The following is a 57461-nucleotide window of genomic DNA, read 5'->3' on the forward strand; positions in this document are numbered from 1 at the left end:
CGCGACGCTGGACGTCATGCCGGTGAGCCGATAGCCCTCGATCTCCTCGGCCAACATGCCGTAGCCCTGCACGATGAGCCCCGCGAAAACCCCCGTGGCGCTGCCGCGCAAGCCGCTGGGATCAATCCCGGACCGCTCCAGCGCCTCCCACGACAGCTCCAGCAGCATCCGATGCTGGGGGTCCATCGCCAGCGCCTCACTGGGCGCAATACCGAAGAAGGCCGCGTCGAAGTCCGCGACCCCGTCGACGAAGCCCCCGGTGCGCGCGTAGGTCTTGTGGCGCGCGTCAGGATCCGGGTCGAACAGCCCGGCCAGGTCCCACCCGCGATCGGCCGGGAAGTCGGTCATCACGTCGCGGCCGTCGGCCACCATCTGCCACAGGCCCTCCGGGCTGTCGACACCGCCCGGAAAGCGGCAGGACATACCGACGATCGCGATTGGCTCACTCGACCGCTCCAGCAGCGCACGGTTGGTGCGCTTCAGGCGTTCAACCTGGACCAGCGCTTTTCGCAGCGCTTCGGTCGCGTGCTGGAGTTGGTCACCCATCACTAACCTCGCCTAACAACCTCACCTAGACCTCAACTACAGATTCGCCGTCTCTGACCGCCGCATGCGAGTCACGGAAGTTGCGGCACGAGCAACCCCAAAGGACCTTGTCGTGCTGCTCGCCGACCCAAGAATCTCGCTGGTGAGTATGGCCAACTCCGGCGCGATTTCAAAACGTCCGATACTCCCAGTGCTACGCGAAGAACTCGACCGGCCCACACGGCGAGGTGCGCGGTGCGTGCCCGGAGCCCGCTGCACCGGATCCGTCCTCCATGGCGTGACTGTACCCGGCAACCCATCGACCGTGGTCAGGCGCGTAGCAGCGCGGTTCAGACACCCACCCGCCGCCAGCCGTCGGCCGCCCGGGCAGCTTTGACCAGCGCATCGCACAGTTCGCGCAATTCGGTTGCCCCGGCTCCCTCGTCGAGCGCGGTGGCGACATCTTCGGCCGCGCATCGCACCTGGTAAACACGGTCTGAGAGGTCGGCCGCATCGTCGGCCGACAGCACCACCGCGTCAGCGGGCAGCGCCAGCGCGGCCCCAGCCGAGCCGCGGCTGATCAAGGCCCGTTGCTCGTATGCCCGCTGGCGGCAGGACTGGCGGCAGTACTGGCGGCGACGGCCCATTCCGGTATCGGTCACATCTCGGCCGCACCAACGACACGGTTGGGGCCGGGCACGCCGTTTGGCGAGGGTCACGCCTGCCGACTTTAGTCCGGCGCAGGTTGGGATCCCGGTATCATTAATGGTCGCGTCGCTCGCCGGGGGCTCATCCGGGAACTGCGCAGCCCGTCGCATCGTTGCCAAACGTAGAGAATCGCCACTACACGTGCCGAGAGACATGAGCCGCAGCGCTCACAGGACCAGAAGGAGTAAGGCCGATGGCAGATCGCGTCCTGAGGGGCAGTCGCCTCGGAGCCGTGAGCTATGAGACTGACCGCAACCATGATCTGGCACCGCGTCAGATAGCGCGCTACCGCACCGACAACGGCGAGGAGTTCGAGGTTCCCTTCGCCGACGACGCCGACATCCCCGGCACCTGGCTGTGCCGCAACGGCATGGAAGGCACCTTGATCGAGGGTGATCTGCCCGAGCCGAAGAAGGTCAAGCCACCGCGGACGCACTGGGACATGCTGCTGGAGCGCCGCACGGTCGAGGAACTCGAAGAGCTGCTGAAGGAGCGCCTCGAGCTGATCCGGTCGCGCCGCCGCGGCTGATCTCTGATCGCGCCGTTCCCGACGTTCTAACGGGTCTGGGCGCGCGCTGCCCGGGCGCGGCTGAGTCTGCCGTCGACGCCCCAGCGAGTGACTTTGAACAGTGCCTCGCGGATGTTGGACCCGCTCATCTTGGACACCCCGAGCTCGCGTTCGGTGAAGGTGATCGGAACTTCGACGACCAGAAACCCGTGGTTCACCGTGCGCCAGGTCATCTCTATCTGGAAGCAATAACCCTTGGAGTCGACGGTGTCCAGGTCGATGGCCTCGAGGACTTCGCGGCGGTAGGCCCGGAAACCGGCGGTGATGTCGTGAACCCCGACGCCGAGCGCCACCCGTGAATAGGTATTGGCCGTCTTGGACAAGGCCAGGCGCCGCCAGGGCCAGTTACGTACCGACCCCCCGTCGACATAGCGCGAACCGATAGCCAGGTCGGCTCCGTTGTCGACGGCGTCCAGCAGTCGGTGCAGCTGTTCGGGCGCATGGCTGCCGTCGGCGTCCATTTCGACGAGCACCGAGTACCCGCGACTCATACCCCAGGCGAAACCCTCGAGATACGCCGCGCCCAACCCGTTCTTGGCGGTGCGGTGCATGACATGGGTGCGGCCGGGTTCGGCCTCTGCCAACTCGTCGGCGAGCCGGCCGGTGCCGTCGGGGCTGTTGTCGTCAACGACCAGCAGGTGCACGTCGGGGCATGCGTCCCTAAGCCGTCGGTGGATCAGCGGCAGGTTCTCCCGCTCGTTGAAGGTGGGGATGATCACCAGGACGCGCTGGCTCGGACGATTGCCCGGCTGGCCGGTGGTCATGGGGCTCCTTTGTGTCTGTGTCTGTGTCTGTGTCGCGGGGTGTAATGCGACGGTCGGTCGCCCTCTTCGGGTGCGGTGTCCGTGGGCGCAGAAACGTCCTCGTCGGGCGCATCTGAGTCCTCAGATTCGCTCTCAGCAGCCCCCTGGGGCGCGACACCTGAGTCCTCAGATTCGCGCGGACGCGCACCGGGGTGGTCAGATTCGCCCGGGGACCGGAACCTGAGACGTTTCGGACGCGGGGACCACCCATTGTGCCGTATTGCGACGAGAATGACCGCACCAGCCGCCGCGACCAGAATCCACTGAAGGATCGGAGCCCACCGGGTCGCCGGCGTCAGCCTCGCCTTCAGCCGTACCTGGTTGTCCAGATATGCGGGCTCGAAGAACCTTGTGCGGACCAGTTCGGCGCCGTCCGGGGCGATCACCGCGCTGATCCCGGTAGTGCCCGCGACGACGACGTAGCGGTCGTGCTCTACGGCCCTGACCTTGGCGAAGGCCAACTGTTGTTCGCTCATTGCCTGGTTGAAGGTGGCGTTGTTGCTGGGCACGGCCAGCAGCTGAGCGCCGTTGAGTACCGCCTTTCGCGGCTCGCGGTCGAAGATCACTTCCCAGCAGGTGGCCACCCCGACGGGCACGCCGGCGATCTGCACGACGTCGCTGCTGGGGCGGGGCACGATATGACCGGCGCGGTCGGCATAGCCGGAGAGATGCCGGAACAGCCACGGCATGGGCAGATACTCGCCGAACGGCTGCACGATTTCTTTGTCATGCCGGTCAGCCGGCCCGGTGGTCGGATTCCAGACGATCACCGTGTTGGTGAATTCGGGGACGTCCTGTGGCCCGCCTGGAACATCGAGCACGGTGCCGACCAGAATCGGCGCGCCGATTAGCGCGGCCACCTTGGAAATCTGTTGTCCGGCGTCTGGGTTGACCAACGGATCGATGTCGGAAGAGTCCTCCGGCCAGATCACGAACTGCGGCTTCGGCGCGGCGCCGGTACGCACGTCCTCCGCCAAGCGCAGCGTCTCTTGGACGTGGTTATCCAGTACGGCCCGGCGCTGCGCGTTGAAGTCGAGCCCCAGCCGCGGGACATTGCCCTGCACGACGGCGACGGTGATGGTGGGTTCGCCGCCCGATCCGGTACCCGCCTGCCGCACGCTTGGCCAGACGACGACGGTGCCGAGCAACACCAGGCAGATGCAGACCCCCGGCAGCACCACCGCGGGCGGTGGCCTGACGGCTTCCGGTGCCCGGTCGCCGGTTTTGAACCACTTCACAATTTCCAGCGCGATGGCGGTGAAGCTGCATCCGATCAGCACGATCCCCGTCGAGAGCAGCGGGACTCCGCCGAGCTGAACCAACGGCAGCAACGGACCGCTGGCCTGGCCGTAGGCCACCTCCCCCCACGGAAAACCGCCGAACGGAATGGTCGACTTCAACCACTCCTGCGCCGCCCACAGCAACGCGAACCACAACGGCCAACCGGGCAGCCGACGCACCACGACGGCGAACAGGCCGAATAGAGCGGGAAACAGCGCCGACACCGCCGCCAACGCCATCCACGGCATGGCACCGACCAGCAGGCTGATCCACGGCAGCAACGTCAGATAGAAGACCAATCCGAACAGTAATCCGTAGCCCGCGCCGCCCACCAGTGTTGTGGCGGGCCGGGTCAACACCCAGGACAGCAGCGCGAAGGCGACGACGGCGGCCCACCACCAGTTCGTCGTCGGGAAGCTGGCGAAGAGCAGCAAGCCGGCTATGACCGTGACCGCCAGTCGCGGCAGGCGGGGCACCAGCGCGCCTTTCACGGCTGGCCATCGGACTACCACGGCGGCGCGGAGTCGGTCGGCCAGGCTGGGCCCGGAGGGTGCGGCGTCGTCGGTGTCAGCCATAGATGACAACGCCCCGATGCACTGTCCGGCGACAACGCGGCAGCGCGTCCGTCGGGCCTAACCGTGGCAATGCGGGCACTCGGGAGCGCGGATCGGTGGACCACCGTTGGACGGCATTGCGCGGAGCGGTGACGTCAAGGCTCCCGGCATCCCACACGGCATAGGAGGCCGGCGCGCCAGGGACCAGGGTTCCGCTCTTGCCGTCGCGGACGCCGCCGGCCCGCCAGCCACCTCGGGTGGCGGCAGCGAACGCCGCCCGCGCCGAAATCCCACTGCCCGGCGTGCGGTGGTTGACCGCCGCACGCACGCTGGTCCAGGCGTCGATACCCGTCACCGGGGCGTCGGAACCGAGTGCGAGGGGCACGCCTTGGGATGCTAACAGCGCCAACGGATTGAGTTCGCTGCCTCGATCAACACCGAGGCGACGGGCATACATGCCGTTGCCGCCGCCCCATAGCGCGTCGAAATTGGGCTGCACGCTGGCGATGACGCCCCACGCGCCGAGTTTTGCGGCCTGGTCCGCGGTAACCATCTCCAGGTGCTCCAGACGGTGCCCACAGCGGGCCACAGCAACCACGCCGAGGTCGGCTACGACGCGTTCGAACGCGGCTACCGCCGCCGAGACCGCGGCGTCGCCGATGACGTGGAAACCGGCGGTCACTTCCGCCTCGGTGCATGCGCGGAGGTGCGCTTCGACGGCGTCCGGCTCGAGGTGGCAGGTGCCGGTGCAGTCCGGCGCGTCGGCGTAGGGCTCGTGCAGCCAGGCGGTTCGCGAGCCGAGCGCCCCGTCGATGAACAGGTCGCCCGCCAGCCCGCGGGCCCCGGTCTGCGCGACCAGCGTGCGGGCCTGCGCGGGTGTGGTCACCGCCTGGCCCCAATAGCCGATCACGTCCACGCCATGGTCACCGTTATTTAAGCCACGTACTGCCAGCCAGTCGTCGAGTCCGCCGATCTCGGGTCCGGCGCACTCGTGCACCGCCACGATGCCCGCCGCGGCGACGGCCTGCAGCGCGGCGGTCCGGGCCTCGGCCAGCTGCCCGGCGGTCAGGAGATCACGGGCGAGGGCGCGGGCCAGGTGGTGCGCGTCTGACGTCAGCGGCTGCTGGGCGCTGAAACCGGCCGCGGCGGCCAGGTCGCTGATCTGGTTGCGCAGCCCGCTGGATGCCAGCGCCGAGTGCACGTCGATGCGGGCCAGGTAGGCAGGCCGGTCACCCAGCACGGCGTCCAGGTCGGCGGTGGTCGGCGGGCTGTTCTCGGGCCACGTCGACTCGTCCCAGCCATGTCCCCACACCGGCTGACCCGGGTGCGCGGCCGCGTAGTCGGCGACCAGCTGGACGCAATGCGCGCGCGAGCCGGCCGACCGCAAATCCAGCCCGCTGATCGTCAGGCCGGTGGCGCTCAGGTGGATATGGCTGTCGACGAAGGCCGGCGCCACAAAACCGCCGTCCAGATCTTCGATGTCCGCATCCGGAAATTGACTGCGGCCGACGTCATCGCTACCCAGCCAGGTCACGACCTCGCCGCGCACTGCCATCGCAGTGGCGTCGGGATGGCTTGGGCTGTGCACCCGGCCGTTGACCAGCAGCCTGGTGGAGCCGGATGTCTCTCCGGAAATCAATTGTCGATCGGTGCGGTCTGGACTTGCGCCGATGGCAAGACCGGCGGCTCGACATCCCTGACGTCTATGACCTCGCCATCGATGTAGTCCCTGCCGTCGCCGGGCATCCTCGTGTCGGTGATCAACGGAACTCGCCGCTCGACTCCGCGCAGCGCGATTGCGGCCAATGCGGGCCTGGCGAGGATCCGGATCGGCGGCGTCAGCAGGAGGATCCCCAGGGTCGTGGTGACCAGTCCGGGCACCAGGATCAGCACCGTGGCCAGCGTGACCACCACGCCGTCGCTCAGCGCGCTACGCGGTTCCGTCAGACCGGATCTCAGCTGTACAAGCTGAGTTTTGAGCTGCAACCCGGCCATCGGCGCCCATACCACGACGCCCAGAACGGAGGTGGCCAGCAGCGCGAGCAGGGTCCAGCCCCACCCGATCGTCGCCACGAGCGCGACTACCGCCGCGAACTCGACGACGGCGTAGATAAGCAACAAGCGCCGGACCATATGACGCCAACGTCTGCGGCCGGAGCCGAAGTTCCCCTGGTGACTCACGTCGCGGCTGCAGTTAGATGACCGTATGACGACGATTGAGATCGATACCCCCGATGGATTGATCGATGGGCTGCTGAGCCTTCCCCCGGGCAAAGGTCCGTGGCCGGGCGTCGTGGTAATCCACGACGCAATCGGCTACGGCCCGGACAAGGAGTCGATCAACGACCAGGTCGCCCGGGCCGGTTATCTGACGCTCACCCCGAATATGTTCGCCCGGGGTGGCCGCGCCCGCTGCGTCACGCGTGTCATGCGCGAACTGATGACGAAGCGGGGGCGTGCGCTCGACGACATTCTTGCTGCCCGTGATCACCTGCTGCGCATGCCCGAATGCACCGGGCGAGTAGGCATTGCGGGCTTCTGCATGGGCGGCGGGTTTGCGCTCGTGATGTCGCCGCAAGGGTTCGGCGCGTCGGCACCGTTCTACGGCACGCCGCTGCCGCGCAACCTGAGCGAGACGCTGGACGGCGCGTGTCCGATTGTGGCGAGCTTCGGCGGCCGCGACCCGCTGGGTCTGGGCGCGGCCAACAAACTGCGCAAGACGACACAGGCCAAAAACATCACCGCCGATATCAAGAGCTATCCCAAGGCCGGGCACAGCTTCGCCAACAAGCTGCCCAGCCAGCCTCTGCTGCGCATCACCGGCTTCGGCTACAACGAGGAGGCGGCAGAAGATGCATGGAGCCGCGTCTTCGCGTTCTTCGGCGAGCACCTGGGAGCCGGGGGCGGCGACGTGGTCCGGTGAGCCCCTACGCCTTCACGGCGAAGCGGTATGGCGGCCGCCGCCGCAAGGCCACATCGGGCCGTTGACCGATGTCGTCATCCATAACGGCGACATGCGAATCCCGCTCGGACTGACTTTTGCTCCTGACCCAGCGGTGGCGGCGACTGCGCTCGACTTTCTGACCGGGCCTTCGGCGTTCGACATGGTGGCGCGCGGCCGCTTACGCGGTACTTCGCTGTGCGCCAGCGATATCGACCGGACTTGGCTTAAGGGGATGGCCGCCGCGGGGCGCATTGCACTGCTGGACGAACTCGACGGACCGGGTCTGGAAACGCTGCGTCAGCGCTTGTCGGGCTAACCTTCCGCCGGCTTGAGCTCTTGTAACTTCTGCGACAGGACATTCGCGAAGGTATGGGTGTCTCCCGGCCAGCGCGCCGACACGTAGTTGTCGTCGTCGATGACGAACGCCGGCCGCGAGTCCGTCGCCGTGTCACGCACCATTCCGGAGGACTTGAGCCACCAGCGCGGCGATCCCCGCTCGACGTCGCAGAAATCGGTTGGACTGCGCAGCGCGCGAGTCACTTCGGACTGCACGGACATGTAGCCGTCGGGTTGACCGGGTTCCTCGGTGTAGGTGCGGTAGTAGGCGGGATCCCAAAACCGGGTGAACCGGGTGAGCCGCCAGGCGGTGCGTTCCAGTGCCCAGGTCAGTGCCGTGGTCTTGTGTCCGTACAGCACCGATCGGCCGGTGGCGGGATCCACGCTGCGCGCGAGAAGAAGCACTCCGTGGCAAATCGCGGCGACAATCAACCCTCGGGAGAAGGCCTCTACCACGAGTCGCTGCAGTATCTCGCTGTCGATGTAGCTGCGCATTCCGCGGGCTCGGTGGCCGCCGGGCAGCAGTAGTGCGTCGACATCGTCGAGGGTGGCGGCCTGCGCCCAGCTGAGTGGACACCGAAACTCCTTTGACTGCACCATCTCTCGATATGCTTGGCGACCATTTTTGTTTGCCCGCAGCATCAGCCCGATGATCGAGACCCTGCCCAGCACCGGCAATTTTGACCACACGTCCAAACCGCGGCCGGTCACCATGATGTCGTCGGCAACGCCGGGGGTTCCGCTTTGGGTGGCAAACATCACCCGATGGCCGTTGCGGCTAAGGACGCGCCAGCTTACCGCGACCTCGGTCGGGTCGAAGTCATGGTCTGGGATCGGGATGAGGACAGTGCTCACAGCGTCAAGTTTTGCCGACTCTGAGTTCGAGACCGACGTTGTTCTCCATGCCGCCGCGCAACTTGCTGAAGAAGTTGAATAACGTGCCCAAAATGCCGTACCGCTTGCCGATGGCGTCGTAGACGGCGGCGTTGTGGGACTTGTCGAGGATGACCGCGGTGCCTTCGGCGGCTTCGCTTTTCGGGCGACCGCGCAAGTCGCAGGCGGCCATTGTCACCCGTGGTGTGTTGCGAATCCGCTTCACCTTCCACGACCTTCCCTCGGTGATGACGAGCAGGCGATCGCGGTCGGCCGCTGCCCAGATCGGAGTCGGCTTGGGTCGGCCGTCCTTGGTAAAGGTGGTCAGCAGGATGTATTGCGCCTTGGCCAGGTCGGCAAATGTCGGTGTCACGACTGCCAACCTAGCGCCGAGCAGACGCAGAGAACTAGCCTTCCAGGTCGCCCTCGGTTTCCAGTAGGGCCTGGCGCAGCCCGTCGAGGGTGTCTGCTTGCGGGTCGGCCCACATGCCGCGGCCCGCCGCCTCCAGCAGCCGTTCGGCCATGCCGTGCAGTGCCCACGGGTTGGACTCGGCCATGAACTTGCGGTTCTCCGGATCCAGCACGTACCGCTCAGTGAGCTGTTCGTACATCCAATCGGCCATCACCCCGGCGGTCGCGTCGTAGCCGAACAGGTAGTCGACCGTGGCCGCCATCTCGAACGCGCCCTTGTAGCCGTGCCGGCGCATCGCGGCCATCCAGCGCGGATTGACCACGCGAGAGCGGAACACCCGGGTGGTCTCCTCCGACAACGTGCGGGTGCGGATCGCGTCGGGTCTGGTGTTATCGCCGATGTAGGCGGCCGGCGCTTGGCCGGTCAGGGCCCGCACCGTGGCGACCATGCCACCGTGGTACTGGAAGTAGTCGTCGGAGTCGGCGATGTCGTGCTCACGAGTATCGGTGTTCTTGGCCGCCACCGCGATCCGGCGATACTGGCGGTTCATGTCGTCGACCGCCTCGCGACCGTCCAGGCCGCGACCGTAGGCGAATCCGCCCCAGGCGGTGTACACCTGCGCAAGGTCCGCGTCGTCACGCCAGTTACGGCTGTCGATCAACTGCAGCAGCCCAGCACCATAGGTGCCCGGCTTGGACCCGAAAATCCTTGTCGTGGCTCGGCGTTCGTCACCATGCTGAGCAAGGTCCGTCTGAGCATGCGCGCGGACGTAGTTGTCTTCGGCGGCCTCGTCGAGGTCGGCGACCAGCCGCACCGCGTCGTCCAGCATCGTCACGACATGCGGGAAGGCATCGCGGAAGAAACCGGAGATCCGCACCGTCACATCGATACGCGGGCGGCCCAACTCAGCCGGCGCGATCGGCGTCAAGCCCACGACCCGTCGCGACGCATCATCCCAGACCGGCCGAACACCCAGCAACGCAAGCACTTCGGCGATGTCGTCGCCAGAGGTGCGCATCGCTGAGGTGCCCCACACCGAAAGCCCGACCGACTGCGGCCACCGACCGTGGTCGTCGCGGTAGCGGGCCAGCAGCGAATCCGCCAGTGCCACACCGGCTTCCCACGCCAGCCGGGACGGCACCGCTTTCGGGTCGACGGAGTAGAAATTACGTCCGGTGGGCAGCACATTGACCAGCCCCCGCAGCGGCGACCCTGACGGCCCCGCGGGGATGAAGCGACCGTCCAAAGCTCGTAGCACCTGCTCAATTTCGACGGCGGTCCCGGCGAGCCTGGGTACTACCTCGGTGGCCGCGAACCGCAGCACCGCGGCCACGTGGGGGTTGTCGGTGAGCTGGTCGGCCGCGGCGGGATCCCAGCCGCTGGCCTGCAGTTGGGTCACCAGTTGCCGGGCGGCGGCCTCGGCCTCGTCGACCGAGGACCGGTCGTCGGTGCCGTCCTCGGCCAGACCCAATGCCTGCCGCAGACCCGGGAGCGCCTGCTCGCCGCCGAAAAGCTGACGGGCGCGCAGCATCGCCAGCACCAGGTCGAGTTCTTGTTCGCCCTGTGGCTTTTGGCCGAGAACATGCAGGCCGTCGCGGATCTGGACATCCTTGATCTCGCACAGCCAGCCGTCGACGTGCAGGATCATCTCGTCGAACGAGTCCTCCTCCGGCCGCTCGGTCAGCCCCAGGTCATGATCCATCTTGGCGGCCCGGATCAGCGTCCAGATCTGCTGGCGGATGGCGGGCAGCTTGCCTGGGTCCAGCGCGGCGACGTTGGCATGCTCGTCGAGAAGCTGCTCCAGTCGAGCTATGTCGCCGTATGTTTCGGCCCTCGCCATCGGCGGGATCAGGTGGTCGACGAGGACAGCGTGTGCCCGTCTCTTGGCCTGTGTGCCCTCGCCTGGGTCGTTGACCAAGAACGGGTAGATCAACGGCAGGTTGCCCAGCGCTGCGTCGGGGCCGCAGGCCGCCGACATGCCGAGCGTCTTTCCCGGTAGCCATTCCAGGTTGCCGTGCTTGCCGAGATGGACAACGGCATGCGCTTTGAAATCGGCGTCCAGCCAGTGATAAGCGGCCAGGTAGTGATGGCTGGGCGGTAAATCCGGATCGTGGTAGATGGTGACGGGGTTGTCACTGAATCCGCGCGGTGGCTGCACCATCAGCACGAGGTTGCCGGCTTTCATTGCGGCGATGACGATTTCGCCATCCGGATCGTTGGTGCGGTCGACGAACAACTCCCCCGGCGGCGGGCCCCAATGCGCTGTCACCGCGTCCGCAAGCTCGGCAGGTAGCGTGGCGAACCATTCGCGATAGTCCTTGGCGGACACCCGGATGGGGTTGCCGGTCAGTTGTTGTTCGGTGAGCCAGTCGGGGTCTTGTCCCCCGCGTTCGATCAGCGCGTGGATCAGCGCGTCGCCGTCTCCCGCATCGACACCCGGCAGTTCGCCCACTTGATATCCGCGATCGCGCATCGCCCTCAGCAATGCGACCGCGCTGGCCGGAGTGTCCAGTCCGACCGCGTTGCCGATGCGGGCATGCTTGGTGGGATAGGCCGAAAACACCAGCGCCACCCGCTTCTGAGCGGGCGTGACGTGCCGCAGTTGCGCGTGCCGGACGGCCAGCCCGGCCACCCGCGCGCATCGCTCCGGATCGGCGACATAGGAGATCAACCCGTCGTCGTCGATCTCCTTGAACGAGAACGGAACTGTGATGATGCGGCCGTCGAACTCGGGCACCGCCACCTGGCTCGCCACGTCTAACGGGCTGAGGCCGTCGTCGTTGTTTAGCCACTGATCGCGAGGGCTGGTCAGGCACAGTCCCTGCAATATCGGGATATCCAGGGCCGCAAGGTGTTCGACGTTCCAGCTGTCGTCATCGCCGCCGGCCGAGGCAGTCGACGGCTTGGCACCTCCGGCGGCAAGAACGGTGACCACCATGGCGTCGGCGTCGCCGAGGCGTTGCAGCAGTTCTGGTTCGGCGGTGCGCAGCGAGGCGCAGTAGATCGGCAACGCCCGCCCGCCTGCGCCTTCGATTGCCTGGCACAGCGCTGCTACATAGGCGGTGTTGCCTGCCAGGTGCTGCGCGCGGTAGTACAGCACCGCGATCGTAGGGCCAGCGTTGCCGGTGTCAGGTCGCTCCAACTCCCCCCAGGTAGGGGTTACCACGGGCGGCGTGAAGCCGAAGCCCGTCATCAGCACCGTGTCCGACAGGAAGGCGTGCAGCTGGCGGAGGTTTTCCACGCCACCGTGGGCCAAGTAGATGTGCGACTGCACGGCAATGCCGGCCGCGAGTGTGGACAGTCCGGTCAACTCGGCGTCGGCCGCCTGCTCCCCGCTGACCAGCACCGTTGGCACGCCGCTGGCGAGCACCGTGTCGATACCGCTCTGCCAGGCGCGGTAGCCGCCGAGGATCCGCACCACTGTGATCGCGGCGCCGGCCAGCAGCTCGGGTAGCTCGTCTTCGGACAGCCGTGACGGGTTGGCCCACCGATAGTTCTTTCCGCTGGATCGAGCGCTGATCAGGTCGGTGTCGGACGTCGACAGCAGCAGAATGGTCGGCTCAGCCACCTACCATTCGTACCGCATGGACGGCTTAGGCTATGAGCCATGTCTGTTGCAGGAAAGGTCATAGCCGTCACCGGTGGGGCTCGCGGGATTGGTTTGGCTATTGCCACGGTTCTGCACGGTTTGGGCGCCAAGGTCGCCATCGGAGATATCGACGAACCCGCTGCCAAGGAAGCCGGTGGTGCGTTCGCGCTTCAACGCAAATTGGATGTGACCGACCGCCTATCCTTCACCGACTTCCTCGATGCGGTCGAAGATCAATTGGGACCACTCGACGTGTTGGTGAACAACGCCGGCGTCATCGCGGCGGGTAGCGCGGTCGACGAAGCAGACGACATCACTCGTCGGCTGCTCGACATCAATATTTTCGGCGTAATGCTGGGCACCAAACTAGCGGCACAACGAATGTTGCCCCGCCGTCGCGGCCACATCATCAACATCGCATCGCTGGGCGGCGTGCTGCCGTGCAGCGGCATCGCAACCTATTGCGCCACAAAGCATGCCGTGCTCGGCTACACCGACAGCGTTCGCATGGAAAACCGTGGGCGCGGCGTCCACTTCTCGTCGATCATGCCGACGTTGACCAACACCGAGATGGTCGCCGGTGTCGGACATGCGAAGGGCTTCAACAATGTCGAGCCAGAAGACGTTGCACAGGCCGTCGTCGGGGTGATCGCGAAACCAAAACCACGTGTGGTGGTGCCTCGTTCGTTGGGAATTACGGTGTCGGCTCAGCGTTTGATGCCGCGACGTCTGGCCGAGGCCATGGAACGCGCGTTGGGTACGGACCGCGTTTTCACCAGCGATCTCCAGCGCGACAAACGCGAAGCATATGCCCGGCGGACCGGGACGTCGTAAAACGCGATCTTTGATGCGGATGTGACAGTCTGGCAGGAAAGCCGTCAGATATCCCACGAGAGTCGGTTGATGAGGCGATCTTGCTCGACGCACTGACCGTCCTTCCACGTGAACGCGGCGCCATCTGCGGTCTTATGCTCACGCGTCTTCCACGACTTCTCCGAATCGTGCCCTGGATCGAGGACGCATGGAGAGCCGTCCGCCATCTTGACACCGCATGTTTTGGGTTCGCCCTTGTTCTTCCACATGGGTCATCTCCCGTTCTCGCACGACCACTCTTCGGACCCCACGGGCTCAAGCGGTTCAGGCGGTACGAACCTCGAAATCACCGACCTCGGGTTGCCGCAACAGCTCGCTGTGAGTCTCCGGTGTCCACGGGAACAGCTCGGGCAGGCCGTCCTTGCCGAGGTACCAGCTGTTGCAGCCGGTTACCCAGATCGTCTGTGGCATAGCGGCTTTCATGGCCTCGTTGTATTGCTTGGTGGCCGCTTCGGTTGGCGCTGCGGCCACCACGCGGCCATCACGGAGCTGCTGGATCCACCACATCACGTAATTGGCCTGGTCCTCGGCGATGGGAACCAGCGACTGATTGCCGATCGGCGAATGCGGCCCCATCATCATGAACAGGTTCGGGAATCCTGGCACCGCGACGGACCGGTAGGCTTTCGGGCCGTCCTCCCACGCTTCGTCCAGGCTGATCCCACCCTCGCCGATCACGTTTAGCGGACGCACGTAGGCTCGGGCATCAAACCCGGTGGCGAAGACGAGCAGGTCCAATTCGTGTAGCGTGCCGTCAGCGGTGACGACGCCCCGGGGCTCGATGTGGTCGATCGAGTCCGTGATGATCTCGACGCCGGGCTTTTGCACGGAACGGTAGAAATGCCCCGCCATCACCTGCCGCTTGCACATCGGTTGGTACGACGGGGTCAGCTTGGCCCGCAGTTGTGGGTCTCGCACCGACAGCCGCAGGTTCCATCGACACCAGGCCTGGATCTGGCGGCGCTGCCAGCCCGGGCGGATCGGCGCCAGGCCGAACCAGTGCCGCATTAGAAACCCCCAGAAGCGATAGGGCAGACCATTCAGCCCCGGCCAGCGGGACAGCGCCCCCTGAGCCAACTTCGAATAACGCGGATTAGGGAATGGGTAAACCCACTGCGCGGTGCGCTGAAAGATTTTCAGCTGGCGCACCTTGCCGCCGAGCTCCGCGGTGATCTGCACGCCCGTGGACCCGGTTCCGATCAAACCGATCCTCTTGTCCGGCAACGAGACCGAGTGGTCCCATCGCGAAGAGTGAAACGCGGGTCCGGCGAACGTGTCCCGTCCGGGGATCTCCGGGTAACGGGGCACCCGCAGGACTCCGGTGGCGGTGACGAGGACATCAAACGTTTCTTCACCTTCGGGTGTGGTGAGGTGCCACCGCCCGTCGTCGTAGCGGGCCGCGGTGACGTCGGAGCCGAACCGGATGTGTTTGCGGATGCCCCGTTCCGTGGCCACCTGCTGGAAATAGGCTTGAATTTCCGGGCCCGGCGGCAGCACGTGCGACCAATTCGGGTTCGGCCGAAACGAATAGGAGTAGTAACGCGATGGGACGTCGCAGGTGAGGCCGGGATAGGTGTTGTCGCGCCAAGTGCCTCCGACGTCGTCGGCCTTTTCGAAAATGGTGAACGAGTCGATACCGGCGTCCTGCAGCTTGGCCGCCATGCATATGCCGGACATCCCCGCGCCGATAATCGCGACCTGCAGTTGGCGTTGGTGCGTCATGACATTCACCCGACCTCTCTCGATGTCGTGCACGTTACGCCGATGAAGCCCGCGCGACTCAGAGATCGAGTTTTGCTGCGATCAATTCGGCAACCTCGGTAGCCGTGACTTGTGCCTGTCCGCCCTTGCCCGGCTCGTAGCGATCTGCGACGGGGTCGTAGTCGGCGCCGGCGATTGTCCCGTGATCGGCCGCAAGTTCCACCACATCCACCGGCCATCCGACTCGTTCGAGCGCAGCTGCGAAGTCTCGGCTGGCTGTCACGGGTACGACGTCATCGGCGAGACCGTGCAGCAACGTGAAAGGCGAACCGACGCGCTCCGCAGACAGCCCGTCGGTCACCAGTTGACCGGAGATCGGATCAGGCGCCATGAACGCGCCCGCCAGGCAAACCGTATGGGCGAGAGCGATATTGAAGTCCGGTGCGTCGAGCGTCACCCGCGCCGCTGCGACACCTCCCAAGGACCACCCGACGAGCACGAGCCTGTCGGCGGCCCGCTGCTCCGTGAACTCGAGCGACCGCAGCAGATCCCCGCGGCCGCCGTCGTCGGCATGAGAATTCCAGTCCGGCGTGACCACGGCTGCGCCGTGATCGGCGAGCTTGCGTGCCAGGGGACCGACCGCGGCGCGGGCATTGGTCTGCATGCCGTGCCAGATCAGGACCGTGGGTTGCGTCGGATCGCCGAAGACATCGGCCAGGCGTCCAGGGGCGTACTCCAGCGTCTCCACAGGCACGAGGGTGCCCGGGGCGATCCGGGTTCAATCTCGGTATTTCGGGTTGTGGGTTATCCACAGTTGGATGTTTCTCCACAGGCGGGCACTTCGGACGTGCCTGTGTCGTCCTTACCGGATAAAATCGAACACATGTGCGATGCAGTTTGGGCGGGTGATGAAGCATTAAAGAGCGCCGATGATGCCGCGGTGGTCACTGCGATCACCGACTGGACTCGGGCGGAGGCCGCCGCATCAGCGCGGCGGCTGGCGGCCATCGCCGAGTTGGTGCGTCGTCGTGCCGAAGGCCCCACCGACCTTGCCCACTGGTCGTGCGACAACTGGGATGCCATGGCCGCTGAAGTCGGAGCCGCACAAGGCATCAGTCGCCGGATGGCGTCGGGCCAGATGTATCTGGCTGTGGCACTGCGCGATCGGCTGCCCCGAGTGGCAGCACTTTTCGCCCAGGGGACGATCAGCGCGCGGTTGGCGGCGACGATCGTGTGGCACACCGATCTGATCAAAGACCCGGCGACGATGCGATTGGTCGACAAGGCGTTGGCCGAGGACGCAACACAATTCGGACCGCAATCGGCAACCAAGACCGCGGAGGCAATCGACGCCGTGGTGGACCGCTACGACCCGGGGGCATTGCGGCGCGCCCGCGACGCCGCTCGTGGCCGCGAGGTGGTCATTGACCAGGCAGATGGCGAGTCCGGCGTCGCCGGCTTCTGGGGCCGGTTGTATGCCACCGACGCGGCCGTTCTTGACCGGCGACTCACTCAGATGGCCCACGACGTATGTGAGGACGACCCACGCACCCTCGCCCAGCGCCGCGCCGACGCGTTGGGAGCGCTGGCCGCCGGGGACGATCGGCTTGCCTGCAGCTGCGGAAAAGCCGACTGCTTTGCCAGCATTGACCGCAACCAGCGGGCAACCAGTGTGGCCATCCACGTTGTCGCCGAGGCATCCGCGACAGCGGACCAACCTGACCCGCAAATGTCGGGCGAGACCGCGACACAACCCATTAGTGAACCCGTGCCTCCGGCGGCGACGCCCAAGAAGCAGCCCATCGCCTTAATCACCGGTGGCGGTCTGGTACCCGCGCCACTGTTGGCCGAGCTGATCCGCGGGGGTGCACACGTTCGGCCGATAACCCATCCGGGTAACGATGTCGCGCCCGAACCGGGTTACCGGCCGTCAGCGGCGCTAGACAACTTCGTCCGGTGCCGCGACATGAACTGTCGGTTCCCCAACTGCGACCAGCCCGCGGAATTCTGCGACGTCGACCACACGATCCCTTATCCGCACGGTCCGACCCATCCCTCGAACCTGAAGTGCCTCTGCAGAAAACATCACTTGCTCAAAACATTCTGGACAGCCTGGCACGACGAGCAACAGCCCGACGGCACTGTGACGTGGACGTCGCCGACCGGCCAGACCTACACCACCCGCCCGGGCAGTCGGCTGCTGTTTCCCACTCTTTGCTTGCCCACCGGCGAGCTGCCGCCCGCCCCCCAATTGGCTAAGCCGAGTGGCGATCGCGGATTGATGATGCCCAAACGCCGCACGACCCGCGAACAAGCTCGCATCTATCGCATCGACACCGAACGCGCTCTCAACGCCGCTCATGTCGCCGAACGCAACCAGCCGCCACCTTTCTAGCGCGCCGGCGCTTGACTCCACATCGACCAGTGTTCGAATAGGTCGGCGGCTTGTTTCGCGTTTTTATCTGCGGTGCCTCACACGCTATGAGGTCGTGGCCACAGATCCTGCACACCTTAGCGTCGCGGGTAAATTTCCCGCAGGCCGGGCACTTCTTAAAATAGTTTGAGCCGCGTAATCCCGTTGATGACTTCGCCGACGATGGGGTCCAGGGTGTGTCGTTGGCGGCGGCAATCTCAGAACTGCCGAGCGGGTCGGGGCCGTACTGGTTCGTTCCGATACTCCCGCGTAGGCAGCCAAGTTCGACAAAGCCCCAAATGCTGATGACGGCAAAGACCAGGGCAAAGATGCCGCTCAGCAGAAGATAGAGCACGTTCGGATTGGACTGGTTTCCGGTCATTCCGATCAGGTCGATAACACTACTGATCAGGGGCGGCGCCAGGAAGAGCGCGGCAAGCCAGGCGGGCCGGTCGCGGTCGTGCAGGCGTTTCACAATCAGCGCCGCCGAAGGGTAGAGGAACAGGACTGCCAAGACGAGGCTTACCAGTTTGAAACGGAAGTCGGGCGCGCTGATCGACACGCCCAGTAACTTTCCGACGACCAACGAGATCACGACGTTCACCACCGCCAGGACCATTGTCCCGATCCAATATGGCTGTCGATTGATGCGGCCGTCGAAGCTCGTGTAGAGATGACGCAGGTCCATTAGATCGTCCCGACGCCGACGACGATCCGCCAGTGGTGCCCCATTTAACGAGTCCTTCCTCGCGAATGTGCTTCATCATGCTCCGAGGTCGGTCGTGGTGGCCGACAATGCGGATAATGCGTAGGATGCGCCACGATTCTTGAAAGATTCTTGGCGAGTTTCTTTCGGTCGGCGCGCCTTCGGCGTAAACCGGTTCCGGAAGATGCTGCAGGCCAGTCCGACCTAGGCGACGTGAAAGACCACGGCTGCGGCGACTCGGGTCAGGCCGTATGTTGTGCTTCTTCCTGGCCCAGGAAATCCGAGTTGAATCGAGAATTCACAGCGTATTTCGGCCAGTCGCACCCATCACTTGTTCAAAACATTCTTTGCTTGCCCACCGGCGACCTATCGCCCGCACCCAAGTTGGCTAAGCCAAGCAGCGATCGCGGATTGATGATGCCCAAACACCAACCAGGCGCCGCATTTCTAGAGCAGCCAGACGCAAGAATTTCGCAAGTCGTCGGCGGTACCTTCGGCCCGGGAGCAGTGAAGGGAACCACCATGGACGGCAACCGCATCATGCGATCGGTTGCAGGAGTGCTGTGGTCCGGCTGCATCGCGTTCGCCGGGTTGGGGTTCGCCCCAGCTCCCGCGCTGGCGCAACCCGGTCCCGCGCTGCTAACCGGCGCGTGGCCCGGCTGTCCGGAAGACCACCCGGCAGGCCCATGTCACTGGTGCCCGGGAGATCCTCCGGTCCAGACCGGAAATATCCGTGTGTACCCGGTGATTTGGGACAACGACGTGTGCCACACGTATTGGTACGTCTATTCCGGGCAGGGCAATGTCGCACACAACATTTGGGAGGGAGAAGGCCCACCACCGGCGCCTCCGCCCTGGCCACCGGCCATCATCAGTACCTATGAGCAGTGTGTCGTAATCTTCGGCATTTTCTGCCCGAAGGCGTGAGCTCGTACCGTGGACCAATGCCCCGATCCCGCGACACCGACGCCTGCCCGGGTGCGCTGCAGGTGCACCAGGCCGCCGACGGCGCGCTGGTACGGGTCCGGCTACCGGGCGGCATACTCACCGCTACACAGTTGGCGACACTGGCGCGCGTGTCGGGCGAGTTGGGCTCGGGAACGCTGGAACTGACCGCCCGCGGCAACGTCCAGCTGCGTGGAATCACCGACGTGACGGCGGCCGCCGACACGATTGCAGCCGCCGGCCTGTTGCCGTCGGAGACGCATGAGCGGGTCCGCAACATCGTCGCGTCGCCGCTGTCGGGCCGGGTCGGTGGAAGGCCCAACATTCGGGAGTGGGTGGCTGATCTGGATGCGGCGATCTGCTCCGAGCCGCGGCTCGCCGAACTGGGCGGCCGGTTCTGGTTCAGTCTCGACGACGGCCGCGCCGACGTGTCCGGCCTGGCCGCCGATGTCGGTGCACACGTGCTCCCGGAGGGAGTCGCGCTGCTGCTGGCAGGCCGAAACACCGGTGTGCGGGTTGACGACGTCGTCGATGCCGTGGTTGGAGTCGCGCTGCGGTTCGCCGAGATCCGCGGAAAGGCTTGGCGGGTAAAGGAATTAGATGACCCCGCCGCACTGATACCAGGCGCGACAATGAAGGCCCGGTTTCCGCCCGTCACCCGTCCGCCGGTGGGTTGGATTGAGCAGGACGACGGTCGCGTGGCGCTGGGTGCCGCGGTCCCATTGGGCGTCATGTCCGCACGCGTCGCGGAATACCTCGCGGCGGTCAATGCCCCGCTGGTGGTCACACCGTGGCGGTCGGTGCTGCTGTGCGATCTCGACGACGCCGTCGCGGACGCCGCGCTGCGGGTACTGGCGCCGCTGGGCCTGGTGTTCGACGAGAACTCGCCCTGGCTGAACATCAGCGCCTGCACCGGCAGCCCCGGTTGCGCGCACTCGGCTGCTGACGTACGGGCCGACGCGTCCGAATCGCTGGACGCCGCGTACCCGGCGCACCGCCACTTCGTCGGCTGCGAACGGGCCTGCGGCAGTCCTCAGACGGGTGAGGTGTTAGTCGCCACCGAAACGGGATACCGGCTTCTCAGGTCTTAAGGTGAGCGGGTGCTCGACTACCTTCGCGACGCCGACGAGATCTACCGTCAGTCGTTTGCGACCATCCGGGCCGAAGCCGACCTGACGCGATTCCCCGCCGACGTCGCACGGGTGGTGGTCCGGTTGATCCACACCTGCGGACAGGTCGACCTCACCGAACACATCGACTACACCGACGACGTCGTGCGGCAGGCCGGCGCCGTTCTGCGGGATGGCGCGCCGGTGCTGTGCGACTCGTCGATGGTGGCCGCAGGCATCACCACCGCGCGGCTGCCAGCCGCCAACGAAGTGGTGTCGCTGGTCGCCGATCCACGCGCGGCCGAGCTGGCTGCCCGACGGCAGACCACCCGCTCGGCGGCCGGCGTGGAACTGTCGGCCGACCGGCTGTCGGGCGCGGTGCTGGCCATCGGCAACGCGCCCACCGCGCTGTTCCGACTGCTCGAACTGATCGACGAGGGCGTTCCGGCACCGGCCGCGGTGCTCGGCGGCCCGGTCGGATTCGTCGGGTCCGCTCAGTCCAAGCAGGAGCTCGTCGACCATCCACGCGGCATGTCGTATCTGGTGGTGCGGGGCCGCCGCGGTGGCAGCGCCATGGCCGCCGCCGCCGTCAACGCGATCGCCGCCGACAGCGAATGACGACTCGAGGCACCCTGTGGGGTGTCGGCTTGGGGCCCGGCGATCCGGAGTTGGTGACCGTCAAGGCGGCGCGGGTGATCGGCGAGGCCGACGTGGTGGCATACCACAGCGCCCGCCACGGTCGCAGCATCGCCCGCGGCATCGCCGAGCCGTATCTGCGGTCCGGTCAGATCGAGGAACACCTCGTCTACCCGGTGACCACCGAAACCACCGACCATCCGGGCGGCTACGCCGGCGCGCTCGAGGACTTCTACGCCGATGCAACCCGTCGAATCGCCGAGCACCTCGACGCGGGCCGCAACGTGGCGCTGCTCGCCGAGGGCGACCCGCTGTTCTACAGCTCCTACATGCATTTGCACACCCGGCTGACCCAAAGGTTCAACGCGGTCATCGTGCCGGGCGTGACGTCGGTGAGCGCGGCCTCGGCGGCCGTCGCCACACCGCTGGTGGCCGGAGACCAGGTGCTGTCGGTGCTGCCGGGCACACTGCCGGTCGGCGAGATGACCCGTCGGCTCGCCGATACCGACGCGGCCGTCGTACTGAAACTGGGCCGCTCGTATCACAATGTTCGCGAAGCGCTTTCGGCGTCCGGCCAGCTTGGCGACGCGTTCTATGTGGAGCGGGCCAGCACCCCCGGCCAACGCGTACTGCCCGCCGCTGACGTCGACGAGACCAGCGTGCCGTACTTCTCGCTCGCCATGCTGCCGGGCGGCCGCCGATGCGGCAGCAGCGCGGGCAGCGTCGCGGTCGTGGGCCTGGGGCCCGGCGACAGCGACTGGATGACGCCGCAAAGCCGACGCGAGCTGGCCGCCGCCACCGACCTGATCGGCTATGGCCGCTACCTGGATCGCGTTCCGGTCCGAGATGGTCAGCGGCGTCATCCCAGCGACAACACCGACGAACCCGCGCGTGCCCGACTGGCCTTGACGCTCGCCGAGCAGGGGCACGCGGTCGCGGTGGTGTCCTCGGGCGATCCGGGGGTGTTCGCGATGGCCACCGCCGTCCTGGAAGAAGCCAAAGAGTGGCCGCAAATACGGATCAGGGTCATTCCGGCGATGACCGCGGCTCAGGCCGTCGCCAGCCGGGTCGGCGCCCCCCTGGGTCATGACTACGCCGTGATCTCGTTGTCCGACCGGCTCAAGCCCTGGGACGTGATCACCGCACGTCTGCAGGCCGCTGCCGCAGCGGATTTGGTGCTGGCGATCTACAACCCGGCCTCCAAGTCGCGGACCTGGCAGGTGGGCGCCATGCGAGACCTGCTGCTGGACCATCGCGACCCCGGCACTCCGGTCGTCATCGGCCGCAACGTTTCTGGCGCTGACGAAGAAGTTCGCGTGGTGCGACTGGCTGACCTGGACCCTGCCCACGTGGACATGCGCTGCTTGCTGATCATTGGGTCTTCTCAAACACGCTGGTACTCAACCGATTCCGGTGACCAGGTATTCACCCCCAGGCATTACCCGGGCTAGGCGGGGTCGTCGCGCCAGCTGCTCGGCAGCATCGGCATGCTCGGCCCGCTGCTCAACCCGTCGTCGTCCAGCGTGACCAATCCGGCGGCCTGAGCAACGTTGGACTTGGTTGCGGCCCCGGCGAAGCCAAGCGGTCCCGCATCCCCATCGGACGCCAGGGGCGGTTCGGCTGGCTCGAGGTCCATGTACTCGTAGCGGTAGCCGTGAGTTTTGGCCTCGGCCCCGCGACGTCGCCGACTGCGCAACCGCTCGCGGGCCGCCTCTGCGGCCGTCGCCGGTTCCTCAGCGTCGTCCGACTCAGGCTCCTGCGACTTCCTGCGTCTGCGGCTGCTGGCACTGCTGCTCGACGACAGTCCCGCAAAACCCACCGCGTACAGCGAGTCGGCCATGCCGGCGCCGACGCCCGTCTGACCGCCCGAACCGAAGTCGACGCCCGGACCGCCGACCGGTCCGGCACCGGGCGCCGAGACCGTGCTGGGCGCGACACTGCTGGGCGCGCTCGCAGTACTTGTATTTGCCGGGGTTCCGGCGGTCATCGTCGGCGTCGGAGCCGGTGTGGCGGCCGTCGGCGTCGGCGCGGGCAACGGCACGCTGACTGGCAGCGCGACGGCGGTGATACCGGCGGCAGCACCGGCGACAGCCGCGCCCACACCTGCGACAGCGGCGGCCCCAACAGCGGCGAGCATGGCTGGGACCGCCAGTACGGCCATCTGAATCCCCTGTTGCGCGAACCCCCAGACGACCATTAACGCGTGAAAGGTGAACCAGGCCAACGCGGTCGCCAGCGCTGGGGTCATGCCTGGAATGTTCATCAGCGCAGAAGACAGTGCGTTGGCAAATGGAACCGCTTCGATGGGCCAGCCATCGGGCCACAACTCCTCACCAAGCGGCCAGAGGACGTTTTGGGTGTACTGCGATAGAGATTCCGCAAGCTTGTCCTGCCATGACGTGGCGGGAGCGGTTTCGTCAGCGGTTTGTTTCGCGGCTGCACTGGCTTCGCCGCCCGGAGTGACTATCGGCGGCGCCGGTACGGTCGCGGGAACCGCGGCCAGAGCGGACTCGCTGACCACTTGGTAGGTCGTCATCGTCCCCGCTGCTTGCACCCACATGCGCACGTAGTCGGCTTCGTTCAGCGCGATGGGAATGGTATTGATGCCGAAGAAGTTCGTCGCGACCAGCACGGCGTGAATTGCGTGATTCGCCGTGAGCTCGCCCATCGTGGGCATGACGGCAAGTGCGGTGGTGTAGGCGGCAGCCGCCGTTTGGTGCAGCGTGGACGCGGCGGTGCTCTTGGCGGCGCTCTCCAGCAGCCATGCCAGGTATGGGCCGTGCGCGGCCACGTACTGCTCGGCGCTGGGGCCTTCCCACGCCCCGGCTTGCACCGCTGCCAGCAATCCGGTCAGTTCCTCCGCCGCCGCGACGTAGTCGGTGCTCAGCGACGACCACGCGGCGGAGGCCGCCAGCAACGGCCCGGGACCCGGCCCGCTACTGAGCAGCGTCGAGTGCACCTCCGGTGGAAAGGCCATCCAGATCGGTGCGGTCATCGTCGTGACCCTTCCTCTCGAAACCAAGTGGTGCTGTCGCTTACTGGTCGACGAACGACATCATTTGGTTCCCACCGGCTTTCTATGAATTCGGCCTGAACCGCTACGACAGCCAGTCGTAGACGGACCCGGGTCTGCCGTTTAAGGTGGGTAACCATGGGCGCGCGGAGCGACGACGAAGCCGTTACCGCGCTCGCTTTGGCAGCCGCCCGCGGCAACGAGCGGGCACTGGAGTCGTTTATCAAAGCCACGCAGCAAGATGTGTGGCGATTTGTCACCTACCTGTCGGATGTGGGCAACGCGGACGACCTGACCCAGGAGACGTTCCTCAGGGCAATCGGCGCCATCCCGCGATTCTCCGCGCGCTCCAGCGCCCGAACCTGGCTACTGGCCATCGCCCGCCGTGTCGTGGCCGACCACATTCGTCAGGCGCAATCGCGACCGCGCACCGTGCACGCTACCGTCCCCGAACGCGTGCTCGAGACCAATCGTCACACCCGCGGGTTCGAAGACCTCGTCGAGGTGACCACCATGATCGGCGGCCTCATCACCGAGCAACGAGAGGCGCTGTTGCTCACGCAGCTGATCGGGCTGTCCTACGCAGACGCTGCGGCGGTCTGCGGCTGCCCGGTGGGCACCATCCGCTCCCGCGTCGCCCGCGCTCGCGACGCCCTGTTGGCTGACAGCGAACGCGACGACCTGACCGGCTAACCCTGCCCTGCTAACCACTCGACGGCTTCTTCGACGGTTCCCACCGTGGTCACGCCGGACGGCAACGGCGGGCGCGCCACCATCACCACCGGCATCTCCAATGCTGCAGCGGCATCCAGCTTGGCTTTGGTCATGTCGCCACCGCTGTTTTTGGTGACCAGCGCATCGATACGGTGCCGCCGGAGGAGCTGGAGCTCGTCGTCGTAGCGATACGGTCCGCGGGATAGCAACAGCTGATGATGACGCGGCAAAGAGTCGCTATCCGGCGCGGTGACCGCGCGGATCAAGAACCACGCGTCGCTTTTGCGGAAAGGTTTAGCGCCCGAACGGCCGGTGGTGAGAAACACCCGCGAATACTGTTTTGTTGCAACGGTTTCTGCGGCCTCAGTGTCGGATGCGACGACGATGGCAGCACCTGGGTCCCAGGCCGGGCGGGCCAGGACCAGATGAGGCATCCTCAGTTCTTTACAGACCTGGGCGGCGTGGGCGGTCATCGTCGCCGCGAATGGATGGGTGGCGTCGACGACCGCATCGATGCCTTCGTCGCGCAACCACTTCCGCAGCCCCTCCACACCGCCGAAGCCGCCGATGCGCACCGGACCGGACGGCAGCGCCGGGTCCGGGACGCGCCCGGCCAACGAGCTGATGATGTCGTACTGCGGGTGCAAACGTTTCGCCAGTTCCCGCGCCTCGGCGGTACCGCCGAGCAGCAATACCCGCATCAATACGTCCTTTTGCTACGTCGTGCCGCGGAGTACAGGTAGCTGTCGGTGAACCCTTCGGCGGCAAGCACCTCTCCGACGATGATGACGGCCGTCTTGGAGATGTTCGCGTCGTGCATCTGCCCGGCGATGTCGGCCAACGTGCCACGGAGTACGGTCTCTTGCGGCCAACTGGCGAAAGCCACTACCGCCGTGGGTGTTTCGGGTCGATAGCCACCTGCCAGTAGCTGCGGGACGATGACGTCGATCTGGGCGGCGGCCAGATGCAGGACCAGCGTGGCGCCGGATTGGGCGATCGTGGCCAAGTCTTCACCGGCCGGCATCGGCGTGGACAACGTCGAGATCCTGGTCAGTGTTACCGTCTGCGCGATTGTCGGGACGGTCAACTCGCGCTTCAGCGCCGCGGCGGCCGCGGCGAAAGCCGGTACGCCGGGCACGATTTCGTAATCGATACCTAACGCGTCGAGTCGGCGACACTGCTCGGCCAGCGCGCTGTACAGCGACGGATCCCCCGAGTGCAGCCGCGCGACATCGTGACCGGCGGCATTGGCGTCGGCGAGTTCGGTGATGATCTGCTCCAGCGTCAGTGGACCGGTGTCGACGATCTTTGCGCCGCACGGACACTGCGCCAGTAGGTCTTTGGGCATAATCGAGCCCGCGTAAAGGCAGACGTGACATCTCTCGAGGAGTCGCTGGCCGCGGATCGTGATCAGGTCGGCGGCGCCCGGGCCGGCACCGATGAAGTACACCGTCACCGTTTGGTCACCACCCACTGGGTGATCGGATGCTGCGGGCGCCAGCCGGTGAATCCGCCCAGCGGCTCTCCTTGGTAGTGCTGGAAACGTCGCAGCTCACCGCCATGCTGCGAATACGATTGCGCCAGAACACTTTCTGACTCAGCGGTGACCGCGTTGGCGACCAGTCGTCCGCCAAGGCCCAGGTGGTCGAGGCAGGCCTCCAGAAGACCGGACTGGGTGAGGCCGCCGCCGAGAAAGATCGCCGACGGCGCTTCGGCGGCGTCGAATGCTTGCGGCGCCTCGCCGCGAACGTCGATGTTGACGCCGAATTGCGCGGCGTTGAGCCCGACGTTGAGCCGGCGTCGCTCGTCGCGTTCGAACGCTACCGCGGTGCAGCTGCGCCAACTTCGGCACCACTCGACGGCGATACTGCCCGAGCCGGCGCCGACATCCCACAGCCGCTGTCCGGGCTGCGGAGCGAGCGCCGCCAACGTCACTGCCCGGATGTTGTGTTTGGTGATCTGCCCGTCGTGGATGAAGGCGTCGTCGGGTAACGAGGACACGCGCTCGTCGGGCAGGTAGCGGACGGCGACCACGTTGAGGTCGTCGAGGTCGACGGGGGCGTCGGTGGCCCAGTCTCGGGCGACGCTGTCGGTGCGGCGTTCATCCGAAGCGCCGAGCCGTTCCAGCACGCTGAGCTCGGAGTCGCCGCGACCGTGGGCGTTGAGCAGCAACGCCAGCGCCTTCGGCGTAGTCCCGTCGCTCGACAGCACGATCGCCTGGCCGCCACGGCGTACCGCGGTGTGCGGTGGCGCGGTGACCAGGCTGATCACCTCGGTGTCGTGAACGTTCCAGCCCATTCGGGCGCACGCCAGCGTCACCGATGAAACATGCGGCAGCACCCTTACTTTCTCCGTACCGAACAAACGGATCAGTGTGCCGCCGATGCCGTGCAGCAACGGGTCACCACTGGCTACGACATGCAGGTCATCGTTTGCCGGGAGTGCCTGCAACGCAGGCAGCATCGGCGACGGCCACTCGCGCCGGATCGCGCTTACCGTGCCGTCGAGCAGCTCGAGTTGTCTCTTCGATCCGTAAACGACGGTGGCCCTTCGCAATTCGGATCTCGATGTCTCCGACAGACCCGCCATGCCGTCGGCGCCGATACCGACCACGACGATCATTGGCGCCGCTCCTTCTCATCGCTACGCTCTGCATCGTCGCCGGCGCGGATCATCGCGGCATCCTGCGCCAGACGAACTGCGGCAGCAGCCGCATTGCTGCGGATGCGGGTCCCAACGCCCACGGAATCCACACCATGCGCCGTCCTTTGGCGAGCGCACGCGCGGTCGCTTTTGCGACCTGTTCTGGCGTGCGGGAGAGTGGCGCGGGTGTCATACCCTCCGTCATACGTCCGATAACGAATCCGGGCCGGGCGAGCAGCAACTGCACCCCGGTTCCGTGCAGCGCGTCGGCCAATCCGCTGGCGAAGCCGTCCAGCCCGGCCTTGGCCGATCCGTATACGTAGTTGGCGCGTCGCACCCGTGCACCGGCGATCGAGGAGAACACCACCATCCGTCCACGGCCGGCGGCGCGCATTTCCGCGGTCAGGCGGGTAAGCAGGCTGACCTGAGCGACGTAGTCGGTGTGAACGATGGCCACGGCGTGGCCGGCGTCGGTCTCGGCGCGGGCCTGGTCGCCGAGGATCCCGAAGGCCAGCACCGCGGTGCCGATGGGGCCGTGGTCGGCGATGATCGATGCGACCAGCGGACCGTGTGAAGCCAGGTCGTCGGCGTCGAACTCCGCTGTGTGCACCTCGGTTGCCCCAGCTTCGTGAAGTGCGGCGATCTGGTCCTCCAGCTGATCGGCCTTCCGGGCGGCCAGCACCACTGCGGCGCCGGGGGCCAGGCGACGTGCGAGTTCGATGCCGATCTCGCTGCGGCCGCCGAAAATTACTACCGGACCTGCCCCCGTGTCGTCCACGGCTGCGATTATCACCTGCGCTAGCGTGGGTGGCGATGGCGAATACCACTACCCGGCTCACCGACGACGCGCTGGCTTTCCTCTCCGAGCGCCATCTGGCGATGCTGACGACGTTGCGTGCTGACAATTCGCCGCACGTGGTGGCGGTGGGTTTCACCTTCGACCCCAAGACCCACATCGCCCGGGTCATCACCACCGGCGGGTCTCAGAAGGCGGTCAATGCGGACCGCGGCGGGCTGGCCGTGCTCAGCCAGGTCGACGGCGCCCGGTGGCTGTCGCTGGAGGGCCGAGCCAAGGTGAACGGTGAGGTCGACGCCGTCCGCGACGCCGAGCTGCGCTACGCCCAGCGCTATCGCACGCCGAGGGCCAATCCGCGACGGGTGGTCATCGAGGTCTACGTAGAGCGGGTGCTGGGGTCGTCGGATCTGCTTGATCGGGGTCACGTCGAGTAGGGCCGCGCCCTAGCCGCAAATCAACTGCAAGCACAACTCAGTCATCCACAGCGCCGCTTGACCGGCCACTGAATTGACCTGCATAGCACCTGTCTCTAGCCTCACCGGCACGGCATAGCGACTAGATCGCTTGTCGCCGTGGCAAATCGAAACGTCGAGAGCTGAGGAAGGGTAGTGGTGTTCGTCGATACCGGATTGCTGCACTCGGGAGCCAACCAGACCGACCGCGCAGGTGGATATGCGCAAGATGGGGCCGATCAGCTGTCGCGAGCGCCGCTGTCATCGGGGATGTTTGGCGACTTCGCCGCCGCCGACACATATCACGAGGCGATCAGTGCGGCACACTCCCAACAGGTCAAGACTTTTCAGGCGCATCACCATATGCTCACCGCGCTCGGTAACAAGGCTCGTCTTGCCGCTGCCGATTTCACCGAGATGGACGAGCTCATTGCCACGAAACTACATGCGGCACAATGCAATTCTTCCAACACATAAGCATCCCGCACCTGATAGCCGCGGCCCGCGGTGATCCTTGGGCGATCAACGGTAGCCTCCGAAGTGGCCGTCCGGCGCAGATTTCCGGTCTGGCGAAAGCCCTTTTCAATGCGGGACAGTCCAGCGACGAGGCCAAAAGCATATTCGGCGAAGCACTTCGCCACTTTGAGGCGGCGTGGAATCACCAGAATGGCGATCACCCGATCAACGATGCTGCCGAGGTAGAGCGCGCCAAGCAATCGCTGCACCTGCAAGCGACGCAACTGCCTCAGATCGGAATCGATTTGGAGAACATCGCCGCCGCCCTGGCCGAGGCGCAGCGATCCGCAGCTCGGCAGATGGCGACTCTGGAAAGTCGGCTGCGGAACATCGACGATCTGCTCGGGCAGGTGCTGAATCTCGAGCAGAGCACCGCGCTCACCGCGGCTGAGGTGTCCGAGCTTGACGCACGGTATTCCGCCTATGAACAGGAGGCCATTCGTGACACCAATCATGCTGTCGGCCAACTGGAAGCAATCCGCACGAAATACTCGGACACCCTGCAGTCATCACTGACGACCCTCCGCACAGATGGATACGACCCAGCGATCATCGAAACGGCGGACGTTCCGGGTACCCCAACCATGGCCGAACCCGAAGGCAATCGACGGCAGAACCAGATCGACGCTTTCACAGAGGTTTTCGGCCGTCCACCGAGCTCGATGGCCGACTGGGAAACCGCTGCGGCCCTCGATCGACACAGCTATGACCCGAAGAACGCCGGTGTGCCACCGAATATCGTCGTCGAACGCATCACACCAGTGCCTGGTCAGGGCGTCGTTCGCACGAACCTCTTCATCCCCGGGCAATCCGTAGTGAATCCGCAATTGGAGTGGCCGCCCTACCACGACAATCTTGGTGACAACCGAGGCTTCTCTCCCACTGCCAGCCCCGAGTCATCAAGAGTCGCAATAACTGTCGACTACGAGAACGGCATCATCGTGACCCGGCAGAACCCCTCGGTCGATGCGAAGACCGGTCAGCTCCGCGCAGGAACTCCGTCCGTCTCAGCCATCCAGAAAGGCGATGGCTCTGTTTTAGTCAAATACAGCGCCGCCGACCCGTTCTCTCCGGGCGGCGAAGATATCGCGAAGACCAGCACGTTCGATGTGAACGGCACCATTGCTATCCAGCCGACCGAGTCGGGTCCACGCGCTGGTGGCATCGTGACGAATTTCCCAGCGGTCGAGATCTACAGTGACCGAGCCGGAGAGACGACGCCGCTCGTCCAGTCCTGGCCCCGCTTTGTGGACGGGCAATTTGGGCCAATGTCAGGGCTCGAATGGCACAAGAAGATCGGCGATCAAGGAGTCTTGTCGGGGTTCGGTGACCAGTGGCCTGCTCTGAAGAGCCCCGTCATCCCTGCTCCCGGCATCATTCCGGGGCTTCCTCCCCTGCCCATCCCACTTCCCATTCCCATCCGCATTCCCCTTCCCTGACGCCGTTGCAAGGCTGAATAACCGTGAACGTCGACCGGCGCTAGCATCAGCCAGTGCGTGTCAGGCAGGCGCAGGGCGTCGAGAGGACGGAATGAGCGGAGGCGACGAAGAGCGGCTCAGAATAGTTTTGGACCAGCTCGCGCGGCTCAGTGGGATGCCGCCGCCGCCGGTGATCACACCCGATCAGCTGGCAACGGGGCAGTCGGCCATCAGCCAGTTGCTGAGGGTCCTCGGTATCGCCGCTAATGGCGGTGATCCCGGCGACAATCTCGCGGCTCTCACCGGACATGACGAACGCGAGGCCAAGACTGCCGACGCGCTGGGCAAATTCCCCGCCAACGAGGAGCTGTCATCCGGCCGGCTGGCCGGCGTCGGTGGTCAAAGCGAGATGTCCCAGATGCTGCAGCAGCTACCACAAATGGCTTCCGGTATCGCCGGCGGAATAGCGGGTGCCCTCGGTGGTGCGCTGCAACCGCTGAGCCAGATCCCGCAGCAGCTTGCGCAGGCGGGTCAGCAGGCGATGCAAATGGGCATGGGTGCAATGCAGCATGGCGTCGGAGGAGCTGCGACCGGGAGCGAGGCCATTCCCGCTGAGCTTCTCGATGCCGGCGGTGGTGGTAAGGAATTCGGCGCCGGTGATGTTGGCGGCGGTGGCGGTGGCGGTTTGGGACCCACTACGCCGACCGCGATGTTGACGCCGCTGCCGGGGCCGTCGGCCGGTACTGTGCCCACTTCGTCGCGCACCACGTCGCCAGCGCCGGTGCCCGCTGCTCAATCTCCGACTGCGCCACAGGCCGGGATGGGCGCGATGCCGATCATGCCGCCGGGCGCGATGCACGGAGCCGGGGCCGGCAATGATGCGAAGGCCGACACCAAGCGCGTCGTTGTCCCGTCGGTCAAAAACGGCGCTCCGGTGCAGGGACGTATCACCACGCCTCCGCCAACGCCCGAGGTGATCAAACGAGTTGACGGCAAGCCCGTCGCGACTCGACGCATCCTGCTGCCGGAGCATAAGCGCGACGACGACGCTGGCTCAGGGCGTTAGCGGAGTGTCGTTCATGACAGCGACGAACCGAGTCGGCCCGTTGGTTGGCAAAACTGGCTCTTGTCAAAATCTTTCAGCACACCGTCCGAGTGTGCGTACTACGGTCGCAGTCGACGATCATGCGACTCAGCAAACGCTCCGACGACGCACTGTCCACGAGTGACTACCGCGGCTGCCACTGCCCGCTACGATCCACGACGTGTCAAGTATTCCCCCAGCACCGCCCGTGCCACCTCCTTGGCCGATGGGGATGTCCCATCAAGCGGGACGACGACTGCGTTGGCTGGCTTTCGTTTCGCTACTGGTGGCGTTCGTCGCGACCGGTATCGCAATTGCTGCTTGGTTTCGTCCCCTACCCAGTAACAAGACGCCTGGCGCCGCGCCCATCGCTAACTACACCGACCAACAAATTGCCGATGCAAAGACGAAGGTGTGTGCCTCATACCAAGAGGTGCACAAGGCCGTACTCATTAACACGGGTCGGAGCGGTGGCAGCGACCCGACTGCCACCCTCGGATTAGCTGCCAACGCCAGAATCGCCCTTTATGACGGCGGCGAATATCTGTTGAGCACCCTGGCGAACGAACCGGCGACTCCGCCCAGTCTCGCAGCGGCGGTTCGCAGTCTCGCAAGTTCGTATCAGCAACTTGCAATCAAATATATGGCCGAGGCGCCGCAAGCTGAAATCGATTCATCGCTTCACGCCGGAGACGAGCCTAATGCGATGCTATACGAGATTTGTAAGTGATTGGATTGTCTCCTGTCCAATAAAGTCGTTATCTATGGGCACGAGAACGCCATTCGACCGTTGAGAGACAGAAAACCCGGCTGTCGCGCACGCGCGGCCAACCGGTCGACAACGCCAAGTGGAAGGTATGCAGTGTTTATTAGCTGGTGTGCAAAGCAGGCGATATGGCAGCGACCCGCGTCCGCAACGGCGACGACCACTCGGCACATACTCGGAGGGGGCCCCCAATACCTCATCACTAAGCTGGCGGCTGAGCCAGCCACTTCGCACGACCTCGCACTGGTGGTTGGTGAGCTAGCCGACGTGTATCAAGCGCTGGCAGTCAATTATCTGGACGGCGCTGCTTTTTCCGACCCGAATTTAGACCTGTTGCTCCGAGCAGGCGATGATGCTGGTAGAGCAGTCCAAAGGCGGTGCAAATGACCGATTTTCCACCAGGAGAGTGGTCACCACTTCTTGTCGGTGATCAATGGCCTGGCAGCCTTGATATGAGTGCGCTTGAGCATGGCAAGTCGAATCGCGGAAGGTTAGCAACTGGATTCAGTGAGTTTGCGGAGATGCTACGGAGTGCTCGAACCGGCCGTCTCGCCGATCAGAGGGGTCAAACGGTCGATGATCTCCGCAACACCTTCCAACGAGGCGAGGAGCATGCTCGACGAGTCTCTGAAAAGAGTGCCGCCAAGGAAAACGCGTATGTAACCGCTTACGACAGCATGCTAAGCCTGCGACACGATCTAGAGGCTATCGCTGATGAAGGCAATAACCAGCTCAAACAGATACAAGATTCGAAGGAGCCCGCGCAAGCCAAGATGGCACAGATCGTGGCCCTGATTCATCAGTATCGAGCGATGGCCAATATGACGGCAGCCAAATATGGCGCCAACGTGCTCGCCGCAACTCAGCGAATTCTCGACGAAGAGGGAATCGGAGAGTCCGCACACCAATTTGCTCAAGCGCACGGCGTCGACGTCACACAAATATTTCGAGAGCCTAACGACCGGGCCGAGGTGGAGGCTCATGCAAGGCGATCGCTCAATAGCAGCGGCCAGCCACCTGCCCTAACACAACAAGGTGCGATTCCGCAGAACCCAAATGCCAGCGGCTTTGTCGGCGAAGTTGGTGCGCCGTCGTCAGCGTCACCGTCGGCGTTCGGACACCAAGGCGCAATCCCGCAAAATTTTGACGCCGGTTCTCGATATGCTCAGCTTCCAACGCAGCCGCCATTGACACCACCCGCATACGCGCAACAAGGTGCAATCCCTCCGGGTATCAAACCCGTCGGCACCATGCCACTGCAGGGACCAGCACGGGCGGGCAATCCCGCGATTCCTGCACCGACACCGCTAGCTTCGGCGACCCCGACTGCGTCGATACCGGCTGCGCCTACGTCGGCAGTGCCCAGCGCACCACTCGCACCCCCGACCCCGCCCGAGCCCCTTGCCCCAGCACACCTATTCCAAAGCTTCGACAAGGGAATGCAGGCGGGCGCGCCATTTTCAGCAGCGGCGGAGGCCATGCCGCCGGCGCCGGTGTCGCACACCGTGGCGCCAGTCCCCCAATCCCCACCACCCACAACGCCCTCGGCAGGAATAGCCGGCGTGCATGCCCAGGCGTTCGACGCGCCACCACCGGTCGCGCACGCTGTTGCCCCGGAGCCGCTGCCGCCGGTCGTGACGGGACCAGCCACGCCAGCGGTAGCGACACCCCCAGCACCTGCGGGTCCGCTGCCCGCATACGCGTCCGACGTGCGGCCCACAATGCAAACGGCCGCACCACCGCCTGCCCCTGTCACCCCACCCGCTCCCTCGGCGGCACCGGCCTCGGCGCCGGTGCACCCGTCGGCCGGGCAGGGAAACACAGGTCAGCCCGCGGTCGTGCGTCAATCCTCCCCGCAGGCAACGCCACCGGCGGCATCGAATGTGGCGACCCAAGCTGCCGTCGCCACCGCCACTGGTGCGGTTGCGGGTGCCAGGTCAGCCGATGCCACGGCCCGTACCCGCTTGCAGCGCCTAGTCTCGGCCGTTGCCCGCCAGCAACCGCGTCTGGCCTGGGCGGCCGGAGACCGCACCGACGACACTACGGTGCTGGCAACCGATCTGGCCAGCGGCTGGATTCCGCCGGACATCGATCTCCCCGCGGCAGTGACGCTCCTGCCTCCGGCACGGCGCCGCGGCGACCTGGAAGCCATGCTCGGCGAAGTCAGCGTCGCCGCGGGCTACACCCCAACTAATCACCTTCCCGACGAAGACGAGCCGATTCGCACATCGCCCCGGCCTCGGCGAGCACCCGACATCGACGAACTCGGCCCTGAGCTCAGTCACGCGACCCAGTGGCGCGACGGCCTGCCGCGCCTCGCTCACACGCTGGCCAAAGCGGCATCGACTGGCAGTGGCGTACTCGATTCGGAGGTCGAGCTCCTGCACCAGCACCTGGCCGCGATCAGCACCCGCGTCCTCGACTCGTATCCCGACCACGTAGCGGCCAACGACGTCGGCAATTGGCAACTGCTGGCAGCCATCGACGCGCTGGTCGCCGGCGACAAAACCGCCGCCAACTATCACTTCGCCTGGTTCAAGGCCTGCACGGCCACAACGCCACAGTCGGCTTGACGTCGACAGCGCGCCAATCTACTTGGCGGGTATGACAATTAGCTCGTGCGGCCGGTTATTGACAGACAGGGCCCCGTCCGGGGTAACGATGACGATGTCCTCGATCCGCGCACCCCACCGGCCCGGGAAGTAGATGCCCGGCTCGACGGAGAACGCCATGCCCTCGGTCAGCGGCAAATCGTTGCCGGCGACGATGTAGGGCTCCTCATGCACCGAGAGCCCGATACCGTGTCCGGTGCGGTGCACGAAATACTCCGCCAATCCGGCCTCGGCCAGCACGTCGCGGGCGGCGGCGTCGACCTGTTCGGCGGTCATGCCCGGACGGACTGCGGCAACAGCCGCACGCTGGGCCCGCTGCAGTAGCGAATATTGCTGTGCCACATCCTGATCGGGCTCACCGATGCTGTAGGTGCGGGTCGAGTCGGAGTGGTAGCCGGGCTCGTACACGCCGCCGATGTCGACGACGACGACGTCACCGACCTGCAGTTCGCGATCCGAATAGCCGTGATGCGGGTCAGCTCCGTGCGGGCCGGAGCCGACGATGACGAACGCCACCTCCGAATGGCCCTCGGCGACAATCGCTTCGGCGATATCGGCGGCGACCTCGGCCTCCGTTCGGCCCGGCCGAAGCATCTCCGGCACCCGCGCGTGGACTCGGTCGATGGCCGCACCGGCCTTGCGTAGTGCGTCTATTTCGCCCGCCTCCTTGACCATTCGCAGCGTGCGCAGCATGTCGGTGGCAAGCACAGGCGGTACGCCCAGCACGGCGGTCAGCGGCACCAGGTGCAGTGCCGGCATGGAGTCGGTGACGGCGGTCGCGACCGGACCACCACCCAATGCGGCGCCCACCAGCTGGTACGGATCGTCGCCGTCGACCCAATCCCGCACCGCCAGGCCCAGTTCCGCGATCGGGGACGCCTTGAGCGAGGCCAGCTCCAGCCGCGGCACCACGATCGTCGGCTCGCCGGAAGCCGGCAGCACCAACGCGGTGAGTCGCTCGAACGTCTGCGCACGCGAACCGACGAGGTAGCGCAGGTCGTAGCCCGGGGTGATCACCAGACCGTCCAGCCCCGCCTCGGCGGTCGCAATAGCCGCGGCGGCCAGGCGCTGGGCATACACGGGAGCCCGAAAGGCGACTGAGGCATCAGATCGGCAAGAATCCATGGCTGGCAGGATAGCCCGCATGCCCGAACGACTACTCCTGCTCGACGGCGCCAGCATGTGGTTCCGCTCGTACTTCGGGGTACCGTCATCGATCACCGCGCCCGACGGCCGACCGGTCAACGCCGTCCGCGGCTTCATCGACTCGATGGCCGTGGTGATCACCCAGCAAAAGCCCAGCCGACTGGCGGTGTGCCTGGACCTGGACTGGCGCCCCCAGTTCCGGGTCGACCTGATCCCCTCCTACAAGGCGCACCGCGTCGCCGAAGAAGAGCCCGCCGGTCAGCCCGACGTCGAGGAAGTGCCCGACGACCTGTCACCCCAGGTCGACATGATCATGGAGTTGCTCGACGCGTTCGGGATCCCGACGGCGGGCGCACCGGGTTTCGAAGCCGACGACGTGCTGGGCACATTGGCGGCGCAGGAAAAGACCGACCCCGTCGTCGTCGTCAGCGGAGACCGCGACCTGCTGCAGGTGGTCGCCGATGATCCTGTCTCGGTCCGGGTGCTCTACCTGGGCCGCGGGCTGACCAAAGCCACGTTGTTCGGGCCTGCCGAGGTGGCCGAACAGTATGGGGTGCCGGTGGATCGCGCCGGACCGGCCTACGCCGAGCTCGCGCTGCTGCGGGGCGACCCCTCCGACGGCCTGCCGGGTGTGCCGGGCGTCGGCGAGAAGACGGCGGCGATGCTGCTCGCTCAGCACGGCTCCCTGGAGAAGATCCTGGCCGCCGCCCAAGACCCGAAATCAAAGATGGCCAAGGGCCTGCGAGCCAAACTGCTGGGCGCGACCGATTACATCGAGGCCGCGGGTTCGGTGGTGCGGGTAGCCACCGACGCGCCGGTCACGCTTTCGACGCCCAAAGACGCGCTGCCACTGGTTGCCGTCGACCCGGCACGCACCGCCCAGTTGGCTACCGAGCTGGGCGTCGGGTCGTCGATCAGACGCCTCCAGAAAGCGCTCGACGCGTTGCCCGCCTAACGACGGTTACTGCGTCGGCCGACCGACCTCGTAGGTGCCCTTGTCGTCCTGGAAGGTCACCGTGACGTGTCGCGACGCGCCGTCAATGGTGACGTTGCAGTCGAAGCTGCCGCCCTTCTTGACGGTGGGGTTACTGCCGCCGTTGCACTTGACGTCTTTGACGTTCTTGGCGCCGTAGCCGTTGGTCTCGTCGGTGAGAATCTGCTGCACGCCGGCCTGAGCCTTGTTCACGTCGAGCTTGGTGGTGACGAAGAACCCGGGCACTACGAAACCGAGGACCAGAATGACCGCGACGAGCAGCGCGGCGACCCCGCCGACGATGCCCCAGATCATTCCGGCCGAACGCTTCGTGGGCGGTTGCTGGCCATAAGGCGCGTACTGGCCGGGCTGACCATATTGGTCAGGCTGACCCGGTTGGCCGTATTGCCCCGGTTGACCGTATTGGGCCGGCTGGCCGTACTGGGTGGGCTGGCCGTACTGCGTGGGTTGCCCGTATTGCGTGGGCTGCCCGTACTGTGTCGCGTCCGAAGACTGCCCATAGCCGGGCGTGGCCGGAGGCTGGTATTGCGGATACTCCGACGGCGTGTACGCCGGGGCGTGCCACGTCGCGTCCTGGCTCTGCGATGGCTGCTGCCACCCCGAACCGGGCACGGGTCCCATCTGGGTCGCCTGGTCGGGAGATGGCTGGCCGGGCTGTTGCCACGGCTGGTACGGGTCTGATCCGTGTGGTCCGCTCATCGTTTCTCCTCAGTCCCTATCACGAGATGTAACCGTAGCTCCGGCTAAGCCTACCCGGCGTCAACTGCGACGACGCCGCGCCGAACATCAATGATCGCGTGCTTGGCCGCAGCCCGCAGCGCAGCCTCCGGCGCGGCGTTGCGAACCTGGTCCAGCAGGTCGAGAACCTGACGGCACCAGCGCACGAAGTCCCCCGCTGACAACGACGGTTCGGCGGCACCCAGCGCCGCGGTGAGGTCTCCGGTCCGCGCCCATCGGTAGATGACCCGGACGAAGCCGTCGTCGGGTTCACGACTCGCCGCAATGCGGTGACGTTGCTCATCGGCGCGCAGCGTAGTGGACAGCCGCGATGTCTGATGCAGCGCCTGACGCAATGGTTGGGTGGGCGCCTCGGCGGCATATGGGGCGCCCGGGCCGTCACCGCCGCGAGTCTCGTAGAGCACCGCCGAGACCACCGCGGCGAGTTCGGCGGGTTTCAACCGGGCCCAGGCGCCGGTGCGCAGACATTCGGCCACCAGCAGGTCGCTCTCGCTGTAGATCCGGGCCAATAACCGGCCGTCGTCGGTGACTCTGGGGTCAGTGGCCAATCCCTGGATGAACCCGCGCTCGGTGAGCAGCCCGACGATCCGGTCGAACGTCTTGGCCAACGAGTTGGTCGCGGCGGTCACCTTTCGCTGCAGCTGCGCATTGTCACCTTCGATGCGCAGATAACGTTCGGCCTGCCGGATCTGCTCTTCGCCGGCCGTATGGGCGGGGTGACGGCGCAATTCCGCCCGCAACGACGCCAGCTCCGGATCGTGGAACTCGCCGGTCTGTTCGTTGTCGCCGCGGCCGCCTCGTCGCCGTGGCGGTACCGGCAGTCCGGCGGCAGCCGACCGCAGCGCCGAAGCCAGATCCCGCCGGACCCGCGGCTGTCGGTGTTCGACTCGCTTCGGCAGAGTCATCGAGCCGACCGGGGCCGACGTTCCCGAATAGTCCGCCGACGAAATGCGGCCCGCCCAGCGGTTTTCGGTCAGCACCAACGGTCTCGGATCGGAGCTGTCGCGGGCGGACTCCAGCACCACCGCCAGCCCCCCGCGCCGACCGTGGGTGATGGTGATGATGTCTCCCCGGCGCAGGGCGACCAGTGCATCGTTGGCAGCCTGCCGTCGTTGCAGCCGCGACGCGCGGGCCTGCGTCCGTTCCAGCTCCGACACCCTGGCGCGCAGCCGCGCGTAGTCGAGGATCGGTGCGTCCGCTCCACCCAGCTCCGCCGCGATTTCGCTCAGCATCCGGTTGCCGCGTTCGATGCCACGGACAAGTCCGACGACGGATCGGTCCGCCTGATACTGGGCGAACGACTGTTCCAGCAACCGGTGCGCCTGCTGCGGGCCCATCTGATTGACCAGGTTGATCGTCATGTTGTACGACGGCGCGAACGAGCTGCGCAGCGGAAACGTACGGGTGGAGGCCAACCCGGCCACCTGCGCCGGTTCGCTGTTCTCGTCGTTGGGATTCCAGATCACCACCGCATGGCCCTCGACGTCGATACCGCGCCGGCCGGCGCGGCCGGTCAACTGGGTGTACTCCCCCGGTGTCAGCGGCATGTGTTGCTCGCCGTTGAACTTCACCAGCCGCTCTAGCACCACCGTGCGGGCGGGCATATTGATCCCCAGCGCCAGGGTTTCGGTGGCGAACACCGCCTTGACCAGGCCCGCGGTGAACAACTCCTCGACCGTGTGCCGGAACACCGGCAGCATCCCGGCATGGTGGGCAGCCAAACCGCGCAGCAGCCCTTCCCGCCACTCGTAATAGCCGAGCACCGCCAGGTCGGAGTCCGCGAGGTCGCCGCAACGGTGCTCGATCACCTCGGCAATCTGGGCGCGCTCCGCTTCGGTGGTGAGCCGCAGCGGCGATCGCAGGCACTGGCCGACCGCCGCGTCGCAGCCGGCCCGGGAGAACACGAACGTGATCGCCGGCAACAGCGCCGCGGAGTCCAGGACTGCGATCACATCCGGCCGCGCCGGTGGCCGGTAGAAACGCGGCCGACCCGGACCACCTCTGCCGGAACTGCGGCGCGGCTGCCAGTCGGTCAGCCGATCGGCCTCACGGCGATGCGCGATGTGGCGCAGCAGTTCTGGGTCCACGCGGGACTTGTCGGCTTTGCTGTCGTAGTCGAACAGGTCGAACAGACGCTTGCCGACCATGACGTGTTGCCACAGGGGCACCGGCCGATGCTCGTCGACCACCACCGTCGTGTCGCCGCGCACGGTCTGGATCCAGCCGCCGAACTCTTCGGCGTTGCTCACCGTCGCCGACAGGCTGACCACCCGCACCTCGTCGGGCAGGTGCAGGATGACTTCCTCCCAGACCGGACCCCGCATCCGGTCGGCGAGGAAATGCACCTCGTCCATCACCACATAGGAAAGTCCTTGTAGCGCAGGAGAATCGGCGTAGAGCATGTTGCGCAGCACTTCGGTTGTCATCACCACCACGGGTGCGTCGCCGTTGACCGACATGTCGCCGGTGAGCAGTCCGATCAGGTCGCGGCCGTAGCGCGCGGTCAGGTCGGTGTGCTTCTGGTTGCTCAGCGCCTTGAGCGGCGTGGTGTAGAAGCACTTGCCGCCGGACGCCAGCGCCAAGTGCACCGCGAATTCGCCGACGACTGTCTTGCCGGCGCCGGTGGGCGCGCACACCAGCACGCCGTGACCGCGCTCCAGCGCCGCGCAGGCCCGCTGCTGAAAGTCGTCGAGCGAAAACTGCAGCTCGGCGCTGAACCGGGCGAGCTCGGTCAGCTCCGTCAGCTCAGTCACGCCGCTGCCTGCACCGCGTAGCGCGAGGGTGCGCAAAAGTACGTCCAAATCGGCGTGTCGCGGTACAACCACGCACACTCACGCCAAGAGACGCTACGTGACGTCGTCATGAGGTCCGCCGATCACCGACGGCTCGTCTATCCGCGAGGCTATTGGCTCCGGCGGGTCGATAAGCGCGGCTTCATCCTCGGGGATCTCGTTGACGCGCTTGGCTTTTCGCTTGTCGTGCAGCCGGGAGATCTGAATGGCCAACTCGAGCAGCACCGTTAACGCCATGCCCAGCGCCGTCATGGAAAAGGGATCGGACCCCGGCGTGAATACCGCGGCGAACACGAACATCGCAAAGATCAGGCCACGGCGCCACGACTTGAGCCGCTCATAGGGCAAAAGGCCGACCATGTTGAGCATGACGATCAGCAACGGAAATTCGAAGCTGACGCCGAACACCACCAGCAAGTTGATCAGGAACCCGAAATAACGGTCGCCGGAGAGCGCGGTCACCTGCACGTCGCTGCCCACAGTCAGCAGGAAGCCCAGCGCCTTGGACAGCACCAGGTACGCCAGCACGGCACCGCCGACGAACAGCACCGCCGCCGGGATCACGAACGCCACCGCGAACCGGCGCTCCTTCTTGTAGAGCCCGGGAGTGATGAACGCCCACAGCTGGTAGAACCACACCGGGCAGGCCAGCACGATCCCAGCTGCCATGCCGACCTTGAGCCGCAGCATGAATTGGTCGAACGGCGCCGTGGCCAGCAATCGGCATTTACCGTCGGCGCTGATCTCCGCGCGCGCCGACTGCGGCAGGGCACAGTACGGATGCCGCAACCACTCGCCGAGGCTCTCCAGCCCGAAGATCGAATGCGAGTACCAGACGAACCCGACGATTGTGGTGAGCAGGATGGCGGCCAGCGAGATCAGCAGCCGGGTGCGCAGCTCGGTGAGGTGGTCGACGAGCGACATCGTCGCGTCGGGGTTGGTGCGGCTGCGGCGGTGGCGTGGGTTGAGCCGCTTCAATAAGCCCGCGGTGCGCGCGGAGGTCTTGAATATTTTCACGACGCTCGGTCAGTGGCGCTTAGGCACCGCGACGGCGATGCCGGGCTACGCCGGCCGTGCCTCGGTGTGATCCTGCTCTGGGGGTGCCGGCGGGTCGACGCGTTGCGACTGCACAGGCGTGGGGGGCGCCCCGGTATTGGGTGCTTCAGCCTTGTTCTCGCTCTGCAGCTCACGGACCTCGGACTTGAAGATTCGCAACGACTTGCCCAGGGACCGCGCCGCATCGGGAAGTCGCTTAGCACCGAACAACAGGATCACCACGAGGGCGAGGATCGCCATGTGCCCCGGGGTAAGAAAGTTCACTGTGGATACCTCCAGACGTTCACTCGATGCTACCGCAGCAGAGCCGGGTGTCGGTGCGTCCGCGCCTCGGCGCGGTCACCGCGAACGAGCCGGGCCAGGTCAGGGCTGCTCAGGGCTGCTCCAGGACTTGTTCGGCGTCCTGATAGGCGGTGAGGGCCGCTGTCGCGGCCTCCCGGACGCGCTGCGCCAGCGGCTCCGGCGCCAGCACCTGGACCGCCGACCCGAAGCCCAGTACCAGGCGCGTCATCCACTCGTCGGAGGCGTACGTCATGGCCGCTTCCCACGATCCGTCGGGCAACTCGCGCACCTCGCGCAACGGGTAGTACTCGAACATCCACGCTGCTGAGGGCGCCACCCGCAGTGTCGCCGACGGCAGTGACGGATCACCGTCGAACAGCGACGTGTCCGGGGGTGCCTGCAGCGCGGGCTGGGGCGGGGCGGCCGGCTCGTCCAACTCGGTGGCGTCGACGATCCGGTCGAAACGGAACAGCCGAACCCCTTCGGCCTCGCGAGACCAGGCCTCCAGGTAGCTGTGACCGCCGATCAGCAGCACCCTGATGGGGTCCACGATGCGGCTGGTCAGCGTGTCATGCGAGGCTGCGTAGTAGTCGATGCTCAGCGCGTGCTTGTCCTGCACGGCGGCGCGGACCGCAGCCGCGGCGCGGCTCTCGATGGGAGCCGGCTCGTCGACGGCACCCCCCGTGTTGTCGTGACCGGCGGCGCCGGCCGCGGCCGCGAGCTTGGCGATTGCGCTGCGTGCCGCCTCCGGATCGACCACACCGGGCACGTCGGCCAACGCCCGCAGCGCCACCAGCAGGCCAGTGGCCTCGGGCGATGACAGCTTCAGCGGCCGGTCGATACCCGCGGAGAACGTCACTTCGATGGTGTCGCCGGAGAACTGGAAATCGATGAGATCACCCGGGGAATAGCCGGGTAGGCCACACATCCACAGCTGGTTGAGGTCGGCCTCCAGCTGCTTGGCCGATACACCCAGTTCGGCGGCGGCCTCGGCGCGGGTAATCCGGGGATTGGCCTGGAAATACGGCACCAGGTTGAGCAGCCGCACCAGGCGGGTGGAAACGGAGGTCATTTGCCCCGCTCTCCCCCGACTGCCAGACCTGCTTGAGCGCGGAGCCGGGCCAGCACGTCGTCGCGCAGGGACTGCGGCTCGAACACGATCGCGTCGGCACCGTAGCCGGTGATGTCTCGCGCCAGCCGGTCGGAGGATCCGATGTCGAGTTCGATCACCTCGCCGTCACGCCCGGCCAATTCCCGCGGGCCGAGGGACTTTCCGGCGCGCCGCAGCTCGGTGACACGCCCGTCGGCCACCCACACCGTGGCCTGAATGCCGGTCGATGCCTCCCCGACCGTCCTGACGACGATCCCGCGCAGGTCCACGTTTTCGGGCACCGTGACGGCGCCGGGCGGCCCGATCGGTGTTACCTCGGCACCGATCCGCGACAGCCGGAAGGTACGGGTGTCGTCGCGGTCGCGGTCGTGGCCGACGAGATACCAGCGGCCCCGCTCGGTAACCACACCCCAGGGTTCGACGGTGCGGGTGGTGTATGGCGCGCTGCGCGATGCGCGATGCGGGAACCGCACCGCCTGCCCGGAAGCGATGGCCGACAACAAGAGTCCGAGCACATCCTCCGACCCGCGCAGGCCCGGCACCCCGGCCGCCGACGCGATGGTCACCGGGGCGTCCGGATCGACGTCCACACCGGCGGCGCGCAGCTTGAGCAGGGCACCCTGGGTCGCGGTGATCAACTCGGGCGACTCCCACAATTGCGCGGCGACCGCGACGGCGGCCGCCTCGTCGGAGGTCAGCTCGACCGTCGGCAGTTCGTAGGCGTCGCGATTGATCCGGTAGCCCTCGGTGGGGTCGAGGTTCGACACTCTGCCGACTTCGAGCGGGATGCCGAGGTCACGCAACTCGTTCTTGTCGCGTTCGAACATCCGCGAGAACGCCTCGGCGCTGGGACTCTCCGAATAACCGGCCACGCTGGACCTGATCTTTTCGGCGGTGATGTAGCCCCGGGTGGACAGCAGGGCGATGACAAGGTTGACCAGCCGTTCGACTTTCGAGATCGACATTGGCTCCAGCCTAGATCGAGCGGTTCACATGCTCGCGATCAGCCGTTTCACCCGCTCGTCGACCGCCCGGAAGGGGTCCTTGCACAGCACGGTGCGCTGCGCCTGGTCGTTGAGTTTGAGGTGTACCCAGTCGACAGTAAAGTCACGGCCCGCCGCCTGGGCAGCGCTGATGAACTCGCCGCGCAGCCTGGCGCGGGTGGTCTGCGGCGGGTGGTCGACGGCCTCCGCGATTTCCTCGTCGGTGGTGACACGCGTCGCCAGGCCCTTGCGCTGCAGCAGGTCGAACACACCGCGTCCGCGCTTGATGTCGTGGTAGGCCAAATCCAGCTGCGCAATCTTCGGGTCGGACAACTCCATGTTGTAGCGGTCCTGGTAGCGCTGGAACAGCTTGCGCTTGATCACCCAGTCGATCTCGGTGTCCACCTTCGCGAAATCCTGGCTCTCGACGGCATCGAGCTGGCGGCCCCACAGGTCGACGACCTGCTCGATCTGCGCGTTGGGCTCCCGGATCTGCAGATGCTCGACGGCACGACTGTAGTACTCCCGCTGGATGTCGAGCGCGCTGGCCTGACGACCGCCCGCGAGCCGCACCGGCCGGCGCCCGGTGATGTCGTGGCTGACCTCGCGGATGGCACGGATCGGGTTGTCCAGTGAGAAGTCGCGGAACGGTACGCCCGCCTCGATCATCTCCAGCACCAGCGCGGCGGTGCCGACCTTGAGCATGGTGGTGGTCTCACACATGTTGGAGTCGCCGACGATGACGTGCAGTCGCCGGTACTTCTCGGCGTCGGCGTGCGGCTCGTCGCGGGTGTTGATGATGGGCCGGCTACGGGTGGTGGCCGAGGAGACACCCTCCCAAATGTGTTCGGCGCGTTGCGATAGGCAGAACGTCGCCGCCTTGGGCGTCTGCAGCACCTTGCCGGCGCCGCAGATCAGCTGGCGGGTGACCAGGAACGGCAACAGCACGTCGGAGATACGGGAGAACTCGCCGGCGCGCACGATCAGGTAGTTCTCGTGACAGCCATACGAGTTGCCCGCCGAATCGGTGTTGTTCTTGAACAGGTAGATGTCGCCGCCGATGCCCTCATCGGTCAGACGCTGCTCGGCGTCGACGAGCAGGTCTTCGAGCACCCACTCACCGGCCCGGTCGTGCGTGACCAGCTGCACCAGACTGTCGCATTCGGCGGTGGCGTACTCGGGATGGCTGCCGACGTCGAGATACAGCCGCGCGCCGTTACGCAAGAAAACATTGGAGCTGCGGCCCCACGACACCACGCGGCGGAACAAGTAGCGCGCCACCTCGTCCGGGGACAGCCGCCGGTGCCCGTGGAAGGTGCAGGTCACGCCGAACTCGGTCTCGATGCCCATGATTCGCCGCTGCACGTAATCGAGGGTACTGGTTGTCCCGCCGTGAGCGTGAGGTAACCGCGCCCGTGGCGCCTACTCTTGCGTCTCAGTCCCGGATTCGGTGTCTGATCCCGGGTCCTCAGATCCGGAGGAATCCGCGGACTCCGTGTCCTGCAGGAGCGTCTCCAGCGTGGACCGGCCGATCCGCCGGAACGCGCGGCGCGGCCTGTTGGAATCCAGGATTGCCACTTCGAGGCTGGCCACCTCGAGTGCGGGCTGGTCGTTGCCCGACGCGTCGGCGCTGCCCGCCCGCAGCGCCTCGACCGCGATCCGCAGGGCGTCGGGCAGGTCGGCGTTCTCGGCGTAGGACTCCTTGAGCGCGGTGGTGATCGGCTCGGTGGTGCCGCCCATGACCACGAAGTGCGGCTCGTCGGCGATCGACCCGTCGTAGGTGATGCGGTAGAGCTCAGGCGGTTTGGTCTCGCCGTAGTGCGCCACCTCGGCAACGCACAACTCGACCTCGTAGGGCTTGGCCTGTTCGGTGAAGATGCTGCCCAGCGTCTGGGCGTAGACGTTGGCAAGTTGCCGGCCGGTGACGTCGCGGCGATCGTAGGCGTAGCCGCGGGTGTCAGCGAACTGGATCCCGCCGCGACGCAGGTTGTCGAACTCGTTGAACTTGCCCGCGGCGGCAAACCCCACACGGTCGTAGAGCTCGCTGATCTTTTGCAGTGAGCGCGACGGGTTTTCGGCGACGAACAGCACACCATCCGAGTAGGCCAGCGCCACCACGCTGCGGCCCCGCGCGATGCCCTTGCGCGCGAGCTCGCTGCGCTCACGCATCGCCTGCTCAGGCGAGATGAAGTACGGAAAGCTCACTTTTCACCGCCATCGGGACCGAAAGTATCGGCACGTGAACGGCTTTCGATGATCTCGCGAGCCAGCTCGGCGATGCGGCCCTCCGGAACGTCGACGGCGCCGTCGGCGTCGATGGTGACCGCCGTGGGGTAGATGCCGCGGACCAAATCGGGTCCGCCGGTAGCCGAATCGTCGTCGGCCGCGTCGTAGAGCGCCTCCACGGCAACCCGAAGCGCCGAATCGGCATCGGTGACCTGTGCGTACAGCTTCTTGATCGAGGACTTCGCGAAGATCGAGCCCGACCCCACCGACTGATAGCCCTCTTCTTCGATGTTCCAGCCGCCGGCGGCGTCGAACGAGACGATGCGGCCCGCGCTCTCCGGGTCGGCGGCGTGGATGTCGTAGCCGGCCAGCAGCGGCAGCGCCACCAGCCCCTGCATGGCGGCCGCCAGGTTGCCCCGCACCATGATCGCCAGCCTGTTTACCTTGCCGGCGAAGGTGAGCGGCACGCCTTCGAGCTTCTCGTAGTGTTCGAGTTCGACCGCATAGAGGCGGGCGAACTCGACGGCGATCGCGGCGGTGCCCGCTATACCGGTCGCGGTGTAGTCGTCGGTGATGTACACCTTGCGCACATCACGCCCGGCGATCATGTTGCCCTGCGTCGAACGCCGGTCTCCGGCGATGAGAACGCCGCCGGGGAATTTCAGCGCGACGATGGTGGTCCCGTGCGGCAGCTGGGCACCCGCCCCGCCCGCTTGGGAGCCGCCGCCCAAGTTCGCCGGTAATAGCTCCGGCGCCTGGCGACGAAGAAAGTCAGCGAACGAGGACAGATCTACAGCGGAAGAGTTGAGAGACAGGCGGTCAGAGAACGGCCAGCTCACTGTCCGCCCTTTTGGACGTACGCGCGGACGAAGTCCTCAGCGTTCTCCTCGAGGACGTCGTCGATCTCGTCGAGCAGGTCGTCGGTCTCCTCGGTCAGCTTCTCGCGACGCTCCTGGCCAGCGGCTGTGGTGCCGGCGAAGTCGTCCTCCTCGTCGCCGCCACCGCCACGCTTGGTCTGCTCCTGAGCCATCGCCGCCTCCTGCTTGGTTATCGGCCAGCGTCACCGCGCCCGCTGGTCTTGTCTACCCTACCGGTCAAGGCTGACGTTTCGTCGGGCTAACGAGCCTCAGCTGGTGAGTTGTTCCACCAACTCCACCGCGCTGTCCACCGAATCCAGCAACGCGCCGACGTGCGCCTTGCTGCCGCGCAACGGCTCCAGCGTCGGGATGCGCACCAGCGAGTCGCCACCCAGATCGAAGATCACCGAATCCCAGCTGGCCGCGGCAATGTCGGCGCCGAAGCGGCGCAGGCATTCGCCACGGAAGTACGCGCGAGTGTCAGTCGGCGGTTTGTCCACCGCCTCGAGCACCTGGTGCTCGGTGACCAGACGCTTCATCGAGCCGCGCGCGACCAGCCGGTTGTACAGGCCTTTGTCCAGCCGCACATCCGAATACTGCAGGTCCACGAGGTGCAGCCGAGGCGCCGACCAGCTCAGGTTCTCGCGCTGCCGGAAACCTTCGAGCAGCCGCAGCTTTGCCGGCCAGTCCAGCAACTCGGCGCAGTCCATCGGGTCGCGCTCCAGCAGGTCCAGCACGTGTGCCCAGGTCTCCACGATGTCGGCCGCGCGGGGGTCCGGGTCGCGACTGTCGACCAGCTTGGCCACCCGGTCCAGATAAACCCGTTGCAGCGCAAGACCGGTGAGTTCGCGACCGTCGACCAGCGCCACAGTGGCCCGCAGCGACGGGTCCCGGCTGATCGCATGGACCGCGTGCACCGGCCGGGCCAGCGTCAGGTCGGTCAGGTCGATGCCTTCTTCGATCAGGTCGAGCACCAAGGCCGTGGTGCCCAGTTTCAGATAGGTCGACGTTTCGGCGAGGTTGGCATCGCCGATGATGACGTGCAACCTGCGATACCTGTCGGCGTCGGCGTGCGGTTCGTCGCGGGTGTTGATGATGCCGCGTTTCAGCGTGGTTTCCAGGCCTACCTCGACCTCGATGTAGTCCGAACGCTGGGAGAGCTGAAAGCCGGGCTCGTCACCGGAGGGGCCGATGCCGACGCGGCCGGAGCCGGTCACCACCTGCCGGGAAACCAGGAACGGTGTCAGACCCGCGATGATGGCCGAAAACGGTGTCTGGCGCGACATCAGGTAGTTCTCGTGCGACCCGTAGGAGGCGCCTTTGCCGTCGACGTTGTTCTTGTACAGCTGCAGCTTCGCGGCGCCGGGCACGCTGGCGACGTGCCGAGCGGCCGCCTCCATCACCCGCTCGCCGGCCTTGTCCCAGATCACCGCGTCCATAGGGTCGGTGCATTCGGGCGCGGAGTATTCCGGGTGCGCGTGGTCGACGTAGAGGCGTGCCCCGTTGGTCAAGATCATGTTGGCCGCACCGACCTCGTCGGCGTCGACCACCGGCGGGGGCCCGGTCGAGCGGCTCAGGTCGAAACCACGGGCGTCGCGCAGCGGCGATTCCACCTCGTAGTCCCAGCGGGTGCGTTTGGCGCGCTGGATGCCGGCGGCGGCCGCGTAGGCGAGGACCGCTTGCGTCGAGGTGAGGATCGGGTTGGCGGTCGGGTCGGACGGCGACGAAATGCCGTACTCAACCTCCGTCCCGATAATCCGTTGCATGCGTAAAGCGTAGGCGCGGCGACTCCGAACCGTCCGAGCAGCCCGCGCTGGGGGAACCGCCCAGCCGCGTTCCGCGGTTGACGCCCCGTGACTCTGTGATTAATTTCACCCTGGTGTCCAGCCCGCAAACCGGAGATTCAGTGCGCGAACCGACGGCGAATTTAGCCGGTAAGCGTTATGGCGAGGTGCTGCTGGTGACCCTCGGCGAGGCGGGTCCGCAGGCCAACGTTTACAACAGCTTTCCGCTCAATGACTGCCCAGCTGAACTGTGGTCAGCACTCGACCCGCATGCCATCGCCACCGAACACGGTGCGGCCGCGGCGCTGCTCAACGGTCCACGCTATTGGCTGATGAACGCCATCGAAAAGGAAGCTCGCGGTCCGCAGATAACGAAGAACTTCGGTGGGATCGAGATGATCCTGCAGGCTACGGTCCTGCTGTCATCGATGGATCCCGCGCCGTACAGCATCAACTCGGTGAGCCGTCACACGGTGTTCGTTTTCAACGCGGGCGAAGAGGTCTACGAACTACAGGACCCGCATGGGCACCATTGGGTGATGCAGACCTGGAGTCAGGTCGTGGATCCCAACCTGTCCCGTGCCGATCTGCCCAAGCTGGCCGACCGGCTGAACCTGCCGGAGGGATGGACATACCAGACGCGGGTGCTGACCGAACAGTTGCGGGTGGACACCACCTCGCGCGCCGCGCAGGTCACCCAGGACGATCTGACCAACAGTTATTCGCTCGTGACTGGCTGAACTACAGGTACTGACCCAGGTTGGATTCGGTGTCGATGGCCCGCGACGCGCTCGACGACTTGCCGGTGACCAGGGTGCGGATGTAGACGATCCGCTCACCCTTCTTGCCCGAAATCCGGGCCCAGTCATCGGGGTTGGTGGTGTTGGGCAGGTCCTCGTTCTCGGCGAACTCGTCGACGATCGAGTCGAGCAGATGCTGGATACGCAGCCCCGGTTGGCCGGTCTCGAGCACCGACTTGATGGCGTTTTTCTTGGCTCGGTCGACGACGTTCTGGATCATCGCCCCGGAGTTGAAGTCCTTGAAGTACATGACTTCCTTATCGCCGTTGGCGTAGGTGACTTCCAGGAACCGGTTGTCGTCGATCTCGGCGTACATCCGGTCGACGACCTTCTCGATCATCGCCTTGATGCAAGCCGAGCGATCGCCGTCGAACTCGGCGAGGTCGTCGGCGTGCACCGGCAGTTCCTCGGTCAGGTACTTGGAGTAGATGTCTTGCGCCGCTTCGGCATCCGGCCGCTCGATCTTGATCTTCACGTCCAGGCGTCCCGGCCGCAGGATCGCGGGGTCGATCATGTCCTCACGGTTGGAGGCACCGATCACGATTACGTTCTCGAGCCCCTCCACCCCGTCGATCTCGCTGAGTAGCTGCGGAACCACGGTAGTCTCGACGTCCGAGGAGACCCCGGTGCCGCGGGTGCGGAAGATCGAATCCATCTCGTCGAAAAACACGATCACCGGAGTGCCCTCCGACGCCTTCTCGCGGGCTCGCTGAAAGATCAGCCGGATGTGACGCTCGGTCTCGCCGACGAACTTGTTCAGCAGCTCGGGGCCCTTGATGTTGAGGAAGTACGACTTCGCCTCGCGGGAGTCGTCGCCACGGACCTCGGCCATCTTCTTGGCCAGCGAGTTGGCCACCGCCTTGGCGATCAACGTCTTACCGCAGCCCGGCGGGCCGTAGAGCAGGACACCCTTGGGCGGGCGCAGCGCGTACTCGCGGTAGAGCTCCTTGTGCAGGAACGGCAGCTCCACGGCGTCGCGGATCTGCTCGATCTGACGGGTCAGGCCACCGATGTCCTGATAGCTGACGTCGGGCACCTCTTCGAGCACCAAGTCCTCGACCTCGGCCTTAGGGATGCGCTCGAAGGCATAGCCGGCTTTGGTGTCGACCAGCAACGAGTCGCCGGGCCGCAGCTTGCGGGGCCGGGTGTCGTCGTTGAGGGCGTCGGGATGGCCCTCTGGCAAATCCTCGGCGACCAACGGCTCGGCCAGCCACACGATGCGTTCCTCGTCGGCGTGGCCGACGACGAGCGCCCGGTGACCGTCGGACAGGATCTCGCGCAGGGTGGAGATTTCGCCGACCGATTCGAACGTGCCGGCTTCGACGACCGTGAGCGCCTCGTTGAGCCGAACGGTCTGGCCCTTCCGCAGCGCCGAGACTTCGATATTGGGCGAGCACGTTAGGCGCATCTTGCGGCCCGAGGTGAAGACATCGACCGTGTCGTCTTCGTGGGTCGCCAGCAGCACGCCATAGCCGCTGGGCGGCTGCCCCAGCCGGTCAACCTCTTCGCGCAGTGCGAGCAGTTGTTGCCGGGCTTCTTTAAGAGTTTCCATTAATTTGGAATTGCGGGACGCGAGTGAGTCGATACGGGCTTCGAGTTGGTGCACATCACGGGCCGAGCGGGCGCTGCTGTGCGGGCCGCCCGCATGCTCCAGTTGTTCGCGCAGCGCCGCGGCCTCACGCCGCAGTTGTTCCAATTCGGCAGCATCGTCGCTGGACAGGGGGTCGTTTCGGTGGACACCGAAGGCTTCAGAACGCTCTGATTCACCCATGTTGCGCTCCTTTCCCGCCCCGCAATGGTCCGCGGTTACTTCAACGCTACCGGCCATCGCCGGTTCATGTGTGTAGTCAAATACCCCCTGTCGCCCGCAGGAAAAGTTACAAATAAGGTCACGCTGGTAATCTCAGCCACGAATCTGGCCGATTGAAAGGACAGCCGTGACGATAAAGTCCCTCGCCACAGGCGCATCGGCCACCGTTATCCGCGCCGATGTGACTTTGCTTGCACCCCTTGGTTAGCGCGTCGGCCTGCATGCGTCGCCGCCATTTCGTCGCAGCCCTCGGCGCCGCCACGATCGTGGCGGCGATCGCCCTCTCGGGTTGTTCGCACGGGGGGTCCAAGGCCTCGTCGCCGGCCGGCGCGTCGCCTGCGCCGGCTACGCTGAGCCCCGCCGCGTCTCCCCAGACCGCGCCCCTGCCCGCGCCCGAAGCTCTCGTCGATGTGCTGACCAGGCTGGCCGACCCGAACGTTCCGGGCAGCAGCAAAGTGGGCCTGGTCGAAGGCGCTACGGAGGACAGTGCGGCGACCCTGGACAAGTTCACCAATGCATTGCGCGACGGCGGCTACCTGCCCATGACGTTCGCGGCAAGGGACGTCGCATGGTCGGACAAGAATCCGTCCAATGTGGCGGCAACGATCACCGTCAACACCGCGCATCCGAACAACCGGGTGTTCACCTTCCCGATGGAGTTCACGCCCTACGAGGGCGGCTGGCAGTTATCCCGGAAAACCGCGGAAATGTTGCTGTCCCTGAACAACTCGACTCCCTCTCCCTCTCCCTCTCCCTCTGCCTCTCCCTCGCCCTCGCCCTCGCCGACCGGCTGACCGCGCGGCATGTGGATCGGCTGGCTCGAGTTCGATGTGCTGCTGGGCGATGTGCGATCGCTCAAGCAGAAGCGCTCGGTGATCCGTCCCGTCGTCGCAGAGCTGCAGCGCAAGTTCAGCGTGTCGGCCGCCGAAACCGGCTCGCATGATCTGCACCGACGGGCCGGCATCGGGGTGGCCCTGGTGTCCGGCGACCGCAGCCATGCCGTGGATGTCCTGGACGCCGCCGAACGCCTGGTGGCCGCGCATCCCGAGTTCGAGTTGCTGTCGGTCCGGCGGGGTTTGCAGCGCAGCGACGACTGACTCAGCTCACCTACAGCGTCATCCGTCGCGTCCCTCGCGCTTGCGGCCCAACGGCGCCGGCGCGACGACACCGGGTGCCAGCCGGCGCGCTGTCACCAGGAACGCGGTGTGCCCGCGCATCGAATGCTGCGGCCGGACGGCCAGACCCACCACGTTCCAGCCCCGCTGCAGCGTCTCCCACGCCCGCGGCTCCGTCCATCGCTGCTGAGCCCGCAGCGCCTCCACGGCCGTAGACAGCTGGGTGACGGTAGCGACGTAGATCACCAGCACGCCGCCGGGGATCACCAGTCGCGACACCGAGTCGAGCACCTCCCACGGCGCCAGCATGTCCAGCACGGCGCGGTCGAAGGAGGCGTCGGGCAATTCGGAGTGGGCGACGTCGCCGATCGTCAGCTGCCAGTTGCCGGGCGCCTGACCGTAAAAATTGGTGACATTGCGACGGGCGTGTTCGGCGTGATCGGCGCGCTTCTCATAGGAGATCACCTGCCCCCGCGGCCCGACCGCCCGCAGCAGGGACAGGGCCAGCGCACCGGATCCGGCTCCGGCCTCCAGCACCCGTGCGCCAGGGAAGATGTCGCCCTCGTGCACGATCTGAGCGGCGTCCTTCGGGTAGATCACCTGCGGCCCGCGCGGCATCGACATCACGTAGTCGACCAGCAGCGGGCGCAGCACCAGAAACAGCGCGCCGTTGCTGGATTTGACGACGCTGCCCTGCTCCAGCCCGATCACCGCGTCGTGGGCGATCGAGCCGCGATGGGTGTGAAACTCGCTGCCCGGAGTCAGCGACATCGTGTAGTGGCGGCCCTTCGCGTCGGTGAGCTGTACGCGCTCGCCGACGGTGAACGGACCGGTTGCGGACACCCGTCTAGCGTGCCAGCCGACTCGCCGAAGCCGGTGCTTGGGGGCTGTCGGTGTCCAGTCCTAGGCTTCGCACATGACGGAGGCGATGACCGACCAGCCGGAGGAACGGCCGGAGCCGGCCCCAAGGCCCGCGTTGTCGCCGTCCCGAGCCGCCGACTTCAAACAGTGCCCGCTGCTGTACCGGTTCCGTGCGATCGATCGGTTGCCCGAGGCGCCGTCGACGGCCCAGTTGCGGGGGTCGGTGGTGCACGTCGCCTTGGAGCAGCTCTACGGCCTGCCCGCGGTGGAGCGCGGCCCCGACACGGCGACCTCGCTGGTGGCTCCGGCCTGGGACCAGATGATCGCCAAGAAGCCAGACTTGGCCGAGGAGCTGGATCCCGAACAGCGCGCCCAACTTCTCGACGAGGCCCGCGCGCTGCTTTCCGGCTATTACCGGCTGGAAGACCCGACCCGATTCGACCCGGAAAGCTGCGAGCAGCGCGTGGAGGTTGAACTCGCCGACGGCACGCTGCTGCGCGGTTTCATCGACCGGGTCGACGTCGCGGCCACCGGCGAGCTGCGGGTGGTCGACTACAAGACCGGGAAAGCGCCGCCGGCAGCGCGGGCACTGGCCGAGTTCAAGGCGATGTTCCAAATGAAGTTCTACGCCTTGGCCTTATACCGATCACGCGGTGTGCTGCCGGCGCGGCTACGGCTCATCTACCTGGCCGACGGCCAGCTGCTCGACTACTCACCGGACCGTGACGAGCTGTTGCGCTTCGAGAAGACCCTGATGGCGATCTGGCGCGCGATCCAAACCGCCGGTGCGACAGGCGACTTCCGTCCGCACCCGTCGCGGCTGTGCGACTGGTGTCCGCATCAGCAGCACTGCCCGGTGTTCGGTGGCACACCGCCGCCCTACCCCGGCTGGCCGGATCGGACGACGCAGCCGGCGGCATGATCGGTTGCTATTACCGTCGCCTGCCCGGTGCCGGTGAGTATCAGACGTTCTCCGCGACCGACTACACCCGCAGCAACTGGGGACCCGAAATTCAGCACGGCTCACCCCCATTGGCGCTGCTAACCAAACTGATCGAAGAGCTTGCGGCGGGATCCGGCCTGCGAATCGGCAGACTCAGCCTGGACATCCTCGGCGCGATCCCGGTGGCGAGGGTGCGGGCCCGGGCCTGGGTGGAACGTCCGGGTTCACGGGTGACCATGATGATGGCCGAGTTACAAGCCGATCGCGCGGTCGGGCCTCCCCGTACCGTGGCGCGGGTGACCGCATGGTTACTGGCCGTCTCCGACACCGCCGACGTGGCGTCGGACCGATACCCCCCGCTGGCCGAGGGAACGGCACAACCGCGTCCGGCCTATTTCGCCGGCACCGGCGGCTATTTCGACGCGATCAACTGGCGTCCGCAGCGTGCCGACGAAGGCTCTCCCGCGGTGTCCTGGTTCAGCACGCTTGCCTACATCGTCGACACCGAGGAGACGACGCCGCTGCAGCGGCTCGCCGTAATCGTGGACTGCGCCAACGGTGTCGGCATGATTCTTGACCCGGATCAGTTCGTCTTCATGAACACTGACACCGTCGTGCATCTGCATCGACTGCCCGCCGGCAACGACTTCGCGCTGCGCGCCCGAGCGTCGATAGGGCCGGACGGCGTGGGGGTGACCACCGCCGAGGTTTTCGACAAAACAGGGTTCATCGGGACTTCGGCGCAGACGCTCCTGGTCCAGCGGCGATGAAAACCCGTTAGTCGAGCGGTGACATCTCCTGCAGCATCGTGGGAACCAGCTCGCTGACGGTGGGATGGATATGCATTGTCCGCGACAGCGTGGTGTAGGGCGCCTTGGCCGACATCACGTCCAGGATCGCGTGAATCGCCTCGTCGCCGCCGACGCCGAAGATGGCCGCGCCCAGGATCTGGTGCGACTCGGCGTCGACGACCACTTGCATAAAGCCTTGCGTCTCACCCTTTTCCACCGCTCTGCCGACCCTGGTCATTGGCCGCTTGCCGACCAGGGCTTTGCGGCCCGACGCCCGCACCTGCTCGACGGTCATGCCGGCCCGCCCCAGCGGCGGGTCGATGTAGAGCGCATAGGTTGTGATGCGGTCGCTCACCCGCCGAGGGTCGTTGTCGAGCAGGTTGGCCGCCACGATCTCGAAGTCGTTGTAGGAGGTATGGGTGAAGGCGCCCTTGCCGTTGCAGTCGCCCAGCGCCCAGATGTGGTCCACGTTGGTCTTGAGTTGGTCGTCGACCACGATGTGGCCGCGTGGGTCGGTCTGCACGCCGGCAGCCTCCAAACCCAGGTCGTCGGTGTTGGGTCGCCGTCCCACCGCCAGCAGCAGATGACTGCCCGCAATGGGCGTGGCTCCGTCCCGAGGACTCAGCTCAAACCCCTTGTCCCGCTTCTGGATCCGCAGGTCGCTGGCGCCGACGACAGTGTCGATACCTTCGGCCTCCAGGATTTCCCGGATGGTGGCCGAGACATCCTCGTCCTCGCGCGACGCCAGCCGCGGACCGCGCTCCACGACCGTTACCCGAGCCCCGAAACGGCGGTACATCTGCGCGAACTCCAGCCCGATGTAGCTGCCGCCCACGATGACGAGATGTTCTGGCAGCGTGTCGAGTTCGAGGATCGACACATTGGTCAGGTATTCGACATCGGAGAGCCCGGGGATGTCCGGCACCACCGCACGACCGCCGACGTTGAGGAAAATCCGGTCAGCTTGCAGGAGTTGGTCATCGACACGCAGCGTGTGCGGATCCTCAAACCGCGCGTGACCGCGAAAGACCGTGCAACCGTCCATGCCGTCCAGCCACGCCTCGACGCCCTCGCGGTCCTTGAGCATGATGCCGTCTTTGCGCGCCTTGACTTTCGCCATGTCCACGCTGATCGTTCCGGTCGCCACACCGTATTCCGCACCGCGACGGGCAAGTTGTGCTGCGTGCGCACTGGCCACCAACGTCTTGGTCGGGATACATCCGGTGTTCACGCAGGTGCCGCCGACGTGTTTGCGCTCCACGACCGCGATCCGCTGCCCTGCGGCCGTAAGCCGGCCCGCCAGCGGCGGCCCCGCCTGCCCGGCACCGACGACGATCGCGTCGAAACGCTCTGCCTCCGAGGAGGCGTTGCTCACGATTGACCGACCGCGTATGCGGCCGCGTAGGCGATTGCGAAGCCACCTCCGACTGCCACCACGTCCTCGAGCAGGGCAATCGGCAAGTCTTTCCCGCCGGTCGCGGCAACCAGACGACTGCGTGCGTAGTATCCGCCCACAGTGCCGAGCACAGCGCCGATCACGCCGGCGCCGAGCCCGCCCCACTTAAAGCCCCACGCGGTGCCGATCAGCGCGCCGGCGAACGCGCCCAAAATGATCCGGACGGCGAATACCGGCGGCGCCGTACGGGACGGTGTCTTGGGAAGTTTGTCGTTGACGAGTTCTGCCACCGCAAGAACGCTCAAAACGATGACCGTGATGATGTTGCCCACCCACGCCGCCCAGGTGCCCTGCATGTTGAACCAGGTGAGAAAGACGGCCCAGGCCACCACCGCGGGAGCCGTCAACGAACGCAACCCGGCGACTACCCCGATCAGCAAAGCCATCAGCAGGACGAGCAAGTGATGTGTCACGGCGACCCTCCTGGGTTCTACGCGCAATCAGCGGCTAGCCGGGACGCTAACACAGTCACCGGTTCCGGGCATCTGCCCGGCGATCAGAATCGGCAGAACCTGATGTCGGAAGCCAGAATTGCCTTGGCCCCGATGGCCGCGAGTTCGTCCATGATGCCGTTGACATCCCGACGAGGTACCAGCGCACGGACCGCGACCCAATCCGGCTCTGCCAGCGGCGCGATCGTCGGCGACTCCAGGCCCGGCGTGATCGACGTGGCCTTGTCCAGCACCGAACGCGGACAGTCGTAATCGAGCATCAGGTACTGCTGAC

At 66.0% G+C, this 57461-nt stretch carries 54 protein-coding genes and 1 pseudogene (1 of these 55 running past the window's edge); 22 read left to right on the forward strand and 33 right to left on the reverse strand.

Annotation, left to right across the window (positions count from 1 at the left end):
• Together AC5Y21_RS17610 and AC5Y21_RS17615 are read right to left on the reverse strand one after the other, a co-directional pair.
• Window positions 1-546: beta-ketoacyl synthase N-terminal-like domain-containing protein (locus AC5Y21_RS17610; RefSeq protein WP_499914123.1), on the reverse strand; the 546-nt coding region annotated here is incomplete at its 3' end.
• A gap of 329 nt (window positions 547-875) precedes the next feature.
• Window positions 876-1244, reverse strand: a complete 369-nt coding sequence (locus AC5Y21_RS17615; RefSeq protein ID WP_499914125.1) for a hypothetical protein — start codon at window positions 1242-1244, stop codon at window positions 876-878.
• 182 nt (window positions 1245-1426) lie between these two features.
• Here AC5Y21_RS17615 and rbpA point away from each other — a divergent pair, with 182 nt between their 5' ends.
• Window positions 1427-1762, forward strand: a complete 336-nt coding sequence (gene rbpA, locus AC5Y21_RS17620) for an RNA polymerase-binding protein RbpA (RefSeq protein WP_067238490.1) — start codon at window positions 1427-1429, stop codon at window positions 1760-1762.
• Here rbpA and lnt read toward each other — a convergent pair.
• The 3 genes and pseudogenes from lnt to AC5Y21_RS17635 form a co-directional block, all read right to left on the reverse strand.
• A pseudogene (gene lnt, locus AC5Y21_RS17625) lies at window positions 1740-4460 on the reverse strand (apolipoprotein N-acyltransferase); the annotation flags it as partial. The gene rbpA and the pseudogene lnt sit on opposite strands and share 23 nt — an antisense overlap.
• Window positions 4453-5994 (reverse strand): amidohydrolase, encoded by a 1542-nt coding sequence (locus AC5Y21_RS17630; RefSeq protein ID WP_499914262.1) that lies wholly within the window; start codon window positions 5992-5994, stop codon window positions 4453-4455. The pseudogene lnt and the gene AC5Y21_RS17630, both read right to left, overlap by 8 nt.
• An 80-nt stretch (window positions 5995-6074) precedes the next feature.
• On the reverse strand, window positions 6075-6572 hold the full coding sequence (locus tag AC5Y21_RS17635; protein ID WP_499914127.1) for an FxsA family protein: 498 nt from the start codon (window positions 6570-6572) through the stop codon (window positions 6075-6077).
• Window positions 6573-6645: 73 nt separating this feature from the next.
• On the opposite strand from AC5Y21_RS17635, the gene AC5Y21_RS17640 reads away from it, so the two are divergent.
• Both AC5Y21_RS17640 and AC5Y21_RS17645 read left to right on the forward strand, forming a co-directional pair.
• Entirely contained in the window at window positions 6646-7362 is a 717-nt protein-coding gene (locus AC5Y21_RS17640) for a dienelactone hydrolase family protein (RefSeq protein ID WP_499914129.1), read from the forward strand.
• A 61-nt stretch (window positions 7363-7423) separates the two neighbouring features.
• Window positions 7424-7699, forward strand: coding sequence for a hypothetical protein (locus tag AC5Y21_RS17645; protein WP_499914131.1), 276 nt, complete (start codon window positions 7424-7426; stop codon window positions 7697-7699).
• On the opposite strand, the gene AC5Y21_RS17650 is transcribed toward AC5Y21_RS17645, so the two are convergent.
• From AC5Y21_RS17650 to cobN, 3 genes are read right to left on the reverse strand one after another with little or no spacing between them, the layout of a single operon-like run.
• Window positions 7696-8574: a type 1 glutamine amidotransferase domain-containing protein gene (locus tag AC5Y21_RS17650; RefSeq protein WP_499914133.1), complete on the reverse strand. Its 879-nt coding sequence runs from the start codon at window positions 8572-8574 to the stop codon at window positions 7696-7698. The genes AC5Y21_RS17645 and AC5Y21_RS17650 overlap by 4 nt on opposite strands.
• Before the next feature lie 4 nt (window positions 8575-8578).
• A complete protein-coding gene (locus AC5Y21_RS17655; protein ID WP_499914135.1) occupies window positions 8579-8965 on the reverse strand; it encodes a PPOX class F420-dependent oxidoreductase in 387 nt (128 codons plus the stop codon).
• A 34-nt stretch (window positions 8966-8999) separates the two neighbouring features.
• Window positions 9000-12572, reverse strand: a complete 3573-nt coding sequence (cobN, locus tag AC5Y21_RS17660) for a cobaltochelatase subunit CobN (RefSeq protein WP_499914137.1) — start codon at window positions 12570-12572, stop codon at window positions 9000-9002.
• Window positions 12573-12611: 39 nt separating this feature from the next.
• Here cobN and AC5Y21_RS17665 point away from each other — a divergent pair, with 39 nt between their 5' ends.
• Window positions 12612-13427, forward strand: a complete 816-nt coding sequence (locus AC5Y21_RS17665) for an SDR family oxidoreductase (RefSeq protein WP_499914139.1) — start codon at window positions 12612-12614, stop codon at window positions 13425-13427.
• Window positions 13428-13730: 303 nt separating this feature from the next.
• Here the strand turns inward: AC5Y21_RS17665 and AC5Y21_RS17670 are convergent, their stop codons facing one another.
• Complete coding sequence (locus tag AC5Y21_RS17670; RefSeq protein WP_499914141.1) at window positions 13731-15188, reverse strand: flavin-containing monooxygenase; 1458 nt, start codon at window positions 15186-15188, stop codon at window positions 13731-13733.
• Window positions 15189-15246: 58 nt separating this feature from the next.
• Entirely contained in the window at window positions 15247-15915 is a 669-nt protein-coding gene (locus AC5Y21_RS17675) for an alpha/beta hydrolase family protein (protein WP_499914146.1), read from the reverse strand.
• A 135-nt stretch (window positions 15916-16050) separates the two neighbouring features.
• Between AC5Y21_RS17675 and AC5Y21_RS17680 the strand changes: the two genes are divergently transcribed.
• The gene (locus AC5Y21_RS17680) at window positions 16051-17562 is read left to right on the forward strand and encodes an HNH endonuclease signature motif containing protein (protein ID WP_499914148.1); all 1512 of its coding nucleotides are present in this window, start codon (window positions 16051-16053) and stop codon (window positions 17560-17562) included.
• Here the strand turns inward: AC5Y21_RS17680 and AC5Y21_RS17685 are convergent.
• Entirely contained in the window at window positions 17516-18268 is a 753-nt protein-coding gene (locus tag AC5Y21_RS17685) for a DUF805 domain-containing protein (RefSeq protein WP_499914150.1), read from the reverse strand. The genes AC5Y21_RS17680 and AC5Y21_RS17685 overlap by 47 nt on opposite strands.
• 540 nt (window positions 18269-18808) lie before the next feature.
• Between AC5Y21_RS17685 and AC5Y21_RS17690 the strand changes: the two genes are divergently transcribed.
• From AC5Y21_RS17690 to AC5Y21_RS17705, 4 genes are read left to right on the forward strand one after another with little or no spacing between them, the layout of a single operon-like run.
• The gene (locus tag AC5Y21_RS17690; protein WP_499914152.1) at window positions 18809-19213 is read left to right on the forward strand and encodes a hypothetical protein; all 405 of its coding nucleotides are present in this window, start codon (window positions 18809-18811) and stop codon (window positions 19211-19213) included.
• Window positions 19214-19230: 17 nt separating this feature from the next.
• Window positions 19231-20322: a precorrin-3B synthase gene (gene cobG, locus AC5Y21_RS17695; RefSeq protein WP_499914154.1), complete on the forward strand. Its 1092-nt coding sequence runs from the start codon at window positions 19231-19233 to the stop codon at window positions 20320-20322.
• Window positions 20323-20331: 9 nt separating this feature from the next.
• On the forward strand, window positions 20332-20958 hold the full coding sequence (locus AC5Y21_RS17700) for a precorrin-8X methylmutase (protein ID WP_499914156.1): 627 nt from the start codon (window positions 20332-20334) through the stop codon (window positions 20956-20958).
• Window positions 20955-22427: a precorrin-2 C(20)-methyltransferase gene (locus AC5Y21_RS17705; protein WP_499914159.1), complete on the forward strand. Its 1473-nt coding sequence runs from the start codon at window positions 20955-20957 to the stop codon at window positions 22425-22427. The genes AC5Y21_RS17700 and AC5Y21_RS17705 overlap by 4 nt, the downstream gene beginning before the upstream one ends.
• Here AC5Y21_RS17705 and AC5Y21_RS17710 read toward each other — a convergent pair.
• A complete protein-coding gene (locus tag AC5Y21_RS17710; RefSeq protein ID WP_499914161.1) occupies window positions 22424-23971 on the reverse strand; it encodes a PPE family protein in 1548 nt (515 codons plus the stop codon). The genes AC5Y21_RS17705 and AC5Y21_RS17710 overlap by 4 nt on opposite strands.
• A gap of 156 nt (window positions 23972-24127) precedes the next feature.
• Between AC5Y21_RS17710 and sigC the strand changes: the two genes are divergently transcribed.
• Window positions 24128-24682 carry an RNA polymerase sigma factor SigC gene (sigC, locus tag AC5Y21_RS17715; RefSeq protein WP_499914163.1) on the forward strand — a complete coding sequence of 185 codons (555 nt, stop codon included), beginning with the start codon at window positions 24128-24130 and terminating at the stop codon, window positions 24680-24682.
• On the opposite strand, the gene AC5Y21_RS17720 is transcribed toward sigC, so the two are convergent.
• Genes AC5Y21_RS17720 through AC5Y21_RS17735 form a run of 4 tightly spaced genes read right to left on the reverse strand, consistent with a single transcriptional unit; the run spans window position 24679 to window position 28124 of the window.
• On the reverse strand, window positions 24679-25404 hold the full coding sequence (locus AC5Y21_RS17720) for a cobalt-precorrin-6A reductase (RefSeq protein WP_499914165.1): 726 nt from the start codon (window positions 25402-25404) through the stop codon (window positions 24679-24681). The two genes, sigC and AC5Y21_RS17720, sit on opposite strands and share 4 nt — an antisense overlap.
• The gene (gene cobM, locus AC5Y21_RS17725; protein WP_499914264.1) at window positions 25404-26159 is read right to left on the reverse strand and encodes a precorrin-4 C(11)-methyltransferase; all 756 of its coding nucleotides are present in this window, start codon (window positions 26157-26159) and stop codon (window positions 25404-25406) included. The genes AC5Y21_RS17720 and cobM overlap by 1 nt, the downstream gene beginning before the upstream one ends.
• Window positions 26156-27325 carry a precorrin-6y C5,15-methyltransferase (decarboxylating) subunit CbiE gene (gene cbiE / locus AC5Y21_RS17730; RefSeq protein WP_499914168.1) on the reverse strand — a complete coding sequence of 390 codons (1170 nt, stop codon included), beginning with the start codon at window positions 27323-27325 and terminating at the stop codon, window positions 26156-26158. The genes cobM and cbiE overlap by 4 nt, the downstream gene beginning before the upstream one ends.
• A gap of 49 nt (window positions 27326-27374) precedes the next feature.
• Window positions 27375-28124 (reverse strand): SDR family NAD(P)-dependent oxidoreductase, encoded by a 750-nt coding sequence (locus AC5Y21_RS17735; RefSeq protein ID WP_499914170.1) that lies wholly within the window; start codon window positions 28122-28124, stop codon window positions 27375-27377.
• A gap of 29 nt (window positions 28125-28153) precedes the next feature.
• On the opposite strand from AC5Y21_RS17735, the gene AC5Y21_RS17740 reads away from it, so the two are divergent.
• From AC5Y21_RS17740 to AC5Y21_RS17765, 6 genes are all read left to right on the forward strand, one after another.
• Window positions 28154-28576, forward strand: coding sequence for a F420-dependent biliverdin reductase (locus AC5Y21_RS17740; protein ID WP_499914172.1), 423 nt, complete (start codon window positions 28154-28156; stop codon window positions 28574-28576).
• A gap of 177 nt (window positions 28577-28753) precedes the next feature.
• A complete protein-coding gene (locus AC5Y21_RS17745; RefSeq protein WP_499914266.1) occupies window positions 28754-29071 on the forward strand; it encodes a DUF2563 family protein in 318 nt (105 codons plus the stop codon).
• Entirely contained in the window at window positions 29050-30549 is a 1500-nt protein-coding gene (locus tag AC5Y21_RS17750) for a putative alpha/beta hydrolase (RefSeq protein ID WP_499914174.1), read from the forward strand. Before AC5Y21_RS17745 ends, AC5Y21_RS17750 begins: the two co-directional genes overlap by 22 nt.
• 91 nt (window positions 30550-30640) lie before the next feature.
• Window positions 30641-31594, forward strand: a complete 954-nt coding sequence (locus AC5Y21_RS17755; protein ID WP_499914176.1) for a hypothetical protein — start codon at window positions 30641-30643, stop codon at window positions 31592-31594.
• 304 nt (window positions 31595-31898) lie between these two features.
• Window positions 31899-32342 carry a hypothetical protein gene (locus tag AC5Y21_RS17760; protein WP_499914178.1) on the forward strand — a complete coding sequence of 148 codons (444 nt, stop codon included), beginning with the start codon at window positions 31899-31901 and terminating at the stop codon, window positions 32340-32342.
• Window positions 32343-34261: 1919 nt separating this feature from the next.
• Entirely contained in the window at window positions 34262-34951 is a 690-nt protein-coding gene (locus AC5Y21_RS17765; RefSeq protein WP_499914180.1) for a DUF5631 domain-containing protein, read from the forward strand.
• Between the two features lie 18 nt (window positions 34952-34969).
• Here AC5Y21_RS17765 and AC5Y21_RS17770 read toward each other — a convergent pair whose 3' ends face one another.
• Window positions 34970-36115: a M24 family metallopeptidase gene (locus AC5Y21_RS17770; RefSeq protein ID WP_499914182.1), complete on the reverse strand. Its 1146-nt coding sequence runs from the start codon at window positions 36113-36115 to the stop codon at window positions 34970-34972.
• A gap of 19 nt (window positions 36116-36134) precedes the next feature.
• Here AC5Y21_RS17770 and AC5Y21_RS17775 point away from each other — a divergent pair, with 19 nt between their 5' ends.
• A complete protein-coding gene (locus AC5Y21_RS17775) occupies window positions 36135-37091 on the forward strand; it encodes a 5'-3' exonuclease (RefSeq protein ID WP_499914184.1) in 957 nt (318 codons plus the stop codon).
• A 6-nt stretch (window positions 37092-37097) separates the two neighbouring features.
• On the opposite strand, the gene AC5Y21_RS17780 is transcribed toward AC5Y21_RS17775, so the two are convergent.
• The 11 genes from AC5Y21_RS17780 to dop form a co-directional block, all read right to left on the reverse strand.
• Window positions 37098-37829 (reverse strand): DUF4333 domain-containing protein, encoded by a 732-nt coding sequence (locus AC5Y21_RS17780; RefSeq protein WP_499914186.1) that lies wholly within the window; start codon window positions 37827-37829, stop codon window positions 37098-37100.
• A gap of 50 nt (window positions 37830-37879) precedes the next feature.
• A complete protein-coding gene (locus tag AC5Y21_RS17785) occupies window positions 37880-40612 on the reverse strand; it encodes a DEAD/DEAH box helicase (protein ID WP_499914268.1) in 2733 nt (910 codons plus the stop codon).
• Between the two features lie 102 nt (window positions 40613-40714).
• Window positions 40715-41677, reverse strand: coding sequence for a twin-arginine translocase subunit TatC (tatC, locus tag AC5Y21_RS17790; RefSeq protein WP_499914188.1), 963 nt, complete (start codon window positions 41675-41677; stop codon window positions 40715-40717).
• 45 nt (window positions 41678-41722) lie between these two features.
• Window positions 41723-41980: a Sec-independent protein translocase subunit TatA gene (gene tatA, locus AC5Y21_RS17795; protein ID WP_499914190.1), complete on the reverse strand. Its 258-nt coding sequence runs from the start codon at window positions 41978-41980 to the stop codon at window positions 41723-41725.
• A gap of 109 nt (window positions 41981-42089) precedes the next feature.
• Complete coding sequence (locus tag AC5Y21_RS17800) at window positions 42090-43070, reverse strand: helix-turn-helix transcriptional regulator (RefSeq protein ID WP_499914191.1); 981 nt, start codon at window positions 43068-43070, stop codon at window positions 42090-42092.
• The gene (locus AC5Y21_RS17805; RefSeq protein WP_499914192.1) at window positions 43067-44074 is read right to left on the reverse strand and encodes a helix-turn-helix transcriptional regulator; all 1008 of its coding nucleotides are present in this window, start codon (window positions 44072-44074) and stop codon (window positions 43067-43069) included. Before AC5Y21_RS17805 ends, AC5Y21_RS17800 begins: the two co-directional genes overlap by 4 nt.
• A 24-nt stretch (window positions 44075-44098) precedes the next feature.
• Complete coding sequence (gene pafA / locus AC5Y21_RS17810) at window positions 44099-45457, reverse strand: Pup--protein ligase (protein WP_499914193.1); 1359 nt, start codon at window positions 45455-45457, stop codon at window positions 44099-44101.
• A 57-nt stretch (window positions 45458-45514) separates the two neighbouring features.
• Window positions 45515-46297 carry a proteasome subunit alpha gene (prcA, locus tag AC5Y21_RS17815; RefSeq protein ID WP_499914194.1) on the reverse strand — a complete coding sequence of 261 codons (783 nt, stop codon included), beginning with the start codon at window positions 46295-46297 and terminating at the stop codon, window positions 45515-45517.
• Complete coding sequence (gene prcB / locus AC5Y21_RS17820) at window positions 46294-47157, reverse strand: proteasome subunit beta (protein ID WP_499914196.1); 864 nt, start codon at window positions 47155-47157, stop codon at window positions 46294-46296. The genes prcA and prcB overlap by 4 nt, the downstream gene beginning before the upstream one ends.
• The gene (locus AC5Y21_RS17825) at window positions 47154-47348 is read right to left on the reverse strand and encodes a ubiquitin-like protein Pup (RefSeq protein ID WP_499914198.1); all 195 of its coding nucleotides are present in this window, start codon (window positions 47346-47348) and stop codon (window positions 47154-47156) included. The genes prcB and AC5Y21_RS17825 overlap by 4 nt, the downstream gene beginning before the upstream one ends.
• 96 nt (window positions 47349-47444) lie before the next feature.
• The gene (dop, locus tag AC5Y21_RS17830) at window positions 47445-48941 is read right to left on the reverse strand and encodes a pup deamidase/depupylase (protein WP_499914200.1); all 1497 of its coding nucleotides are present in this window, start codon (window positions 48939-48941) and stop codon (window positions 47445-47447) included.
• Between the two features lie 140 nt (window positions 48942-49081).
• Here dop and AC5Y21_RS17835 point away from each other — a divergent pair, with 140 nt between their 5' ends.
• Window positions 49082-49699 carry a hypothetical protein gene (locus tag AC5Y21_RS17835; RefSeq protein WP_499914270.1) on the forward strand — a complete coding sequence of 206 codons (618 nt, stop codon included), beginning with the start codon at window positions 49082-49084 and terminating at the stop codon, window positions 49697-49699.
• 1 nt (window position 49700) lies between these two features.
• Here the strand turns inward: AC5Y21_RS17835 and arc are convergent, their stop codons facing one another.
• A complete protein-coding gene (arc, locus tag AC5Y21_RS17840; protein ID WP_499914202.1) occupies window positions 49701-51530 on the reverse strand; it encodes a proteasome ATPase in 1830 nt (609 codons plus the stop codon).
• A gap of 260 nt (window positions 51531-51790) precedes the next feature.
• Here arc and lppK point away from each other — a divergent pair, with 260 nt between their 5' ends.
• Both lppK and AC5Y21_RS17850 read left to right on the forward strand, forming a co-directional pair.
• The gene (lppK, locus tag AC5Y21_RS17845) at window positions 51791-52363 is read left to right on the forward strand and encodes a lipoprotein LppK (protein WP_499914272.1); all 573 of its coding nucleotides are present in this window, start codon (window positions 51791-51793) and stop codon (window positions 52361-52363) included.
• A 9-nt stretch (window positions 52364-52372) separates the two neighbouring features.
• Window positions 52373-52666 carry a DUF503 domain-containing protein gene (locus AC5Y21_RS17850; RefSeq protein ID WP_499914204.1) on the forward strand — a complete coding sequence of 98 codons (294 nt, stop codon included), beginning with the start codon at window positions 52373-52375 and terminating at the stop codon, window positions 52664-52666.
• An 18-nt stretch (window positions 52667-52684) separates the two neighbouring features.
• On the opposite strand, the gene trmI is transcribed toward AC5Y21_RS17850, so the two are convergent.
• Window positions 52685-53527, reverse strand: a complete 843-nt coding sequence (trmI, locus tag AC5Y21_RS17855; RefSeq protein ID WP_499914206.1) for a tRNA (adenine(58)-N(1))-methyltransferase TrmI — start codon at window positions 53525-53527, stop codon at window positions 52685-52687.
• An 85-nt stretch (window positions 53528-53612) separates the two neighbouring features.
• Here trmI and AC5Y21_RS17860 point away from each other — a divergent pair, with 85 nt between their 5' ends.
• Together AC5Y21_RS17860 and AC5Y21_RS17865 are read left to right on the forward strand one after the other, a co-directional pair.
• On the forward strand, window positions 53613-54467 hold the full coding sequence (locus AC5Y21_RS17860; RefSeq protein ID WP_499914274.1) for a RecB family exonuclease: 855 nt from the start codon (window positions 53613-53615) through the stop codon (window positions 54465-54467).
• Window positions 54464-55258 carry a thioesterase family protein gene (locus AC5Y21_RS17865; protein WP_499914276.1) on the forward strand — a complete coding sequence of 265 codons (795 nt, stop codon included), beginning with the start codon at window positions 54464-54466 and terminating at the stop codon, window positions 55256-55258. The genes AC5Y21_RS17860 and AC5Y21_RS17865 overlap by 4 nt, the downstream gene beginning before the upstream one ends.
• Window positions 55259-55265: 7 nt before the next feature.
• Here AC5Y21_RS17865 and AC5Y21_RS17870 read toward each other — a convergent pair whose 3' ends face one another.
• The 3 genes from AC5Y21_RS17870 to hisG all read right to left on the reverse strand — a co-directional run.
• Entirely contained in the window at window positions 55266-56654 is a 1389-nt protein-coding gene (locus AC5Y21_RS17870; RefSeq protein WP_499914208.1) for an FAD-containing oxidoreductase, read from the reverse strand.
• Window positions 56651-57121 carry a glycine zipper 2TM domain-containing protein gene (locus tag AC5Y21_RS17875; RefSeq protein ID WP_499914278.1) on the reverse strand — a complete coding sequence of 157 codons (471 nt, stop codon included), beginning with the start codon at window positions 57119-57121 and terminating at the stop codon, window positions 56651-56653. Before AC5Y21_RS17875 ends, AC5Y21_RS17870 begins: the two co-directional genes overlap by 4 nt.
• 110 nt (window positions 57122-57231) lie before the next feature.
• Window positions 57232-57461, reverse strand: partial view of an ATP phosphoribosyltransferase gene (gene hisG, locus AC5Y21_RS17880; protein ID WP_499914280.1) — the 3' end only. Its footprint extends 634 nt past the window's final position; the window shows 230 of its 864 coding nt (coding positions 635-864); the start codon falls outside the window, past its right edge — the gene reads right to left on this strand; it ends in the stop codon at window positions 57232-57234.

The sequence above is a fragment of the Mycobacterium sp. NGS41 genome, assembly GCF_059812725.1.

What these genes read in the sequence shown, in the direction of transcription:
- AC5Y21_RS17770 (WP_499914182.1), bottom strand. Translation starts at nt 36,115, where the DNA reads ATGGATTCTTGCCGATCTGATGCCTCAGTCGCCTTTCGGGCTCCCGTG.
- AC5Y21_RS17635 (WP_499914127.1), bottom strand. Translation starts at nt 6,572, where the DNA reads ATGGTCCGGCGCTTGTTGCTTATCTACGCCGTCGTCGAGTTCGCGGCG.
- AC5Y21_RS17775 (WP_499914184.1), top strand. Translation starts at nt 36,135, where the DNA reads ATGCCCGAACGACTACTCCTGCTCGACGGCGCCAGCATGTGGTTCCGC.
- cbiE (WP_499914168.1), bottom strand. Translation starts at nt 27,325, where the DNA reads ATGATCGTCGTGGTCGGTATCGGCGCCGACGGCATGGCGGGTCTGTCG.
- AC5Y21_RS17875 (WP_499914278.1), bottom strand. Translation starts at nt 57,121, where the DNA reads ATGGCTTTGCTGATCGGGGTAGTCGCCGGGTTGCGTTCGTTGACGGCT.
- AC5Y21_RS17640 (WP_499914129.1), top strand. Translation starts at nt 6,646, where the DNA reads ATGACGACGATTGAGATCGATACCCCCGATGGATTGATCGATGGGCTG.
- AC5Y21_RS17685 (WP_499914150.1), bottom strand. Translation starts at nt 18,268, where the DNA reads ATGGACCTGCGTCATCTCTACACGAGCTTCGACGGCCGCATCAATCGA.
- AC5Y21_RS17665 (WP_499914139.1), top strand. Translation starts at nt 12,612, where the DNA reads ATGTCTGTTGCAGGAAAGGTCATAGCCGTCACCGGTGGGGCTCGCGGG.
- AC5Y21_RS17805 (WP_499914192.1), bottom strand. Translation starts at nt 44,074, where the DNA reads ATGTCGATCTCGAAAGTCGAACGGCTGGTCAACCTTGTCATCGCCCTG.
- AC5Y21_RS17670 (WP_499914141.1), bottom strand. Translation starts at nt 15,188, where the DNA reads ATGACGCACCAACGCCAACTGCAGGTCGCGATTATCGGCGCGGGGATG.
- AC5Y21_RS17755 (WP_499914176.1), top strand. Translation starts at nt 30,641, where the DNA reads ATGAGCGGAGGCGACGAAGAGCGGCTCAGAATAGTTTTGGACCAGCTC.
- AC5Y21_RS17780 (WP_499914186.1), bottom strand. Translation starts at nt 37,829, where the DNA reads ATGAGCGGACCACACGGATCAGACCCGTACCAGCCGTGGCAACAGCCC.
- AC5Y21_RS17705 (WP_499914159.1), top strand. Translation starts at nt 20,955, where the DNA reads ATGACGACTCGAGGCACCCTGTGGGGTGTCGGCTTGGGGCCCGGCGAT.
- AC5Y21_RS17825 (WP_499914198.1), bottom strand. Translation starts at nt 47,348, where the DNA reads ATGGCTCAGGAGCAGACCAAGCGTGGCGGTGGCGGCGACGAGGAGGAC.
- dop (WP_499914200.1), bottom strand. Translation starts at nt 48,941, where the DNA reads ATGCAACGGATTATCGGGACGGAGGTTGAGTACGGCATTTCGTCGCCG.
- rbpA (WP_067238490.1), top strand. Translation starts at nt 1,427, where the DNA reads ATGGCAGATCGCGTCCTGAGGGGCAGTCGCCTCGGAGCCGTGAGCTAT.
- AC5Y21_RS17800 (WP_499914191.1), bottom strand. Translation starts at nt 43,070, where the DNA reads ATGACCTCCGTTTCCACCCGCCTGGTGCGGCTGCTCAACCTGGTGCCG.
- sigC (WP_499914163.1), top strand. Translation starts at nt 24,128, where the DNA reads ATGGGCGCGCGGAGCGACGACGAAGCCGTTACCGCGCTCGCTTTGGCA.
- cobG (WP_499914154.1), top strand. Translation starts at nt 19,231, where the DNA reads ATGCCCCGATCCCGCGACACCGACGCCTGCCCGGGTGCGCTGCAGGTG.
- AC5Y21_RS17630 (WP_499914262.1), bottom strand. Translation starts at nt 5,994, where the DNA reads ATGGCAGTGCGCGGCGAGGTCGTGACCTGGCTGGGTAGCGATGACGTC.
- AC5Y21_RS17680 (WP_499914148.1), top strand. Translation starts at nt 16,051, where the DNA reads ATGTGCGATGCAGTTTGGGCGGGTGATGAAGCATTAAAGAGCGCCGAT.
- AC5Y21_RS17865 (WP_499914276.1), top strand. Translation starts at nt 54,464, where the DNA reads ATGATCGGTTGCTATTACCGTCGCCTGCCCGGTGCCGGTGAGTATCAG.
- AC5Y21_RS17710 (WP_499914161.1), bottom strand. Translation starts at nt 23,971, where the DNA reads ATGACCGCACCGATCTGGATGGCCTTTCCACCGGAGGTGCACTCGACG.
- AC5Y21_RS17860 (WP_499914274.1), top strand. Translation starts at nt 53,613, where the DNA reads ATGACCGACCAGCCGGAGGAACGGCCGGAGCCGGCCCCAAGGCCCGCG.
- lppK (WP_499914272.1), top strand. Translation starts at nt 51,791, where the DNA reads ATGCGTCGCCGCCATTTCGTCGCAGCCCTCGGCGCCGCCACGATCGTG.
- AC5Y21_RS17850 (WP_499914204.1), top strand. Translation starts at nt 52,373, where the DNA reads ATGTGGATCGGCTGGCTCGAGTTCGATGTGCTGCTGGGCGATGTGCGA.
- AC5Y21_RS17750 (WP_499914174.1), top strand. Translation starts at nt 29,050, where the DNA reads ATGCAATTCTTCCAACACATAAGCATCCCGCACCTGATAGCCGCGGCC.
- arc (WP_499914202.1), bottom strand. Translation starts at nt 51,530, where the DNA reads ATGGGTGAATCAGAGCGTTCTGAAGCCTTCGGTGTCCACCGAAACGAC.
- AC5Y21_RS17690 (WP_499914152.1), top strand. Translation starts at nt 18,809, where the DNA reads ATGGACGGCAACCGCATCATGCGATCGGTTGCAGGAGTGCTGTGGTCC.
- AC5Y21_RS17720 (WP_499914165.1), bottom strand. Translation starts at nt 25,404, where the DNA reads ATGCGGGTATTGCTGCTCGGCGGTACCGCCGAGGCGCGGGAACTGGCG.